The 42,350-nt window shown below is 30.4% G+C and carries 36 protein-coding genes; 2 read left to right on the top strand and 34 right to left on the bottom strand.

Annotated elements, in window-relative coordinates; all coding sequences use genetic code 11:
- The 6 genes from FGK85_RS06245 to dnaG form a co-directional block, all read right to left on the bottom strand.
- On the bottom strand, positions 1-375 hold a 375-nt coding region (locus FGK85_RS06245), incomplete at its 3' end, for a hypothetical protein (RefSeq protein WP_341472459.1).
- Between the two features lie 264 nt (positions 376-639).
- On the bottom strand, positions 640-1,455 hold the full coding sequence (locus FGK85_RS06240) for a Nif3-like dinuclear metal center hexameric protein (RefSeq protein WP_138204792.1): 816 nt from the start codon (positions 1,453-1,455) through the stop codon (positions 640-642).
- A complete protein-coding gene (locus FGK85_RS06235) occupies positions 1,446-2,135 on the bottom strand; it encodes a tRNA (adenine(22)-N(1))-methyltransferase (RefSeq protein WP_138204790.1) in 690 nt (229 codons plus the stop codon). The genes FGK85_RS06240 and FGK85_RS06235 overlap by 10 nt, the downstream gene beginning before the upstream one ends.
- 351 nt (positions 2,136-2,486) lie before the next feature.
- Entirely contained in the window at positions 2,487-3,374 is an 888-nt protein-coding gene (locus FGK85_RS06230; protein WP_138204788.1) for a PH domain-containing protein, read from the bottom strand.
- Between the two features lie 195 nt (positions 3,375-3,569).
- Positions 3,570-4,640 carry an RNA polymerase sigma factor RpoD gene (rpoD, locus tag FGK85_RS06225; RefSeq protein ID WP_138204786.1) on the bottom strand — a complete coding sequence of 357 codons (1,071 nt, stop codon included), beginning with the start codon at positions 4,638-4,640 and terminating at the stop codon, positions 3,570-3,572.
- A gap of 16 nt (positions 4,641-4,656) precedes the next feature.
- Complete coding sequence (gene dnaG / locus FGK85_RS06220) at positions 4,657-6,420, bottom strand: DNA primase (protein WP_138204784.1); 1,764 nt, start codon at positions 6,418-6,420, stop codon at positions 4,657-4,659.
- 370 nt (positions 6,421-6,790) lie between these two features.
- On the opposite strand from dnaG, the gene FGK85_RS06215 reads away from it, so the two are divergent.
- On the top strand, positions 6,791-7,858 hold the full coding sequence (locus FGK85_RS06215; protein ID WP_138204783.1) for a CotS family spore coat protein: 1,068 nt from the start codon (positions 6,791-6,793) through the stop codon (positions 7,856-7,858).
- A gap of 167 nt (positions 7,859-8,025) precedes the next feature.
- On the opposite strand, the gene ppdK is transcribed toward FGK85_RS06215, so the two are convergent.
- The 25 genes from ppdK to gpr all read right to left on the bottom strand — a co-directional run bounded on the left by ppdK (position 8,026) and on the right by gpr (position 36,612).
- Positions 8,026-10,659, bottom strand: coding sequence for a pyruvate, phosphate dikinase (gene ppdK, locus FGK85_RS06210; protein ID WP_138204781.1), 2,634 nt, complete (start codon positions 10,657-10,659; stop codon positions 8,026-8,028).
- A gap of 186 nt (positions 10,660-10,845) precedes the next feature.
- A complete protein-coding gene (ccpN, locus tag FGK85_RS06205) occupies positions 10,846-11,487 on the bottom strand; it encodes a transcriptional regulator CcpN (protein WP_138204779.1) in 642 nt (213 codons plus the stop codon).
- Between the two features lie 327 nt (positions 11,488-11,814).
- Positions 11,815-12,381 (bottom strand): DUF4342 domain-containing protein, encoded by a 567-nt coding sequence (locus FGK85_RS06200; RefSeq protein ID WP_138204777.1) that lies wholly within the window; start codon positions 12,379-12,381, stop codon positions 11,815-11,817.
- Positions 12,374-13,129 carry a DNA repair protein RecO gene (recO, locus tag FGK85_RS06195; protein WP_138204775.1) on the bottom strand — a complete coding sequence of 252 codons (756 nt, stop codon included), beginning with the start codon at positions 13,127-13,129 and terminating at the stop codon, positions 12,374-12,376. Before recO ends, FGK85_RS06200 begins: the two co-directional genes overlap by 8 nt.
- A 76-nt stretch (positions 13,130-13,205) precedes the next feature.
- The gene (era, locus tag FGK85_RS06190; RefSeq protein ID WP_138204773.1) at positions 13,206-14,090 is read right to left on the bottom strand and encodes a GTPase Era; all 885 of its coding nucleotides are present in this window, start codon (positions 14,088-14,090) and stop codon (positions 13,206-13,208) included.
- 17 nt (positions 14,091-14,107) lie between these two features.
- Positions 14,108-14,506, bottom strand: a complete 399-nt coding sequence (locus tag FGK85_RS06185) for a cytidine deaminase (protein ID WP_138204771.1) — start codon at positions 14,504-14,506, stop codon at positions 14,108-14,110.
- A 99-nt stretch (positions 14,507-14,605) separates the two neighbouring features.
- Positions 14,606-15,307, bottom strand: a complete 702-nt coding sequence (locus tag FGK85_RS06180; RefSeq protein WP_138204769.1) for a diacylglycerol kinase — start codon at positions 15,305-15,307, stop codon at positions 14,606-14,608.
- A 418-nt stretch (positions 15,308-15,725) separates the two neighbouring features.
- Positions 15,726-16,226 carry an rRNA maturation RNase YbeY gene (ybeY, locus tag FGK85_RS06175; protein ID WP_138204767.1) on the bottom strand — a complete coding sequence of 167 codons (501 nt, stop codon included), beginning with the start codon at positions 16,224-16,226 and terminating at the stop codon, positions 15,726-15,728.
- 117 nt (positions 16,227-16,343) lie between these two features.
- Positions 16,344-18,449, bottom strand: coding sequence for an HD family phosphohydrolase (locus FGK85_RS06170; RefSeq protein WP_138204765.1), 2,106 nt, complete (start codon positions 18,447-18,449; stop codon positions 16,344-16,346).
- A gap of 102 nt (positions 18,450-18,551) precedes the next feature.
- Positions 18,552-19,709: a sporulation protein YqfD gene (yqfD, locus tag FGK85_RS06165; protein ID WP_171011343.1), complete on the bottom strand. Its 1,158-nt coding sequence runs from the start codon at positions 19,707-19,709 to the stop codon at positions 18,552-18,554.
- A gap of 1 nt (position 19,710) precedes the next feature.
- Positions 19,711-19,995: a sporulation protein YqfC gene (yqfC, locus tag FGK85_RS06160; RefSeq protein ID WP_138204761.1), complete on the bottom strand. Its 285-nt coding sequence runs from the start codon at positions 19,993-19,995 to the stop codon at positions 19,711-19,713.
- Positions 19,996-20,097: 102 nt separating this feature from the next.
- On the bottom strand, positions 20,098-20,544 hold the full coding sequence (locus FGK85_RS06155; protein WP_138204759.1) for a GatB/YqeY domain-containing protein: 447 nt from the start codon (positions 20,542-20,544) through the stop codon (positions 20,098-20,100).
- A 29-nt stretch (positions 20,545-20,573) separates the two neighbouring features.
- The gene (gene rpsU, locus FGK85_RS06150; RefSeq protein WP_035288167.1) at positions 20,574-20,750 is read right to left on the bottom strand and encodes a 30S ribosomal protein S21; all 177 of its coding nucleotides are present in this window, start codon (positions 20,748-20,750) and stop codon (positions 20,574-20,576) included.
- Positions 20,751-20,870: 120 nt separating this feature from the next.
- The gene (locus tag FGK85_RS06145; protein ID WP_138204757.1) at positions 20,871-21,215 is read right to left on the bottom strand and encodes a histidine triad nucleotide-binding protein; all 345 of its coding nucleotides are present in this window, start codon (positions 21,213-21,215) and stop codon (positions 20,871-20,873) included.
- A gap of 86 nt (positions 21,216-21,301) precedes the next feature.
- Positions 21,302-22,597, bottom strand: a complete 1,296-nt coding sequence (gene mtaB / locus FGK85_RS06140) for a tRNA (N(6)-L-threonylcarbamoyladenosine(37)-C(2))-methylthiotransferase MtaB (protein WP_138204754.1) — start codon at positions 22,595-22,597, stop codon at positions 21,302-21,304.
- A complete protein-coding gene (locus FGK85_RS06135) occupies positions 22,597-23,349 on the bottom strand; it encodes a 16S rRNA (uracil(1498)-N(3))-methyltransferase (protein WP_138204752.1) in 753 nt (250 codons plus the stop codon). Before FGK85_RS06135 ends, mtaB begins: the two co-directional genes overlap by 1 nt.
- Before the next feature lies 1 nt (position 23,350).
- The gene (prmA, locus tag FGK85_RS06130; RefSeq protein ID WP_138204794.1) at positions 23,351-24,295 is read right to left on the bottom strand and encodes a 50S ribosomal protein L11 methyltransferase; all 945 of its coding nucleotides are present in this window, start codon (positions 24,293-24,295) and stop codon (positions 23,351-23,353) included.
- Between the two features lie 265 nt (positions 24,296-24,560).
- Positions 24,561-25,712 carry a molecular chaperone DnaJ gene (gene dnaJ, locus FGK85_RS06125; protein WP_138204750.1) on the bottom strand — a complete coding sequence of 384 codons (1,152 nt, stop codon included), beginning with the start codon at positions 25,710-25,712 and terminating at the stop codon, positions 24,561-24,563.
- A gap of 70 nt (positions 25,713-25,782) precedes the next feature.
- Complete coding sequence (gene dnaK, locus FGK85_RS06120; RefSeq protein WP_138204748.1) at positions 25,783-27,630, bottom strand: molecular chaperone DnaK; 1,848 nt, start codon at positions 27,628-27,630, stop codon at positions 25,783-25,785.
- A gap of 28 nt (positions 27,631-27,658) precedes the next feature.
- The gene (gene grpE, locus FGK85_RS06115; RefSeq protein ID WP_138204746.1) at positions 27,659-28,300 is read right to left on the bottom strand and encodes a nucleotide exchange factor GrpE; all 642 of its coding nucleotides are present in this window, start codon (positions 28,298-28,300) and stop codon (positions 27,659-27,661) included.
- Positions 28,301-28,334: 34 nt separating this feature from the next.
- Complete coding sequence (gene hrcA, locus FGK85_RS06110) at positions 28,335-29,375, bottom strand: heat-inducible transcriptional repressor HrcA (RefSeq protein WP_138204744.1); 1,041 nt, start codon at positions 29,373-29,375, stop codon at positions 28,335-28,337.
- 278 nt (positions 29,376-29,653) lie between these two features.
- The gene (hemW, locus tag FGK85_RS06105; RefSeq protein WP_138204742.1) at positions 29,654-30,772 is read right to left on the bottom strand and encodes a radical SAM family heme chaperone HemW; all 1,119 of its coding nucleotides are present in this window, start codon (positions 30,770-30,772) and stop codon (positions 29,654-29,656) included.
- 181 nt (positions 30,773-30,953) lie between these two features.
- Positions 30,954-32,759: a translation elongation factor 4 gene (gene lepA / locus FGK85_RS06100; protein WP_138204740.1), complete on the bottom strand. Its 1,806-nt coding sequence runs from the start codon at positions 32,757-32,759 to the stop codon at positions 30,954-30,956.
- A gap of 1,632 nt (positions 32,760-34,391) precedes the next feature.
- Positions 34,392-35,513 (bottom strand): stage II sporulation protein P, encoded by a 1,122-nt coding sequence (locus tag FGK85_RS06095; RefSeq protein WP_138204738.1) that lies wholly within the window; start codon positions 35,511-35,513, stop codon positions 34,392-34,394.
- Between the two features lie 124 nt (positions 35,514-35,637).
- Positions 35,638-36,612, bottom strand: a complete 975-nt coding sequence (gpr, locus tag FGK85_RS06090; RefSeq protein ID WP_138204736.1) for a GPR endopeptidase — start codon at positions 36,610-36,612, stop codon at positions 35,638-35,640.
- A 263-nt stretch (positions 36,613-36,875) separates the two neighbouring features.
- On the opposite strand from gpr, the gene rpsT reads away from it, so the two are divergent.
- Positions 36,876-37,142 (top strand): 30S ribosomal protein S20, encoded by a 267-nt coding sequence (gene rpsT / locus FGK85_RS06085; protein WP_138204734.1) that lies wholly within the window; start codon positions 36,876-36,878, stop codon positions 37,140-37,142.
- A 41-nt stretch (positions 37,143-37,183) separates the two neighbouring features.
- On the opposite strand, the gene holA is transcribed toward rpsT, so the two are convergent.
- The 3 genes from holA to FGK85_RS06070 all read right to left on the bottom strand — a co-directional run bounded on the left by holA (position 37,184) and on the right by FGK85_RS06070 (position 42,221).
- Positions 37,184-38,209 carry a DNA polymerase III subunit delta gene (gene holA, locus FGK85_RS06080; protein ID WP_138204732.1) on the bottom strand — a complete coding sequence of 342 codons (1,026 nt, stop codon included), beginning with the start codon at positions 38,207-38,209 and terminating at the stop codon, positions 37,184-37,186.
- Between the two features lie 43 nt (positions 38,210-38,252).
- Positions 38,253-39,569, bottom strand: coding sequence for a ComEC/Rec2 family competence protein (locus FGK85_RS06075; RefSeq protein WP_138204730.1), 1,317 nt, complete (start codon positions 39,567-39,569; stop codon positions 38,253-38,255).
- A 198-nt stretch (positions 39,570-39,767) separates the two neighbouring features.
- Complete coding sequence (locus tag FGK85_RS06070; protein WP_138204728.1) at positions 39,768-42,221, bottom strand: HAD-IC family P-type ATPase; 2,454 nt, start codon at positions 42,219-42,221, stop codon at positions 39,768-39,770.
- Between the last annotated feature and the right edge of the window lie 129 nt (positions 42,222-42,350).

The raw sequence follows: 42,350 nt of genomic DNA, 5'->3' as shown, positions 1-42,350 counted from the left end.
TATGGCAACTACTTTTAATTTATCTATAGTACCATTTCTAAATACTTTATTTTTTACAATGGTTTTTATTATATGTTTATGAATTTCTTTTAATCCATCTAAATCAAAATCACTTAAGGAGCGCCTAACGGCATCAATGCGTGGCATTTTAGTTTTTTTAGGTATTACTTTTTTAAACTTGCCTTTTTTAAGCCAATGTTCTAATCTATTGAAACTTCTTATCTGAAGCATAAATCCAAATAACACCACGAAGGTAATTGTTGAAATTTTTACATCAGATTTTATTCTTTTATCTTTTAAGTTATTGATTTTTTCACCTATATCGTATACCTTATTAATATAAGTAAGTAATTGTTTTAAATAACTTTTACTCATTTTATCAGCATCCTTTTTAAGTTGGTTTCTTGTCAAAACTATTATAAAAAGGATGCTTTTATTATGCAAATTTTTTCTCTAAAATTTCCAGCAAAAATCAGAATTTATGGTTTTTAACCTAACCCTCAATCATTCATTATAAATCAGCGGGCTCACGCCCCAAAAATTTTTAAGTGCTAAACTTCTGTAAATGTATATGCTGTATTAGATTCCTATATTTGCTTACGCTGAAGTGGAGATTTTTCAATTAACATTTTAACCTTATTACTTAAATTTATAAACCCTGCTAGTTTTTTCAGATATAATCACTTCTACATTGTATCCTTTTTCTTTTAATTGCTCCTGAAGCAGTTCTCCAAACATTTTAAAAGCTGGCCATTCTGTTTCAAAATGCCCTACATCAATTATACTTATGCCCTCTTCTGTATAGTCACTGGCATCGTGATAGGTAGTATCCCCTGTTATTATGCACTGGGCACCTAATTTTTTAGCTATACCAAAAAAATCTTCTCCACTGCCATTGATCACTGCTATTTTATTTACTTTCCAGCTTTCATCTCCAGTATATCTTATAAAAGGTATGTGCAGCTTACTTTTCACCAATCTGCATAAATCTCCAATGGACATAGACTCATCCAATATGGTCAATCTACCAATACCTGTTTCATTGTCCCCAGGTTCCCTTTTGGAGTCTAATTCCATAGTTGAATAATTTTCAAAGCCTAATTTTTTCATAATCATAGTATTTAAGCCACCATATACAGCATCTAAATTTGTATGACTAGAATATAAATTTATATTGTTTTTAATTAATTCTATTATTTTCTTTCCCTGTAGTGTGCCACTGGTTATGGATGAAGGCTTATTAAAAATCAAAGGATGATGGGTTAAAATGAAATTACATCCCTTTTCTTTAGCTTCTTCTATAACTTTTAAAGTGCAATCTAAAGCTATTAATATTCCCTTAACTTCTTCTTCACTGTCACCTACCATAAGCCCTACATTATCATAACTAACTTTAAATTTTGATGGAGCATATTCCTCCATTATGTTTTCTATATCTCTAACCTTTAAACACATGAAATCAGCTCCTTTAATTCCTTTAGTTTATTGCTTATCTGCATTTTTCTTTTTCTAGCCAGCTCCGTATCATCCTTTATTGCATTTAATATTTTTTCGTTTTTATTAATCAAATGCATTAAAAAATCCTTCAATAGAGGATGCTTTTTCTCTATAAGTTTTTGTCCAACCTCATAATATATATCTTTTACCTTTATAGGCTTATTATTAAATCTAACTTTAATTATTTGATAATATTTTTCCTCTTCAAAACACAATTCTTCATCTAAAATTTCATACCCTCTTTGGTAAATGAACTCCCTTAAAACTTCCGGATTTTGAACTGGCTGAAGTACAGCATATTGAAGACTTTTAAATACTTCTTCTCTCTCTAAAATAATATCTCTTATGAGATTTCCTCCCATACCAGCTATAACTGCAACATTTGCCTCAGAAGGTTTTATGGTTGAAAAACCTCCCCCTAGCCTGCACTGTATTTCTTCTTTCAATCCCTCCATAGCTACATTAAACTTAGCTTTTTCCACAGGACCCTTATTTATGTCAGATGCTATAGCCCTTTGACAAATTCCTTTTTTCACTAAATATATTGGTATATATGCGTGATCTGTACCTACATCTACTAGAACTTCACATTTATCCACCATTGAAGCTATAACTTTTAATCTTGTACTTATATCCAATTTCATCATCCTATTCTAAAAATTTAGTATCAAAAGAGGAATTTTTACATTTCCGCTTTTAAAGAAAATCTACAAAACATCGCAATTATTCCTACAAGAAAACGCAATATTTTGTATTGAAAATGTAGTTATTCAATTTTCTCCATTATATAAACAGAGCTCTTAGCTTCAGATGGAGTTTTTACTCCAACTGAAGGTTAGAGATCGTTATCCAGGGACGTAGCTGCCGTTATCTCCCACTTTGTTAGAAGTGGGAGTGTTACGGCAGGTAGTCATCGGATAAATCCTTAATATTCTATAAAAATAATTAACTTAAATTTCACACATAAATAATATATTTTATTTATAGAATTATAAATTAGTACTCAATATTCTAAACTGCATTCCTAAAAAACCAATAGACACTATTAGTGCCATGTAAATATATATGAATGAAGACTTCTTATCATATTTAGCATGAAAATATGAAGCATAATACATACAAAATAATACTATCATATTTAAAGCTCCATAAACCATTTGCCTAAATGCAAACTGCTTACTTGTACCATATAAAAGCGGTTTAAAAGCTGCATCATAGTTTAAAGGCATGGTACGTGGTAGCTTTCCTATTATATACAATATAAATGGATTTAAAGTCATTATTATTATTATTATACTTACTACTAAAAACAATCTAATAAATTTTTTATCTTTATATAAAGCATTATTTTTTTTATAATTTATCTCATAAAATCCACTAGGTATATTATGCTCTTTAAATAAATTTTCTAATGATACATATTCTTTAGGAGATATGGCATAATTTATTTCAGGAGTTTTAATATATATAATAACTTCATTACTGGTTACAAACATTCTGGTTACCCCTATTTTATCAATTATACTTCTTCCAAGTGCAAAGTTATTATTACATACACCCGATAATCTAACACCCTTTATCTTACCTGTAGCCACTGTATATGCTTCTATATCCTTTATAGGAATTTTCACCTTTTTAAAATTAAATATGCCAAGTATATATATATATTCCTCATCAATTACCAACTTAACTGTGAAAAACAAAGCTATATAATACAACATATATAAATTGAAAACTACACATAATATTTTAGAAAATACATTTATAACATAACTATTGCTTAAAAATAGCAATACCCCTATAGCAGTATTAACAACTGCAACTATAAAAATTTGGTAAAACAATCCCATTCCTCTTCTAGAGTTATATATACTCATATTATAATCACCTTCTTATATTTAAAATTTCCAAAATAAAGAAATTTTATTTATATAAATATTATACCTTATAAATGTAGTAAAAGCACTATTTAAATTATTAATAATAAATAGTGCTTTTATTCTATTAATCTATCATTTTATTATTTTTTATCTTTTATTTATTGTCTTTTAATCTATTATCTCTTCATACTACTAATCTAAATAATCTTTTAGTTTTTTACTTCTGCTAGGATGTCTTAATTTTCTTAAAGCCTTTGCTTCTATTTGTCTTATTCTTTCTCTAGTTACATTAAATTCTTTTCCCACTTCTTCAAGGGTTCTAGCTCTTCCATCATCAAGACCAAATCTTAACCTCAATACTTTTTCTTCTCTAGGAGTTAATGTATCTAAAACATTTATAAGCTGTTCCTTTAGCATGGTAAATGCCGCTGCTTCTGCTGGTGCTGGTGCTTCATCATCTGGAATAAAATCTCCTAGGTGACTATCCTCTTCCTCTCCTATAGGAGTTTCTAAAGAAACCGGTTCTTGAGCAATTTTCATTATTTCTCTTACCTTATCTACAGGCATATCCATTTCTTTAGCTATTTCTTCTGGCTGAGGCTCCCTGCCCAATTCTTGAAGTAATTGCCTTGAAACTCTTATAAGTTTGTTTATAGTCTCTACCATATGAACAGGTATTCTTATGGTTCTAGCTTGGTCTGCTATTGCTCTAGTTATAGCTTGACGTATCCACCATGTGGCATAGGTACTGAATTTGTAACCTTTTCTATAGTCGAACTTTTCTACTGCCTTTATAAGACCTAGATTACCTTCCTGTATTAAATCTAAGAATAACATTCCTCTTCCCACGTATCTTTTGGCTATACTTACTACCAATCTTAAGTTAGCTTCTGCAAGTTTCTTTTTAGCTACTTGATCTCCCTCTTCAATTCTTTTAGCCAAATTAGTTTCTTCCTCTGGTTCCAATAGAGGTACTTTTCCTATTTCTTTCAAATACATTCTTACAGGGTCATCTATAGCAATACCTTCTGGTATATTTATATCAATTTCCTCTTCCTTACCTAAATCTTCTATTTCTTCTCCTTCTACCTTTATTCCAGTAGATTCTAAGACCTCATATATTTTCTCTATTTGCTCTGGATTAAGATCTACCTTTTCCAGCTCATCCATTATCTCTTTATATGTTAAACTACCTTTATTTTTTCCTTTTTCCATAAGATTTTTAACTAATTTCATTTTTTCATTTTTATCCATACTATCCATTACCTCCTTTCATAAACTAAATTTGTGAAATCTCTTTTTGGATATCAACAAGTTCTTTTGCTAATCTAATAGATTCCTCTAAGTTTCCTTCTGATTCATATTTTCTAATTCTATCCATAATAGTTTTTTTCGACTCCTCTAACTTAGATTTTTTTATCTGAGCTATGCAATCCTTAATGGCTTCTGCATAATTTCCTTCGTCCAGTATTTCTGTTTCTAGTATTTTCACAAATTCCTTAGAACTTTCAACATCTATGCACTTTGTTTCTAAGCTTTTAGCTAACTGCTCAGATGGTAATTGTGAGTTTTTTAATATATATTCATATATCTCTCTATGAATATTCTGTACCATGTCTTTTGGTTTTATAATGCCGCTAATATCTTCTATTTTAGAATTGTCCTTAAGCATTGTATTAATAAGTACTCTCTCTGCCTTTATATACGCTGGCTCTAAATACAACTTTTCAGTACTGTCCTGGGCAAAATCCATTTCTCCATAATTTTTTGATTTTCTATTTAAATATCTATTTATCATGTCATACAAAGCCTGCTGATTTACATTTGCCTTTTGGGCAACTCTTTTTATGTATAAATCCTGTTCTATGGGCTGTAAATCAGCTAGTATTGGAATAAGCTTTTTAGTATACCTTATTATCATTTCCTTATCATCGAAATTTATTCCATTACTTTCCACTTTTATTCTATATTCCGTCAGCGGTAGTGCTTCTTCTATTAATTCCTCAAAAGCCTCCTTGCCATGATTTTTTACAAACTCATCCGGATCCTTCCCATCTGGTATGGTAAGCACCCTCACATCAAAGCCCTCTTTTTTTAATATTTCTAATCCTCTTAGAGTAGCCGCTTGACCAGCTGCATCTGAGTCATAAGAAATTATTATCTTCTTTACGTATCTCTTAAGAAGCTTTGCTTGGTATTGAGTAAAAGCGGTGCCTAAAGAAGCAACTACGTAAGTTATACCACTTTGATGCAAAGAAATACAATCCATGTACCCTTCTACAATAATAAGGGTATCTCCATTAAAATTGTTTAAAGCAAAATTTAACCCGTATAAATTTGTTCCCTTTTTAAAAACATAAGTTTCAGGAGAATTCAAGTACTTTGGCTTTGAATCATCCAATACTCTTCCTCCAAATCCTATGACCTTCCCCTTATAGTCGAAAACCGGAAATATAACTCTATTTCTAAATCTATCGTAATAAGAATCGTTTTTACTTTTAATTATAAGTCCAGCTTCAATCATATCTAGTTCTGTATACCCTTTTCCTTTTAAGTAATTTATAAGATTACTCCATCCATCCATAGCATATCCTAGACCAAATTTAACCAATGTTTTAGAGGTGATTCCTCTTTTTAAAAAGTAATTTTTAGCCTTGGAGTTATTGTTTAGATTCTTATAAAAGTACCTAGCTGCCTCTACATTTATCTTGTAGAGTTTTTCTCTCTTTTCCCTTTGAGGACTATTCCCCTTATCCTCCTCTATACTTATGTTAACTCTATCCCCAAGTATTTTTACAGCTTCCGGAAAAGTAACATTTCTATTTTTCATAATAAAAGTGTATACATTTCCAGCTTCGCCACATCCAAAACATTTAAATATTTGTTTGTCTGGTGATACCGTAAATGATGGAGTTTTTTCTCCATGAAAAGGGCATAACCCTATATAATTTCTTCCGGTTTTTTTTAAATTAACAACCTGAGAAATTACATCTACTATATCATTTTCTTCTTTTATTCTTAAGATGAGATCTTCTGATATCAATAAAACTCTCCCACCTAACTATAAATATTTTATTCCGAATTTAATACTATTCGACAAAAAAATATAAACTCCTTCTTTTATTTTTTATTTTTTTATATTTTACTTATTATATTCTTTATAAAATATTAAATTCCTTCATATTTTTTATCTTACTAAATACCACTTTCGGAAATTTTTTAAAACTATATAAAACTTATATATAATTTAACAAATATTGTTTCCAGTAAATATTATTTTCTCTTTTATTGAAATATTTATTCATAAACTTATTCTATACCATTATGAAAAATCCTTTTTTTAAATAAAAATGTATAATATTAAGAATATTTTAATATCTTTATAGTGAAATGTTTATAAAGGAGTGTTTTCAATGCCTTCAATGGCTAATTTATATAGTAATATAAAACTTTTATCCGAAGATAATTTAAAAAAATACGTTTTGGTTCACTATAATTTACAGAATTCTAGCATAGAACAAATAAAAATTAAAAATACAGAAAAACAAAGAGCTGTTTATAAAATAACTTACAAAGATGAATCCTATTGCTTAAAAAAGGTTTATTTTGGTATGCAAGAGCTTTTATTTGTTTATTCAGCAGTAGAATGGCTTTATAGATGTGGCTTAAAAACCCCAAGATTTATATCTACAAATTCCGGAAGCCGATTTGTACAATATGAAAACATGCTGTTCATATTAACTCCTTGGATTGATGGAGTTAAATGCGACTATGATAATGAAGAACATATGATTAAAACCATTAGAAACCTATCCAAAATGCATTATGTAACCAAAAAATTTCATCCTATTCCTGGCAGTGATTTAAGGGAAAATTATAGTAATATATACTCTTCAGCAAATAAACGATATGGTAGATTATTAGAAAACTCTAATTTAGCCTTTCAATACAATGATAAATTTTCTAATATTTATAATGAGCATTTTCAAGTGAATGAAACTCTCGGTAAAATATCCTTACAAAGTTCATATTTAATAAATTTAAATGATTTATCTAGATCTCTATGCCATTTAGATTATGTGAATAAGAATTTGCTATTTGATAATGGGGGAAATATATGGGTAATTGATTTTGATAAATGCCAAATGGATTATTGTGTTCACGATATTTCATATTTTTTTAGAAGGCTTTTAAGAAGAGATAATACAAAATGGAATTTAGATATTACTCTTAGATATCTTAAAGAATATGAAAAAATTTGCACTTTAAATTCACATGAATATTTATATCTACTATGCTATTTAGCTTTCCCACAAAAATACTGGAGAATATCTAGAGATTATTTTAATAACATAAATAAATGTAATAAAAATAGCTTTGTTAAAATACTTTTAAAATCAGTTAAAACCGAGCAGGAACAATTGAAATTTGCACATGATTTTATAGATTATATAGAAGGGAGATTTAAAATTAATATTTAGGATTAATATTTAATTTTTAAATTTAGAATTAATATCCTTAATATTATAAATTAAAATAATCCCCAGTCTCTAATCCCTAATTCCTAAATTGTTAAAATACACACTTGGTATTTTTACTTAGGGACTGGGGACTAGAAACTAGGGATTGGTACTTCAAATTACTTTAACTATTTTATAGGATTTTTTACTTGTGCCTGAGCTGCTGCCAATCTAGCTATTGGAACTCTGTATGGTGAACAAGATACATAATTTAATCCAACACCATGACAGAACTCTACAGATGAAGGATCTCCACCGTGCTCTCCACAAATTCCTAATTTAATATTTGGTCTAGTTTTTCTTCCTAGTTCTGTTGCAATTTCAACTAATCTTCCCACTCCAGTTTGATCTAGTTTTTGGAATGGATCGAATTCATATATTTTATTTTCATAATAATATTTCAAGAATTTTCCTGCATCATCCCTTGAGAATCCAAAGGTCATTTGAGTTAAATCATTAGTTCCAAAAGAGAAGAACTCTGCTTCTTTAGCTATTTCATCTGCTGTAATAGCTGCTCTTGGTATCTCTATCATAGTACCTACTATATATTTTAATTCTACCCCTTCAGATTTAATTATTTCATCTGCTTCAGCTGTTATTACATCCTTAACAAACTTTAACTCTTTTAATTCTCCCACCAATGGTATCATTATTTCTGGAACTATATCGTAAACTTTTTCCCTTTTAACCTTTATTGCTGCTTCAATTATAGCTCTAGTTTGCATTCTTGCTATCTCTGGGTAAGAAACTGCAAGTCTGCATCCTCTATGTCCCATCATTGGGTTAAACTCGTGTAGTGATGCTACTGTAGCTTTTAATTCTTCGAAGGTTATTCCCATTTCCTTTGATAATTCCATCATGTCTTCTTCTTCACTTGGAAGGAATTCATGTAGTGGTGGATCTAAAAGTCTTATAGTTACAGGTCTCCCTTCCATGGCTTCATATATACCTATGAAATCCTCCCTTTGCATTGGCAATAGCTTCTCTAAAGCTTTTTCTCTTTGCTCCAATGTTTTAGCTAATATCATTTCTCTAACGGAAGGTATTCTCTTTTCATCAAAAAACATGTGCTCTGTTCTGCAAAGCCCTATGCCCTCTGCTCCAAATTCCACTGCTTGCTTAGCATCCTTTGGAGTATCTGCATTAGTTCTAACTTTTAGCTTTCTAATTTCATCTGCCCAGCTCATGAATGTTCCAAAGTGTCCTGACATTTCTGGTGACACAGTCTTTATTGGCTTTCCATATACATTTCCTGTGGTACCGTCTAATGAAATAAAATCTCCTTCTTTAAACATTTGTCCTGAAGCTTCAAAAGTCTTTTCTTTTTCATTTATAGCAATTTCGCCACAACCTGCTACACAACAAGTACCCATACCTCTTGCTACAACTGCCGCATGTGATGTCATACCGCCTCGTACAGTCAATATTCCCTCTGCAGCAACCATTCCTTCTATATCCTCTGGAGAAGTTTCTAATCTTACAAGAACTACTTTTTCTCCTGCTTCATGGTGTGATTTAGCATCCTCTGCTGTGAAGTAAACTCTTCCTGCTGCTGCCCCTGGAGAAGCTGGCAATCCCTTTGCTATAGGTCTAGCTTCTTTTAATTCTTTTTCATCAAAATTAGGGTGAAGTAATGTATCTAGTTGTTTTGGTTCCACTTTTAAAATAGCCTCTTCTTTAGTAAGAAGACCTTCATCTACTAAATCTACAGCTATTTTTAAAGCTGCTTGAGCAGTTCTTTTACCATTTCTTGTTTGTAAGAAATATAGCTTGCCTTGTTCTATTGTAAACTCCATATCTTGCATATCTCTGTAGTGGTTTTCCAATTTATTTGCAATACTCATGAATTGTTCATAACATTCTGGCAAATCTTCTTTTAATTTTTGTAGTGGCTGTGGTGTTCTTACCCCTGCAACTACATCTTCACCTTGAGCATTTATTAGATATTCTCCAAATATCCTTTTGTCTCCATTAGCTGGGTTTCTTGTAAATGCCACTCCCGTACCTGATGTGTTTCCCATATTACCAAAAGCCATCCTCTGAACGTTTACAGCAGTACCCCAATCTCCTGGTATATCATTAAGTCTCCTGTATACATTTGCCCTTGGATTATCCCAAGATCTAAACACAGCTGTAATTGATTCTATTAATTGCTTTTTAGGTTCCTGTGGAAACTCTTCTCCCATTTCTTTCTTATATATTTTTTTATAACTTTCAACTACATTTTTTAAATCTTGTGCATCTAAATCAGTATCGTATTTTACCCCTTTTTTGCATTTAAATTCATCTAATACTTCTTCAAACTTTCTCTTTTCTATTCCCATAACTACATCTGAAAACATTTGAATAAATCTTCTATATGAATCATATGCAAATCTTTCATTATTTGTTAGGTTAGCCATGGCAACTACAGTTTCGTCATTTAATCCTAAATTTAGTATAGTGTCCATCATACCTGGCATGGAAACTCTAGCCCCTGATCTAACAGATACTAAAAGTGGATTTTCTTTAGATCCAAATTTTTTATCTGTAGATTCTTCTAATTTTTTCATAGCCTCCTCAATTTGTGAAATTACATATGAATCAACTTTCTTACCATCATCATAATACTTAGTGCAAGCCTCAGTTGACACTGTGAATCCTTCTGGCACGGGGATTCCTAAATTAGTCATTTCTGCTAAATTTGCACCCTTTCCTCCTAAAAGATTTCTCATAGAAGCATTGCCTTCATTGAATAAGTACACATATTTCTTATCTGACATTTTACTTCCCCCTTTAAGATGTAAATCCTTTATATTAAGAGAAAACACTAAATAAACAGAGCTCTTAGCTTCAGATAGAGTTTTTACTCCAACTGAAGGTTAGAGATCGTTATCCAGGGACGTAGCTGCCGTTATCTCCCACTTTGCTAGAAGTGTGAGTGTTACGGCAAATAGCCATCGGATAAATTAGCCATTTTCCCCTAATTTTACAAATATTTTTGTTATATTTGTTTTTGAAACCTTACCCACTATCTTAAACAATTCTTTACCTTCATTAATGAACTTTTCTACTACTGGAAGACTGTCTACTTCGTGATCTATTATTTTTTTCGCCGCAAAATAAGCTGTATCCTTAGGATCTACAAAAACTATATTTGGCATTCTAGTCATTATAATTCCCACTGGAACCTTATGCATATCAGTTCCTCCCATGGCGATTTTAAGAAAATCCTTCCTTGATATAGCCCCAACCAATGCATCATTATTTTCTACAAAAAGAGTTCCTACATCATTTAAAAACAAATGCAAAATTGCATCATATATGGATGTATCCTCTTGTACAACCACTGGCTTTGACATTATCTCCTCTACACTAATTTTTCTAATATAATCATAAACAAGGCTATAAGAGGGTTTATTAGAATATATATATCCCACTTTAGGCCTAGCATCTAATATTCCAGTCATGGTAAGTATGGCTAAGTCTGGTCTAAGCGCAGCCCTTGTTAAATTTAAACTAGCAGCTATTTTTTCGCTAGTCATAGGTTGATTTTCTTTAACTAATCTTATTATTTCTTCTTGTCTATCTGTAAGTTTAATAGTAGCCACCTTCTTTCTAACATATACTAACTTCTATTATACCATTTTGCAATAATAATGATATATTTTTTATCAAAAAAATTCAATAGTATATACTTTTTTATGAAAAAATATTTTTTCTATGTAAATATTCTTATTTATAAACAGAGCTCTTAGCTTCAGATGGAGTTTTTACTCCATCTGAAGCTAAGAGCTCGTTATCCAGGGACGTAGCTGCCGTTATCCCCACTTTGTTAGAAGTGGGAGTGTTACGGCAGGTAGTCATCTGATAAATAAAGCTGACAGTATTACCTGTCAGCTATTTTACTAATTATAATCTCATTTTTATATAACTTTTTAATTGTCATCCTTTTTTTCATCTTGATTAAAATTAACTGTATATTGATATACATTTTCACTTTCTTGTTCACAATTATCTTTATTCATTTTAGAATTAATTTTTTCTTTTATATCACAGCCTGCATCTTTAACTATATCTTTAACCTCTGAAGCTTTAGTCTTTATTATTTTATTTACCACTTCCACAGTACCATCTTGTTTAGTTATCTCTATAGTGATTTTAGCAACAACTGCAGTAACCACTAAAGTTGCAGCTATTGGCCACCAAATTAAAGATATAACTCCTGCTGCAACTCCTGCATTTACAGGCATATCCACAAGTACTTTATCATCTTTTTTAATCTTTATTCTAGTGACTTGACCTTTTTTTATTAACTCCTTCATCCATGCTATAAATTCTTCTTTTGTAGTGTAAAGAGAGCTTTCTTTTTTGTTACTTTCTATATATACTAAAGCCTCTACTACATCTCCTGAACATGCTTCTAAAGCTTCTTTTGCCTCTGTATAGCTAACTCCAGTCCTCTCTCTTATCATGTCAATCTTTTCTAAAGTTACTTCACTCATTTTTATTTCCCTCCTTAAAAACATTTAACATATCCAAACTTTTAGGTGTCTTTTGATAATTTTCTACTATGAATCCAGACAATACTTTATATATCTGTTTTTTCATATCCTCATTGACATTAATTCTATGAACTTTTTCCAAAGGAAAATTAGATAAAATTTTTAAAACATTATATGCTGTATTAGTCAAAACTATGCCGCCTTGCTTATTGCATTCACTACATACTCCTCCACCATAAGAAAGATTAATGTAGTTTGAAGAATTTATTTTTTTACCACAAATACAACAGTTTTCAAAATTTAATCCGTATCCTGTAAAATTCAATAATTTAATTTCAAAAGCTCTTATTAGAATTTCTACATCTCCAACTTTATTTTTCATAAGATAATACGCTGTAACTATTTGTTTGAAAAGTTCCCTATTACTTTCCTCTTCTAAAAGTGCTATATCTATCAATTCGTTTAAATAAGATGCATATGTTAGCATTTCTAAGTCTTCTAAAAATTCTCCAAAGGAGTGAATAATTTGCACCTCATTTATTAGGTACATACTTTTTCCTCTATATATAACAAATTCTCCAAAGCAAAAAGGCATTGTAGAAGATAAAAACTTACTTCTATTTTTTTTAGCCCCTCTAGCTATAGCAGTGATCTTACCTATTTTTTCTGTAAATAGCCATATAATTTTATCATTTTCTCTATAGTCTTGAGTTTTTAAAATTATGGCTTTAGTTTTATAAGTTGACAGAAAATCATCTCCTATATATATTCTACCCTAAATTCTACATATTTTTCTATAATATTTTATTAACTTTATGGAAACTTTACTTTTTATATCCAAGTTCCTTTAAGAGATTATTGTCATCTCTCCATTCTTTTCTTACCTTAACCCATATATTCAAATCAACTTTTTCACCTAAGAAAGTTTTCATATCTTCCTGAGCATATCTTGTAATTTTACCTAGCATAGTCCCTTGCTTACCTATTATTATGCCCTTGTGGGATTTCTTTTCACATATTATATTTACATCTATTTTATATTTTCCACTTTCCGTTTGCTTCATAGACATAACTTCCACAGCTATTCCATGAGGAACCTCTTCCTTTAAAAGTCTTAAGGCCTTTTCTCTAATAATTTCTGTAACTACAAATCTTTCTTGCACATCAGCTATCATATCCTTAGGATAATACATAGGTCCTTCTGGCATATTTTCTATCATTAATTTTAATAAAGTATCTACATTTTTACCGTTTTTAGCAGATATAGGAATTATCTCTTTGAAATCACAAACTGCTCCATAGTTCTCTAAGGTCTTAGCAATTCTTTCCGGATTGCTTTCATCCACTTTATTAACTACTAAAAATACAGGTTTATCTATATCCTTAAGCTGTTCTAATATATACAAATCACCCTTACCTACTTCCACTTCCGCGGTGGTTAGGAATAGTACTAAATCTACATTTTTAATAGATTCTGTAGCCACATCCACCATATACTCTCCTAATTTATGCTTAGGCTTATGTATGCCTGGAGTATCTACAAATACTAATTGATGATCTTCTCCTGTTAAAACTGTTTGTATATTATTTCTAGTGGTTTGGGGCTTGCTTGAAACTATGGATAGCTTTTCTCCCAACAAATAATTTGTTAATGTGGATTTTCCCACATTAGGTCTTCCTATTATTGTAACGAATCCTGATTTAAACATTTTTCCTCCTCTTGTACCTATTTATTTAAGTCCTTTTTAGTAAATGGGCCTGGTAATATTTCATCTAAGTTTTTTACAATATATTCCTCTAAATTTTTTGCAATTATTATCTTCATATCCTCATCTGCAAATTCTGATATTACCTGTCTGCATATACCGCATGGATAAGTAAATTCCTCTTCACTTCCTATTAGTGCTATGGCTTTTATGGTTCTAGCACCTTCAGATACAGCCTTAAATATAGCCGTTCTTTCTGCACAGTTAGTAGCACCAAAAGATGCATTTTCTATATTACATCCTGTATATACTTCGCCATTTTCCATAAGAACTGCTGCTCCAACTTTGAAATTTGAATATGGTGAATATGCCTTTTCTCTAGCTTCTTTTGCTTTGTATATTAGTGCTTTTATTTCCATAATAATTACCTCCAAAATTTATTATATTTAAATCTTAGGCTTATCATCGTATATAAATTATATCATTATTTTTATCCCTTTCAAGCAATACATGTATCATTAATTTAAAAACTTAAATATTATTATAGTTAATATAATGCCAAATAATGCTCCTAATACCACTTCCAATATAGAATGCACCTGCGAATCCACTCTACTTTGAGCAACTATCACAGCTAATAAATAACTTAATATTATAGCTATAGGCTCTACAGTTAAAAGAGCTATTATTGTTGCTATAGAAAAAGCCAGTGCACTATGTCCACTAGGCATTCCACCCTTAAGCGGAGTTCCTTCACCGTAAATAGCCTTTACAATTACCGTGGCTATACAAACTATTACTAAAATAATAAACATCATATAAGTATCTACATTTCTTATTTTTTTTAGGGTTAAAAAATTTATATATTGAAGCTTATCCCAAAATAATATAAATCCTACTAACACTGCATTTAAAGCAGTTATAAATACAGAACCTGCTGCTATATTTTTAGCTATCTTAGCTAATGGGTGATAGTAATTAGTGGTAGCATCAATTGCAAACTCCACTGCAGTATTTATCATTTCTGCAAATACTACCAAGGTTATAGTTATAGTAATTATAAGCAATTCATTTTTAGTAAGATCAAAGAAAAAACAAGATATTAAAACTACTATAGCTGCTATCATGTGTATCCTCATATTCTTTTGAGTTCTTATAGCATAAATTACCCCTTCAATTGCATCATTAAAACTATCTAAGAGTTTTCTCTTTTCCTTCATTCTATCACCACCTAATATAATAAATATAACTATACGTATTATGAGTATTTTATTAAATTTTACTGATTGAGGAAATTGCATAATTCATTTTAAAATAAAATCTTGTAGATATATGGTATAGATCCAATTGACGGAATACGATATGTTGTGGCTATATTTTAAATTTATTAATTATGCAAATATCTCCATTATAAAAAATAAACAGAGCTCTTAGCTTCAGATGGAGTTTTTACTCCAACTGAAGGTTAGAGATCGTTATCCAGGGACGTAGCTGCCGTTATCTCCCACTTTGTTAGAAGTGGGAGTGTTACGGCAGGTAGTCATCGGATAAACTTAAAAACTACAGTAACTCTGAAAATTTATGTGATAGATCTAAGTATTTTGTTTTAAAAATAGTCCTCTTGAGGGAGGACTATTTTTATCTTATTATATTAAACTTATTTAATATTTCTTCTTCTCTTTCTCTCATTTTTCTCTTATCTTCTTCTATCATGTGATCATATCCAAGCAAATGCAGTACTGAATGGACAGTTAAATAACAGCATTCTCTTAAAAATGAATGGCCATACTCCTCACTTTGAACCTGGCCTTTTTCTAAGGACAACACTATATCTCCTAAAACCAATTTACCTTCATCAAAATAGCTGTCATCAAAGGAATTTTCTAAATAAACTTCCTTATACACTTTTCCTTCTGGATAGTCCAGCATTGGAAAGGATAATACATCTGTTTCTCTATCTATTCCTCTTTGCTCATTATTTATCTCCCTTATGGCTTCATTATCCACAAATAAAATACTTATTTCACACTCTAAATTTACCTTTTCTTCTTTTAGAGTATATTTTATTATGTTTTCTAATGTGCTTTCAAACTGTTCATCTACAATTATTTTTTCTTGCCTATTGTCTATATATAACATTTATTTAGCTTTCCTTTCAATAAAATTTATATCCTCTCATTAATCTTATTTTAGCTCTAATGTTTACACATAAAACTTCATTATTATAACTATTATCAAATAACATTTATACAAATATTATTTTTCTTCTTCAATAACCTTTTCAGCCCATTTATCTGAAGGATATTCTATTCTCTGATGATAAATTCCACTTAGGACTTTTAAAAATGACTTTCTAATTTTATTTAAATCTTTAAGAGTTAAATCACAGTCATCTAGTTGTCCTTCAGATAATCTACCTTTGATTATATTATTTACCATTTCTTCTATTTTACCCTTAGTAGGATTGCTGATAGATCTTACTGCAGCCTCTACACCATCCGCAAGCATTATTATAGCTGCTTCCTTACTGTTAGGTATAGGACCTGGATATCTAAAATCCTCTTCCTTAACGCTTTCTGGATCTTCACTAGCATTTTTCACTGTTAAGTAAAAATATTTCACTAGAGAAGTGCCATGATGCTGCATTATTATATTCTGTATCTCCTTAGGTATTTTGTACTCCTTAGCTAGTTCCAAACCATCTTTTACATGAGATGTTATTATTAATGTACTTAAATTTGGAGTTATTTTATTGTGAGGATTTTCTCCACCCAATTGATTTTCCTTAAAAAAATAAGGTCTTTTGATTTTTCCTGCATCGTGGTAGTAAGCTCCAACTCTTGCTAAAACTGGATTGCCGCCTACCGCCTCTGCTGCCACTTCTGCTAAATTTCCAACTAGTACACTGTGGTGGTATGTTCCTGGTGCCTCCAATAAAATCTTCCTAAGTAATGGGTTGTTAGGATTTGATAATTCTAATAATTTTATGGTAGTGACTATATCAAAGGTACTTTCGAAAAACGGCAGAAATCCTATGGTTAATACTCCTGAAATACAACTAGCAACAAACGCAAAAGCTGCATTTTTAGCTACATCCAATACATTGTTACTTAACAGGAATCCTGATGAAAAAGTAAACAATACATTTATTATAGCCATGTATATACTAGAATATAATATGTCATTTCTTTGCTGCATTTTCTTTAATATTATAGTTCCTATTACTCCATTTATAACAGATAACATTATAATCTCTGGTTTAAAACCAACTACAGCCCCAATTAAGGCGCAATTTATAACGTTTATAGTTAAAGCAACCCTTTGCCCTATTAAAAGTGTCATCAGCATAGGAACGCATGATAGGGGCACTAAAAACGGTGATATTATGCCTAATACTCTTGCTAATGATAGAGATATAAATATTAATATAAATATCAATATTAGCTTACTATTATCGTTATATACCTTTGAATGATATTTTCTAAGATAATATAACTGAAGAGCCATAACTATCAAAACTACTCCTGCAAGACTAATGTAAAGGTACCATTCAAAATAACTTTTGTTATCCAAAAGGCCTAAACTCTTTAATATATCTAATTGGTATTTTTCTACTGGCTCCCCCTCTTTTACTATTATTTGATCCTTTTTGATTATAATAGGCTGCACTTCTTTTATAACCTTATCTTTATATTCTTGAGTTTTCTTTTCGTCAAATACATAATTAGGGAAAATTTCCATATAACCTATGGTACTTCCTATTTCTTTAGCTACTTTAGATAAATCCGAACTATTAATTCTAAATACTATAGTTTCCCTAGCTTCTTTTACATCTTCTTTTTTATCTTCCATTATTTTATTATCATAGACTTCTGTCATAATATCCCTAAGGGTAGTATTTAAACTTCTGACCTCTGCCTCATTTAACTTTATAAGTTTTTCCATATTTTCTGTAGACAATTTTATAGCAGTGGCATTTTTTAATTCCTCTATCTTCTGCTTATATAAATTATTTTTATCGTTTTCAGTTAAATTCTTTGCACTTTCTTGAACTTCTATTACTTTGCGAAAAAGCTCATTTATATTTTTTATAACATTTTCCTTTACTGACTTATCTACTGAATATTGAGGCCCTGAATTCTTAACTGCTTGATCTATTAAAGCCTTGGTACTCACTTCATCCTTAACATCTCTTGTGGCTTTTATATCTACCTTTGCTATCTCACCTTCTTTAATATTGTATTTCTTTGTAACTAAAGAAGTGGCCATAACAGAATAAATAAAAATAAAAGCCAATAAAAATATTATGTTTCTTCTATATTTTCTTTTATTAAAAATTTTTTTAATATCATGTTTTTTCATGTACATCCCCACCCTCTTAAGTTAATTAAATACATCCTTCTGACCATTACCTGTTTTTTGTCCTCTATTCTCAACCATCCTATGTTAGCTAAACTATAATAATTATTTTTCTTTATCCACATCACTTTCTATTTTCTGCGGCACTGCTATATTTTCTTCTCCTACTAAAAGGAGCCTCACCACATATCTGTCTTCTTCGCTACTTGCATCAACAATCTTATCTATTATTTTAACTGATTTGTCTATATTTTTAATTATATCTTTAGCTAATTCCTCTACAGTTTTTTTAACTACTTCTTCTTTTTTATTTATAACTTCTTTTTCTTTAACTTCATAAAATATTTCTTTAACTAAAGGTCCTTTATTATCTACTATTCTATCATACTTAGAAAATTTATTTAAATTATTTTTTAAGTAAATTTTCTTCCCTTTTATAACAATATAAACTTTTTCCACCTTATTTCCAGTTCTCTCTCTTATTTTAACCTTAATGGGTACTTCTTTATATTTTTCATAGAAGGTTTTCGCTATTACCTTTCCCTCTGCATGAACTTGATAATTCACATTTTCTGTACCCTGTTCTCCTTTTACTAGAAGCTGTCCCTTTTTTACTATATCCCCTTCCTTTACCACTGCCGTTCCTGCCTTTGTATATATCCTAGATATTTCTCCATCTCTTTGTGCCACTAAATCACAAGGTTCCTCATTATTCACTATAATAGGCGGGGATTGATTTTCAAATATGCTTACATTTAAATTTACACCCTCTATTCTGGCCTTAACCCACATAACATTACTATTATCCTTTAATATTTGCTTTTCTAATTTATGCACATCTATACCAGCTTTCTTTTTACCCTCCTTTATTCCATATGTGAGTAATAATCTCCTTATTTCATAGGGTGAAAGATATTTTTCTGTTTCTATATTCACTCTCCATATAAAGCCAGACAAATAATATGTGATGCTTATAAATAATATAACTCCAATGGAAATAGCAAATACTTTATTTTTTCTTATGAGTAAAAAATCTATTCCCCTTCTTCTTAATATTTTTATTTTTGTATCTGTTCTCTTAGATATTTCCGCTATTTTAGAATAATCTTTTAAATTTACAACCATTGTAGCTGTAGTTAAATTCATCCTTTTTATATCTTTTACATATATATTATTTTTCCATAATAAATTAATAAATCTTTCTGGGCTTAAACACTGAATCTCCAAAAGCATTGTGCTTCTTTTATATTTACTAAAATTCATACTACTCATTTCCTCCATAGGCTATACTCTTAAACCTTCCACTTAAACTTAAGGAGTTTCCCCCTATAAATAGTATTTCAAAATTTTTACCACTTATAGTTATCTCTCCAATGGCAGTATTTATTTTTATTATTTCATCTTGGAAAAGCACAATTCCCTTATGATTTTCTATGGTTATCTCACTATTTCCCATTACAGTAATTCTAGGCAAGTCTAGAATTACATCTCTAGGAAGTTCTAATTTATCTGCAAATGTTTTTCTAACTCTATACATTTTTTTCTCCAAAAAATCACCTTCTCATTCATATCTTTCATATTAAATTTATGAATGAAAAATTTAATAAATGATAAAAATAGAGAAAATAAAAAGGTTCAGCATTGCTGAACCTTATCTACTAAGATATTCTTTTACAATTTTATTGACAAGTTTACCATCAGCTCTGCCTTTAAACTTAGGCATTACTGCTGACATAAGCTTTCCCATGTCTTTTATGCTATTAGCCCCTACCTCATCAGCCGATGCTTTGATAATTTTAAAGATTTCTTCCTGAGTTAACTGCTGAGGAAGGTAATTCATCAAGATCTGTATTTCCTTTTCGGTATCATCTACTAGATCCTGTCTATTTCCCTTTTTAAACTCTTCTATAGCATCTTTTCTTTGTTTTACTTCCTTAGCTAAGATTTCAACAATCTGTTCATCGTCAAGGGAAGAACCATCTGTCTTTTCAGCATGCAAAACTGCAGCCTTAGCCATGCTAATAACATTAGCTTTAAATTTTTCTTTTCCTTTTAATGCATCTTTCCAATCTTGTTGTAATCTTTCTTTAAGGGACATACTCGTACCTTCTTTCAAATTTAAAAAATCTATCTATGTTTTCTTTTTCTTGCTGCTTCAGATTTCTTTTTTTTCTTTACGCTTGGTTTTTCATAGTGCTCTCTTTTTCTTACTTCAGAAAGAACACCAGACTTAGCGCATTCTTTTTTAAATCTTCTTAAAGCACTTTCAAGTGATTCGTTTTCTCTTACTTTTATTTCTGACATGTATTTTCCCTCCCTCCGCTAGCTGATTTATTTTAATTTTAAACAGCTGATGTTGGGCATAAATAGCACATTGTTAATTATACAATAGCCCTTCTGCTTGTGTCAATAACCTTTTTTACATTAACCTGGGGGCCATTGAAGATTTCTTCCAGCAAGCATATGGAAATGAAGATGTTTCACTGTCTGTCCACCGTCTTCACCACAATTATTAACTATTCTATATCCACTTTCAGCTACACCTAAATCTTTAGCCAATTGTTTAGCCTTCATAAAAATATATGTTACTATATCAGCATCCTCTTCACTTAGTGAATTCAAACTCTCTATATGATGTTTAGGTATTATCAATATATGGATAGGTGCTTGAGGTTCTATGTCCTTAAATGCCAGTATCTTCTCGTCTTCATATACTTTGCTGCAAGGTATATCTCCCTTTGCAATTTTACAAAATATGCAGTTTTCCATCAATATCACCTCCTCACCATTTATTAATTATATTTCAACATAATTTTATTAATTCCTTCTTATGAAAAAAGATTTTTTATATTACTTTAATCAGCCAAAGCATGTTCTCCTTCTGCTGAGGTTATATTAACCTTTACTATTTTATCTCTTAAATCCTCTTTTGACTCCATTAATACTTTTATGTAGTTTTCTGTATAGCCTTCATATAAATTTTTATTTTCATCCACACACTGTTCAAATAAAACCTGCATTTCTCTTCCTACAAATTTGCTTATAAACTTATTTTCTAATTCTTTGTCCAGTAAAATCACTTTTGTGCTTCTTTCTTCTTTCACATTGCCATCCACTTGATTTGGCATTTCTGCTGCTTTAGTTCCTTTTCTTGGACTATATTTAAATACATGCATCTTAGAAAGTTCTATTTCTTTTAAGAAATTGTAAGTAGCATTAAATTCTTCCTCAGTTTCTCCTGGAAATCCAACTATAATATCTGTAGTTATGGATACATCTTTTATATATTTTCTTAAATTACAAACAGAATTTCTATAATCCTCTGTAGTATATTTTCTATTCATTCTTTTTAAAGTTTCATCACATCCACTTTGTAGTGATAAGTGGAAGTGTGGACACATTTTTTCTAAAGAAGCAACTTTTTTTATAACTTCTTCTGTAAAGAAAGTAGGATCTATAGAGCCTATTCTTATTCTCTCTATTCCCTCTACCTTATTTATCTCTTCTAATATCCTTACTAAATTCCAATTCCCCTCTAAATCATTACCATAAGAGGCTATATGAATACCTGATAGCACTATTTCTTTAAAGCCGTGTTCTGAAAGCTTTTTAACCTCTTCCAAAACTCTTTCTGGTTTTTTACTGCATACAGCCCCTCTAGCAAAAGGTATTAGGCAATAGGAACAAAATCTATTGCATCCATCTTGAATTTTAAGGAAAGCTCTAGTTTTATCTTGATATTCCTCTATATTTAAATCTTCAAATACATTATTTTTTAATACCTCTTCTACCACTACCATTTGGCTTTTTTCTTCTTTAACTCTATTTACCCAATAAACTATGTCACCTTTATTTCTAGTTCCTAGAATTATATCTACTCCTTCTATACTAGAAATCTCTTCTGGAGCAATTTGAGCATAACATCCCACCACTGCCACTATGGAGTCTTCATTTTTCTTTTTAGCTCTTCTTATGATTTGTCTAGATTTCTTATCTCCAGTATTAGTAACGGTGCAGGTGTTTATTACATATACATCTGCAAATTCTTCAAAATCCACTACTTTGTATCCTTCTTTTATGAATTTCTCCATCATAGCTTCTGTCTCGTACATATTTACTCTACAGCCTAAAGTGGCAAAAGCAACCTTCATTACATATTTCCTCCTAAATCTCCTAATTCATACATTATCAAGCTCAAACAGGTAAATCCCGCAGTTTCTGTTCTTAAAATTCTTGGTCCTAAAGTAACTATATGCGCTCCTATTTCTTCAAGCTTAGATATTTCTCTTTCTTCAAATCCACCTTCTGGACCTATAATAATAGCTACATCCTTAACTGGCAGATTTTTTATATCTTCAACTAATTTTTTTATACCATAACCTTCTTTATTTTCATAAGGCACCACTACCAATTGAAATTTACACAATTCCTCTAACATATTATTGAACCCTAATGGGTTATTTATCTTAGGAATATAACTTCTTTTACTTTGTTTACAAGCTTCCAAGGCAATTCTATTCCATCTATCAACCTTTTTATATTCCTTTAATTCTCCTTTAACTACTACTCTTTCTGTCATAACAGGAGTTATTTCTTTTACCCCGAGCTCAGTATTTTTTTGAACTATCAAATCCATTTTTGCTGCCTTAGGAAGTCCTTGATATATGGTTACATTTATAGGACTTTCATTATCTGTGTCCATATTTTCTAGTATTTGAGCTTTTACTTCTTTTTTATTTATTTCTATTATCTCTGCTAAATATTCCTGTCCTGAGCAATTATTTATACAAATTTTATCGCCAGGGTTTAATCTTAAAACTTTATAAATATGTTTTACATCCTCATCAACTATGGTAACTAATCCATCTATAATATTTTCATTAGATACAAAAAACTTATGCATCTTAATTCTTCCTTTCTCTTGCTACAATACAGCACCATTCTCCATCTATATTGATTTCTTCAATGTGAAATCCATTTTCCTCTAAACATTTAACCACATCATTTTTTCTTTCTAATATTATTCCTGAGGATATAAAATATCCATCTTCTTTTATGAAATTTTTAACATCCTTAGTCAAAAACATTATAATATCTGCTATTATGTTAGCAATTACTATATCAGCTTTTCCCTGTACTACTTCCATTAAGTTTCCATATAGTATTTCTATATTATCTAATTTGTTAAATTCTACATTTTGTTTTGCAGAATCTACTGCTACAGGATCTAAATCCACACCTATTACTTTTTTAGCATTTAGTTTAGCTGCTGCAATAGATAGTATTCCTGAACCTGTTCCTATGTCAAACACTGTGGAATCTTCTTTTACATATTTTTCTAAAGCTTTTATGCACATTCTAGTGGTTTCATGAGTTCCAGTTCCAAAGGCCATTCCTGGGTCTAACTCTAAAATTATTTCTCCTGGGTTATTTTTATACTCTTCCCAAATAGGTTTTACCACTATCTTATCCCCTACTTTTGTAGGTTTGTAATACTTCTTCCAGTTATTTTCCCAGTCCTCTTCATTCACTTTATTATAAACAACTATTCCCTTACCTTTGTCTATACCAAATTCACCTAATGAATTTACGCTTTCTTTTATGTATTTAATATATGATTGGAAATTTTCATCTTCCTTATAATATCCCTTTATTACCGCTCCATCCTCTATGTTCAAAAGTTTTTCATCAAAATAATCCCAATCTCCTGGATTTTTCTTTTTAAATTCTACATCTTGGGAATCCTCTATAGATACGCCTTTAACTCCTGTATTATATAATATGCCTGAAACTGGTTCCACAGCTTCACTACTAGTTATTATTGTAACTTCTATCCATTCTTTATCTATCATCGCTTTTTCTCCCATACTTATTATTTTCTTATAATATATTATCACATAATATTTGAATATGTATACTTTAATTTAAAGTTTATCCCTAAAAAACTAACCGCCTAACTATTATTAAGTTAAGCGGCTATCTTTATCCCATGACTACCTGCCGTAACACTCCCACTTCTAACAAAGCGGGAGATAACGGCAGCTACGTCCCTGGATAACGATCTCTAACCTTCAGTTGGAGTATAAAAACTCCATCTGAAGCTAAGAGCTCTGTTTATTTAAATGAATTCTTCAATTTGTCCACGAAGGATTCTTTTTTATCTCCTTCGAATTTTTCACCACTAGCTTCCATAAAGTCTAAAATAGCTTTCTTTTGTCCATCATTTAAATCTTTAGGTACATCCACTATAACCTTAACATATTGATCTCCTCTAGATTTACTATTTATTCTTGGAACACCTTTACCTTTTAATCTAAATACTGTACCTGGTTGGGTACCTGCTGGCACTTTGTATTTAACAGGTCCATCTACTGTAGGAACTTTTATCTCTGCTCCTAGTGCAGCTTTTCCAAAACTTATGTGCGTATCTATATATATATTGATTCCTTCTCTTTTAAAGTTTGGATGTGGTTCTACCATTATATTTATATAAAGATCTCCAGAAGGGCCTCCATTTTTTCCAGGTTCACCCTGTCCCCTTATAGGAAGTACATTTCCTGTATCTACTCCTGCAGGTATATTAATCTTTATTTTCTTTCTTCTTCTTACAGTTCCATTTCCACCACAGTGAACACATTTTTCCTTTATTATCTTTCCTGTTCCTCCACATTTATCGCAAGTAGTAACACTTACAAAACTGCCTAAAGGAGTATTCCTTTGAACTCTCATTTGTCCAGAACCACCACATTTGTCACAAGTTTCAGGAGAAGTTCCTTCCTTTGCACCTGTACCATTGCACTTTTCACATTTTTCCTTTTTATCTATGGAAATTTCTTTTTCTACTCCAAAAATAGCTTCTTCAAATTTTAATCTTAAAGTATATTCTAAATCGTCACCTCTTTGAGGAGCATTTGGTCTTCTTCCAGAAAAACCACCGCCGCCACCGCCAAAGATGTTTTCAAATATATCTGAAAATCCTCCAAAGCCACCAGAACCACCAAAGCCTGAGAAATCAAATCCTCCAAAGCCGCCAGCACCACCATTAAAATCTGTAGTACCAAATTGGTCATATTGACTTCTTTTATTAGGGTCAGAAAGCACTTGATAAGCCTCGTTTATTTCTTTAAATTTTTCCTCAGCTTCTTTATTATCTGGATTTCTGTCTGGATGATATTTTAAGGCCATTTTTCTAAAAGCCTTTTTTATTTCTTCATCACTGGCTCCCTTTTGTATTCCAAGGATCTCATAATAATCTTTATTAGCCAAATTTAATTCACCACCTAATAACCCAAATTAAGGGAAGGCAATAAATCCTCCCCTTATTTACTTTAATTTATTATTTATCGTCTTCTACTTTGTAATCTGCATCTACTACATTGTCATCTGATGCCTTAGCATTTGCATCTTCTGCTGAAGCTCCGCCCATATCTGGACCTGCACCTTGTGGAGCAGCTTCTTGATAGATTTTAGAAGATATTGCATAGAAAGCTGTTGTCAATTCTTCTTGAGCTTTTTTGATTCCTTCTAAATCATCTGTATCTTTAACTTTCTTCAAGTTCTCTATTTTAGCTTTTATATCTGATTTTTCAGCTTCTGATACTTTATCACCAAGCTCTCCTAATGTTTTTTCTGTTTGATAAGCTATTTGCTCAGCATTATTTTTAGCTTCTATTAAATCTTTTTTATTCTTATCTGCTTCTGCATTTTCTTCTGCTTCTTTCATAGCTTTTTCAACTTCATCTTGAGAAAGGTTAGTTGAAGCTGTTATGGTTATTTTTGCTTCTTTTCCTGTTCCCTTATCCTTAGCTGAAACATTTAATATACCGTTAGCATCAATGTCAAATGTAACTTCTATTTGAGGTATTCCTCTTGGAGCTGCTGGTATTCCTGAAAGTTGGAATCTTCCTAAAGTCTTATTGTCTGCAGCCATTTGTCTTTCACCTTGAACTATATGAATTTCAACGGATGTTTGACCATCTGCTGCTGTTGAGAATATTTGGCTCTTCTTAGTTGGAATAGTTGTATTTCTTTCTATTAATGGAGTTGCAACTCCGCCTAATGTTTCTATTCCTAAAGTTAATGGAGTAACATCTAGAAGAAGTACATCCTTAACGTCTCCTGAAAGTACACCAGCTTGTATAGCTGCTCCTAGTGCAACACATTCATCTGGGTTAACTCCTTTAGTTGGCTCTTTTCCTGTAAAGTTTTTAACAGCTTCTTGAACTGCAGGAATTCTAGTAGATCCTCCTACAAGTACTATTTTATCTATTTCATTTATTGAAAGTCCTGAATCGCTAAGTGCTTTTCTCATAGGCTCTATACTAGCTTCTACTAAATCAGCAGTTAATTCATTAAATTTAGCTCTTGTTAAATCCATATCTATATGTTTTGGACCTGTAGCATCTGCAGTTATAAATGGTAAATTAATGTTTGTCTGCATAGCTGAAGATAATTCTATTTTAGCTTTTTCAGCAGCTTCTTTTAATCTTTGAAGCGCCATTTTGTCTTGTCTTAAATCTATACCATTTTCATTTTTAAAGTTTTGTGCAATGTAATCCATTATTCTGTTGTCGAAGTCATCTCCACCTAATTTAGTATTACCATTAGTTGCCTTAACTTCAAATACTCCATCACCTAGTTCTAGTATAGATACGTCAAATGTTCCTCCACCTAAGTCATATACAAATATCTTTTGATTTGTATCCATCTTGTCAAGGCCATAAGCAAGTGATGCTGCTGTTGGTTCGTTTATTATTCTTAAAACTTCAAGACCAGCTATTTTACCAGCATTTTTAGTAGCCTGTCTTTGGCTGTCATTAAAGTAAGCTGGAACAGTTATAACTGCTTGAGTTACTTTTTCTCCTAAATATGCTTCAGCATCAGCCTTTAATTTTTGTAATACTATTGCTGATATTTCTTCTGGTGAATACTTTTTATCATCAATAGCTACTCTATAATCAGTACCCATATGTCTTTTTATAGATATTATTGTTTTATCTGGGTTTGTTATTGCCTGTCTTTTAGCAACTTGACCTACTAGTCTGCTATCATCCTTTTGAAATGATACAACTGATGGTGTTGTTCTAGCTCCTTCTGCATTTGGTATTACAACTGGTTCTCCACCTTCCATAACTGCAACACAAGAGTTTGTTGTTCCTAAATCAATTCCTATTATTTTACCCATTTTGATTACCTCCTCATATATATGCTGGTTAGTTTGCAACTTTAACCATACTGTATCTTAAAACTTTATTTCCTTTTTTATATCCCTTTTGGAATACTTCTACTACTGAATTTTCTTTATAGTTATCATCTTCCACATGCATTACTGCATTATGAAAATTAGGATCAAAACCTTCTTCTATAGAAATTTCTTCTACACCTATTTTTTCAAAACTATCTTTAAACTGCTTTATAGTCATTTCTATGCCTTTTTTAATGTCATCTACACAACCCTCTACACACATAGCTCTTTCTAAATTGTCTAGTACAGGGAACATATGCTTTAGCACATCCTCACAGGCATCATCATAAATAGCTTCCTTTTCCTTAGTAGTTCTATTTCTGTAGTTATCATACTCTGAAACTACTCTTTCTAATCTATCTTTTAAAGCATTGTTTTCATTATTTAATTTAGTATTATCATCTTTAATATTCCTTATTTCGCTTTCAAGTTTTTCCTTTTGCTCCTGTAGCTCCTTTAAGAAAGTTTCTTTTTCATCCTTTTCTTCACTTTCCTTTTGGGATGTTTTTACATCCTCATTATCACATCTTTCTGCTTCTTCTTTTACTTTATTCTCTAATGTTTCCCCTTTTTCTTGCTCTTCATTTAAATTTTTTTCTTCTATTGTCAACTATATCACCGCCTTAATATTTTTATAACCTTTATTATTTATTTAGGTTATCTGAAGAATTCTTATTTAGAGTCTTTATAACTTCTCTTAATATGGATATCACCTTAGGATAATGCATTCTTGTAGGTCCAATAATGCCAATAGCACCTAAAGGTCTGTTGTTTATACTATAGACAGCAGATATAATACTACAGTCCTCTGCACCCTCTATAAAATTCTCAGTTCCAATTTTTATAGATACTTTGTTAGGATTAAGCCCTTCATTTAACAATAGTCTTATCTTTTCTTTGTCATCTAAAAGACTTAAAAATTTTCTCGCATTATCTATATCATTGTATTCTTGATAATTAAATATGTTTGTTGCTCCTCCTAAATAAAACTGAGATTCATCAATTTCTATTAGAGTTTCTGCCAGTGTACTTATTATAACACCTATACTTGAATAGCTATTTTCTAGTTCCTGCTCTATTTCATAAATGCACTTATTAAAAAACTCATCTACAGTTTTATATCTTAGCTTCTCATTGATATAATTATTAAATCTAAAAATCCATTCATTATCTATTTCTACATCCAACCTCACTATAGCATTTTTAACTAAAGCTGTATCTGTAACTATGGTCAAAAGTACATTAGAACCATCTATAGGTGTTAACTGTATATGTTTTATATAACTCTGTCTTAAAGAAGGTGCCTTTACAACGCATGTTAGCTTTGTAAGTTGTGACAATAACTCTGTCACGTCTTGAATGGCTTTATCCATTTGAAAAATTGCTAAATCCATAATGCTCTTTTGTATAGTAAGCTCATCTTCAGGTGATATTTTAGGTAATTGCATAAACTCATCTACATACAACCTGTAACCCTTATCTGAAGGTTTTCTCCCAGAGGAACTATGAAGTTGCTCTAAATAACCCATATCCTCTAAATCAGACATTTCATTTCTTATGGTTGCTGAGCTTATTCCTAAATCATATTTCTTTGCTATAGTCCTTGATCCAATGGGTTCTCCTGTGTTTATATAGTCGTGAATTATAGCTTGAAGTATTCTAATTTTTCTTTCATCTATATTCATAAATATCACCTCTTTTATTAGCACTCATTAGCATTGAGTGCTAACGACTATGTTTTAAACATATCACTCTAATTTTTTTTTGTCAACATAGAGTATGTAATATAAATTCAAATTAGTGTTATTTTATCTTATTTAACCATATTTTTCTCGTTATTTCTGCTTATTACTTTCATTTAATATACTTTTCAATTTAAACACTAGTATTTCTATATTATACTGTAACTAAGACACTAACCTCAGCTATTAATATTCATTTGTTATATTTCAATCCAAGTACTTTAATCTAACATAAAATCGCTCATTATAACATTGGATACCTGTATTCCCTCTTCTGATAAAAATATCCTATCTTCCTCTTCAATCATTAAATTCATAGCTTTATATTTATCTATAATATTCCCATATACATCATAAATATCTATACCATATCTATCTTTAAATTCTTTCTTTGAAATTCCTTGGATTTTTCTAAGTCCCATAAAAGCATACTCTTCCATGTTTTCTTTTGTAGAATTTTTATGCTTATCTACTTGAGCACTATTTTTACTTTCCATAAGCTCAATATAGTGGCATATATCCTCTTGGTTATAATATCTTTCATCATTTAAATAAGAGTGTGCTCCTGAACCACACCCTATATATTCTTCCAGGTTCCAGTAAATCAAATTGTGTCTGCACTTCTTACCTTGTCTAGCAAAATTAGATATTTCATATTGCTCATATAAATTTTCCTTTAAAAAATTTACCGTTTCTATATACATACTTCTCTCTTCTTCTTCTGATGGCAAAGATAATTTTTCTATATTTTTATAAAAAGCCGTACCTTCCTCAACTATAAGACTATAACAAGAAAGATGTTCTGGCTCCATATTTATTACATTTCTCAAAGTTTCCTTCCAATCTTCTAAGCTTTGATTAGGAAGACCAAACATAAGATCTATATTTATATTTTTAAATCCATAATCTCTAGCCATTTTATAGCTGTTTTTAAAATCCTCTAAAGTGTGAATTCTACCTAATGTTTTTAAAATATCATCTTGCCATGCCTGAAGTCCTATACTTAACCTATTTACTCCCATTTCCTTAAAAAACTTAATTTTTTCTTCTGTAAAAGTTCCTGGATTTCCTTCAACGGTAAATTCTAAATCCTTTTCTTTATTCAAACCATCCAAAGCCTCTTTTATAAATTTCCACGCATCTAAAGATAAATAGGTGGGAGTTCCCCCACCTATAAATATAGTACCAATTTTATTTTTAATTCCGCATATCTCTTTACTTAAAGCTTTAGCATAATTTATCATAAAAGATTCTTTACCACTAAAGGAAGGAAAATCACAGTAAAAACATTTTTGTTTGCAAAATGGAATATGAATATATAATCCTACTGATTCACCCATTTTAAATTCCTCCCTATCTTTACAAATATTAAATATCAAATATCAAATATCAAATATCAAATATTAAATATCAAATATTGCTGATTTTTAGTAAAACTAAAATTCTTCCTTAACTATTATTTCATCGGTCTAGCACCTAGTACCTAGTACCTAGTACCTAAATATATTCTCGAAAAAGGTATTAGTCAACTTTAAGTATAGACATAAATGCCTCTTGTGGAACTTCAACAGAACCTACCTGTCTCATTCTCTTCTTACCCTTCTTTTGTTTCTCCAGAAGCTTTCTCTTTCTAGATATATCTCCACCATAACATTTTGCAAGTACGTCTTTTCTTAGAGCTTTTACTGTTTCTCTTGCAATTATTTTAGAACCAACTGCCGCCTGTATTGGAATTTCAAACATTTGTCTTGGTATAATTTCTTTTAACTTTTCTGCAGTATTTCTTCCTCTGTTATAAGCTCTTTCCTTTGGCACTATCATAGAAAGTGCATCTACCACATCTCCATTTAAAAGTATGTCAAGCTTAACAAGTTCCGTTTCTTTATATCCATCAAGTTCATAATCTAAAGATGCATATCCTTTGGTTCTTGACTTTAACACATCAAAGAAATCATAAATTATCTCATTAAGTGGTAATTGATAATGAAGAACTACTCTTGTAGTTTCTATATATTCCATGTTTATGAAATTACCTCTTCTTTCTTGGCACAATTCCATTATGGATCCTACAAAATCAGAAGGTGTAATTATGGAAACTTTTACTATAGGCTCTTCCATATACCTAATCTCTGATGGATCTGGTAAATTAGTAGGATTAGTTATATCCATATTAGTTCCATCAGTTTTATGAACCTTATAAATAACAGAAGGCGCTGTAGTTATTATGTCTAAATCAAATTCTCTTTCAATTCTCTCTTGAATAATTTCCATATGCAAAAGTCCCAAGAAACCACATCTAAATCCAAAGCCAAGTGCTATAGATGTTTCTGGTTCAAACAATAGAGCTGCATCATTTATTTGTAGCTTTTCTAAAGCTTCTTTTAATTCATCATATTTAGCTCCATCCACTGGATAAATTCCACTGTAAACCATTGGTATAGCAGGTCTATACCCTGGAAGAGCTTCTTCTGTAGGCCTTTTAGATTCTGTTACTGTATCACCTACACGAGCATCTCTTACATTTTTAATTGATGCTGTAAAATATCCAACATCTCCTGCTTTTAACTCTTCCACTGGATAAAAGTTAGGAGCAAAAATACCTACTTCGGTAACTTCATATTCTTTTCCAGTAGACATAAACTTCATTTTAGTTCCCTGTTTTATAGTTCCATTTTTAATTCTTATAAAAGAAACAACACCCTTGTAACTATCATAGTAAGAGTCAAACACCAATGCTTTTAAAGGAGCTTCTTCATCCCCTGAAGGTGCTGGCACCTTTTCTACTATAGCCTCTAAAACATCCTTTATATTTAATCCTGTTTTAGCTGATACAACTGGTGCATCATGAGCTTCTATACCTATTACATCTTCAATTTCCTCTTTTACTTCCTCTGGTCTTGCACTAGGTAAATCCGCCTTATTTATTACAGGAACTACTTCTAGGTTGTGATCCACTGCTAAGTAACAGTTAGCTAATGTTTGAGCCTGAATACCCTGAGTAGCATCTACTACTAAAATAGCTCCTTCACAAGCTGCTAAACTTCTTGAAACCTCATAATTGAAGTCTACATGTCCTGGAGTATCTATTAAATTTAATATATATTCTTTTCCATCTTCGCTTTTATATACTAATCTAACTGCCTTAGACTTTATAGTTATTCCTCTTTCTCTCTCTAATTCCATACTATCAAGAACCTGCTCTTCCATTTCTCTACGAGTCAATGTTCCAGTTTCTTCTATCAATCTATCCGCAAGCGTAGACTTACCATGGTCTATATGCGCCACTATAGAAAAGTTTCTTATGTACTTTTGTCTTTCACCTTTCATTTATACTACCGCCTTTCTAAACTTAGCCTATGTAAAAACTATTTTTTTCTCAATCGTTATCTTTTAAACTATTTTTTATAATTCAATATTATTTATACATATAGTAATCCTTTTTAAGGTAAACTAAATCACAGTAAATTATACCACAACAACCGCAACTTATGTCAAGACATAAGAAAATTGTGACGTTGTCACAATTTTCAGTGGGCCAAAATTAGTGTGCTAGTTGGCCAGTGTGCTAGAGGGCTAAAATTAGTGTGCTAGGGAAGGATAATTTTTCTTCATTGCATTACGAAAAATTTTAGAATGTAAAAAAGATAGCTAACATAATTTCACAACGTGAAATTATGTTAGCTATCTTTTCGGACTTAATTTAAATCTTTTATTGGCGACAGCCAGACTAAATATATAAATATCAAATAATGTGGATTTTCTTCATTTTATTCAGAAAATCTTTAATTTATAAATAAAAAAGCGCTTATAATCTTTTAGGCGTAGCCTTTAGAAAAGTTATATGATACTTATTAAAATAAAATAGTAACTAAAATTTAATTCATTTTGCCGTAAGGCAATTGTTTGTATAAATCTTAGTTTGTAGGGGAGAAAAAGTAAGAGATAAAAAGTAAGAAGTAAGAGTAAAGGTTAAAACTCAAGGAGTTTTTTATAATTAATTTGTGAATAAGTAAAAGGTAATAGTTGTGGTTAAAATTCAGAAAAGCTGAATTTTTGAAGAACTATTGCTTAAAGGGCTGATAAGCCCGCAGACCGATAGGTCACAAAAATAGCCATACTTTCACTTACCACATAAAACCTTAATAATATTAATAATTAGTTTCCAGTTACATTTTTATTTTAAATTTTCACAAAAGTAGGTTACCCCAACCATCTTCTATAATAAATTTTTCATTACAAATCAGCAGGCTACGCCAAAAGAACTTTTCAAGTGCTCAACTCCTGACTTTTTACCTTATAGCTTGTTTTACTATTACATTTATTTAATTAAAGATTTTCCATAACGCAGTGGAGGACAATCCTCATTCACTCTTACTTCTTACCCCTTACTTAATTCTCAATTGTCCATTGTCCATTGTCACTTCTTACTTCCTCTACAAATTCTAATTTAAGAAATTCCATAGGAATTTCAACATTAATTGATATTTGATATTTGATATTTCTATATTTTCGCTGGCTACCGCCAATAAAAGATTTTTTAAGCCCTTAAAGAAAATATGTAACTGCTTTGTTTAATGAAACAGTTATATCTTTTCTTACTATACTATTCTTCATATTCAATTAAAGATTTTCCGTAACATAGTGGAGGAAAATCATCCTTTAGTAGGCCGTTCTCTCCCGTGACGATATATGCATGAACTGAAAAATCTGATTTTAATGGAGTGATAAATGTGAAATTTAGGACTATTGAACTAGCCTTAGAACTTCTTTATTTGTCCATTTAAAGCACCGTTAAGAAGTTTTCATTGCCTAAGCGAGGCACGAGTGAGTTTGAAAACTTTAGGGGCTTTAAATGGACAAATATTAGAAATTCTTGGCGTATTGTTCAAGTCCAAAATTGCACATTTATCACGGAATTAAAATCAGATTTTTCCTATGCACTTACGTCTCAACATATCTTTATTGTTTTCTGTTTAGGTGTTCTGCTAAGATTCTTGCTATATATTTGCCTGTGCGTTTAGCTTCATCGGTGGTATTTACATAAGATCCCATTTCAATTAAAATAACATTCTTACTCTTATTTTGATTAAAATGTCTACTTCCTCTATCATAATAATATATCTTTTGCTTCCTTAAAAAATTTGGATACAATTTATCACATATGGAAACTAACTTATTTGTCAAAGCCAAAGTATCCTTTAAATTTGGACTACTTTTATCTATTACAAACATAGCTCTTGCAATATCTTCCCCATTTAACTTAGTTGTAACTAAACTTTTGTCTGATGGTGAATCCCTATGTAAATCTATTATTAATTTAAAATCACCATACTTCTTTAGATATCTATCTAAAGTCTCACCAGATTTTACATAACACTTTGGATATATACTATCGTGAATAGTTTTATCATGTATTACACATATACCATAATTCTGCATCAACTCATTTGCTAATACATCTCCCACAGCACATATATTTACATTTTGATCTTCACTGCTAGGATTTCCTGGTCTAAAACTTTCATGGGTATGAGTGTGATATATAAGCACTTCTGGTTTATTCATGTTTAAAGTTTTCTTAAGACTGCTGTCATAAGCTGGGCTTTGAGTGTTCTTACTACTTGCATCGTTGTCCTTCACCTCTCTGCAAACTTCTTTATCGTCTAATTCAAAAGGATTTACAACTACTTTCCCCTCTTTATCATACACTCTATCCTGTTCTTTATTATTCTTTTGATTTCCTGTTGTTTGTTTTGATTTATCCTTATCTATAATTGCTATTTCTTTTTTTAATATAGACTTAGGATTTTTAATACCTAGTGCCTGCAAAAAGCTTTCTTTTAAAGAATTAGTATTCAAAAGGTCATTGTTTACTACCTTTACTGTTGGAATAGAATAATTTAATACCTTTACATAAAAAGATGATTTGCCTTTTTCTCCTTCTATATCATAACCTCTTACCAATTGAGGACTTATTAGAGTAATTATCATGATCACTACTATGCAAGATATACTCATTATAAGCTTAAATTTCTTATTAAAATTCAAGTCAATTTCTCTATTTATTTTTTTGTAATCCAATTTTATTCCTCCCCTTTGTTTATATTGTTCTTAATTTATATAATATTAAAGAGGAATAAAATATATTACTACCTTTATTAAATTTGTAAAATTTTTTAAAAAATACGTTTAAAATGTTATTTTTTTAATTCAGATATTTATTTATATCTTCAAGTTCTAAGGCTGGTTGTAAAGCTATGTTTATTCCATTGGCTACTATCTTTGTAACAGATTCTACTACCATATCTACTTCTTTAGGTGTAACCATTAAATTTCCTACGTATGGATCTAATACCTCCTGTATGAGTTTCTGCTTTTCATTTCTATTTAGTTCTTTTAACATATTATAAAACTTACTTCCTGTTTCTGATTGGCTTATAAGTGCATCTACCACTAAATCTATGGTATCATTGGCCATGGTTGCAGCATCTACTACTGTAGGAATTCCTATAGCTATTACTGGAACATTTAATGTCTTTTCACTTAATTCCATTCTCCTGTTTCCAACGCCAGAACCTGGTGATATGCCTGTGCTTCCTATTTGAATGGTACTATTAACTCTATTAAGTTTTCTAGAAGCCAGTGCATCTATACATATAACTAAATTAGGCTTTACCTTATCTACTACAGATCTTACTATTTCACTGCTTTCTATTCCAGTGGTTCCCAAAACTCCTGGTGCTACAGCACAAACTGACCTTATTCCCTCATCTATTTCATTAGGCACTAGCTGTTTTAAATGTCTAGTTATCATTAATTGTGAAACTACTTTAGGGCCTAAAGCATCAGGAGTTACCTTTTCATTTCCAAGTCCCACCACCATAGCTGTCATACTGTCATCCAATTTAATTAAGGCGGATAATTCCTTTGCAAGTACTTTACTTATATTATCTTTAGTATCTGCATCATAGTGTGCAAACTCTGGCATATCTATAGTTATGTAATCACCCTTAGGTTTTCCCATGGCCTTTTCACCAGTTTCATTCACCACTTTAACTCTTGTTACCCGTATATTATCCTCCTCATACTCTTGTACTTCTACTCCAGGCATTTCTACATTGTTTTGTTGCTTGTATATTTCCCTAGCTTCCACTGCTAAATCAGTTCTTATGCTAAACATTACCCTACACTCCTTTTTCATAAATTTTAAGAGCTTCTTTTATTTTATAGTATTCTACAAATATTTTTGTTTTATCCTGTAACTATGTTTTTAGCAGTGATAATTCAAATTACTAATGGCTGTATAAATAAATTACTCTTGAAGTCATATATAATTAATGCTATAATAGCATTTGTTAAATATATATATAAATATATATTATCGCGTATGCAGATTTCCCCAAAGCTGCAAAACCCTACAAAAATACAAGGGGGTGAAAAAGAATGGCAAACATTAAATCAGCTAAGAAAAGAATAAAAGTTATAGAAACTAAAACTCTTAGAAACAAGATGATAAAATCTGCTTTAAAAACTCAAATTAAAAAGTTTGAGACTGCAATAGCAGAAAAAAATCTTGAAGAAGCTAAGGTTCAATATACAGCTACTGCTAGAGCTTTAGATATGGCTATATCTAAAGGTATATTACATAAGAACAAAGCTTCAAGAAAGAAATCTAGATTAGCAGCAAAATTAGCTCAATTATCTGCTTAATAATTAAACCGGTGTATATACACCGGTTTGTTATTTTTACGCTATGCTATTAAAGTGCTCATAATTAAAAGTTCCAATTCTACTTTATTATCCACTGAGGAACTTTTTATTTTTTTCTCTGATTCTATACATGCATTCAAAATATTTTTTAATTGTTGCTCTTTAAATGCAGTGCTTTGTCTCATCATATTTTCACAAACATAGGGATGAAGTTTTAATTCTTTAATCAAATCTTCCTTGGTTTTACCAGCCTTTATACCCAATTTTAAGCTTAAAAGAATTCTAAATTGTCTTTCTATCATACTTAAAATCACAGTAATGGACTCGCCCCTATATATAAGTTCATTTACTATATCTATGCCTTTATTTACATTTCTTCTTGAAAGGGAATCCACCAAATTGAATATATCATTTTCTCCCCTTTGAGGTAGTATCTCCTCTATGTCTTTTCTTTCTATATCTCTTCCCTCAGTATAGGCACAAAGTTTTTCCACTTCATTTTCTACTATATTTATATTGTTATCTACCACTGAACAGAAAAAACTTAAATTATTTTTATCTATTTTTTTCTTTCTAATGTCAAACATTTCCTTTACCCTCTTTTGTAAATCCATCCCTTTTAATTTATCTAACTTACATGCACATACTTCTTTTATAGCTGCAAGTTTATTGAAGTTCTTTGAGGGTTTTTCTCTTTCAGATTCCAAAGAATAATACATTATTATTACTGATTGAGGAGGTATGCTTTTCAAATACTCCTTTAACTCACTTACAAATCCTTCTTCTTTATCCTTGCTTAAAATTTTAAAATTATAAATTTCAATTAATTTTTTTTCACTCATAAAGGGCAATGTCTCACAGGCATTAATTATTGAATCCATAGATTCCAATTTACTTCCATCTATCTTCACATAGTTAAATTCCATAAAATCTTCTGATAAAATTTTATTTTTTATGCTATCTATTGTATCCCTTATGAGCTTCATATCTATGCTGCACAATAAATATGCATTAGATATTTTATTTTCTTTTATGTTTTTTTCTAGCTCAAATAGTTTAACGTTCATTATAGTATCTCTCCTAAATTTAATTATCTATATAATCATTATATCAGTTATTTACTATTTCTAAAATATCCTTCTGTTTTACATAATTTTTTAGAAGAATAAAATGTAAATAAAAAGCCAGTAGACCTACTGCATAGCATGGATTAAATTTTATAATTGGCGGTGACAAAGCCAGTAATATCTTATTCCCTCCTTCTATAGCAGTTAAAACTGAATATAGAAGGTACCCTATGCCGCTAAATAACTTTTTAAAACATATAAAAATTATACCTAAGTTACCTAATACTATAGCTATAGAATATATAGGAATTAAAAATATATTCCCTAACAAAAAACTTGTGCTTACATCATTCATAGTAAAAGCTATGTATGGCAAAGTAAAAATTTGAGCACTTAAGGATATGCTTATACTTTCATTTAAGAATTCCGGAAGTTTATATAGATATCTACTTATTTTTTTGCTATATAAAAGTATTCCAAGCGTAGCTAAAAAAGATAGATTAAAGCCCACATCCAATATATAATAAGGCCTTATGAAAAGCAGTATTATAGCAGCTAAGGCAAGGGCTGATAGAGCATCATATTTTTCATATAGCTTTTTAGAAAATTTACATACCACTATCATAATATATGCCCTTATAGCCGACGCCTTCAATCCCGTAAATACAACATATATAAATGTGGCCAGTGCCCCTATCCTTTCTTTAAATATTTTTTCAAGCATCTTATAAACTATTGATATATGAAATCCTGAAACACAAAGTATATGAACTATTCCAAGCCTTGCATAATCCTTTTTTGTATTATAAGACAAGTATTTACTATCTCCGCAACATAATGCCATTATAAGTGAACTCTTATCCTTTCCTAATATTTTTTTGTACTTTTCATAAATTTTTGATTTAAAAATATTCATTTTGTATATCATATCTTTTTCTTTAACATTGTAGTTTTCTACAAAAAATTTTCCTATTATGCCCTTTTCATAATCTATATTTTTTATATAATTTCCTTCAGCACAAATCTTCATTCCTTCCTTTAATCCGCCTGTACTGCCGCATAGATATATTTTTCTTCCCCTGAAACTTGCTGTATAAACACCCATTTTTTTATCCATTACCCTAAAGCTTTGCCCATTACATGGACTTATATTGAAATAAAGATTAATGCAAATCATGCCTAAAATTATAAAACATATATTTACAAAAAAGAATTTTTTATAATCTAAAGTAAAGAAAAATGGAATAACTATTGAAAAAACAAAGACAATACTTAAAATATTGCTTATTGGGTATATTAAAAAGGCTACTAAGCCAATTATCATAAAAAACAAGTAATAAATAAGCGGTCTATTGTACACAAAAATACACCTCCCTTTATATTGTTGCCATATAAAAGGAAGTGTAATCTTTTTTCACATTTTATAAACAGAACTCTAACCTTCAGATGGAGTTTTTACTCCATCTGAAGGTTAGAGTTCGTTATCCAGGGACGTAGCTGCCGTTATCTCCCACTTTGTTAGAAGTGGGAGTGTTACGGCAGGTAGTCATCGGATAAATTATATTAAAAATACTAAGAATGGAAGAATGATACTCAAGAAAAACAACACATTTGATATTCTATTTTTAAATAGCATCCTTTCTTTTTCTTTAAACTCTATACCCATTAATACTACTAATAAATTCAAAAGCACTAAATAAATATCATATGCAAAATCACCAGATATATATTTAATAATATTAAACATAAGCACTGGTAAAACTCCAAGCACTACAGTTTTTAAAGCCTTTAAACTAAAAGAATTTATCTTTTCTTCTTCTTTCCATCTATATTCCCTACTGTTAAATTCCTTAAAAATAGCTGTACCCATAATAGGCATTGTTATAAAATTCAAATATAAATAAAAATACATAGGTACCATTTTATCTATATTTAAAGCGTGAAAAGCACACATGTTGGCTCCCTGAAAAATAGAAACATAAACAAAATACCATGCCATATTTTGAAAAAACTTTTTAAAACTTTTACTACTATTTATAAGAACCTTACAACTTTCTAAATTAAACTTTTCTGAAAACACATGGCATATCTTTTTTAAAATGTTGCTGCATCCTTCTCCTAAAGCTATGGATATATAACAATGATTTAAATAAGACAAATCTTTTAGATTTTCACCTGCCATAGCTACATTATATCCTCTTTGTTTTAGAGTTTTAGCTACTCTAGATTTAGAATTATCATCTATGTTAGATAGTATGCTAACTTTGCCAATACTGTAATTTAGTTGCTCATCATTCATGTAACTTATCTCTACTCCAGATAAAACTTCATCTACTTTTGTTATTAGTTTAATTTCTTTTCCTATAGAATAAACTGTAAGCTTGTTATCCTTAGTTAAAAACATAGGTTTTATACAGTTAGTCTTATAATAATTTAAATCTTCTTCATATTTTTCCTTTAGGGGATTGTAAAAAGCTAAAAGCCCTTCAAAAACTAAGTTACTTTCTATATTTTCATTTAAACTAGGTTCATAGCTAAAGGCTCGCGAAGCTATAGCTACTACATTTAAACATTGTCCACATAACTGAAGATTTACATTTTTTATTTTAATAATATCCTCTTTAGTTATTTCCCTTTCCACACCACTTAATCTTATGTGAGTGCATCTTTCCAATATATAATCTAAAAAACCTTTTACATTTGCCCTGTAGTTTTCATCTACTCTATTAATTGTAGTTACAGTTTTTCTTATAGGATCCATAGGTATCTCTGCAATCTTAGGATATTTAGCCTCTAGATTACTTTTATGAATGTTATATATTTTAGAGAATTCCATAAGCTCTAACTCTTCTAATTCTTCTCTCTCCACTGCTTTTTCTGGAGAGTGCTTTAAACCACTGCATAAAATAGCTATAGAAATAAATCTCTCTATATCCTCATCAAAATTAAATTCTACACTATGAACTTCCCTTAATTCTGCATTTATATATATATTCTTAAACTCCATTGACTCATCTGATAAAGTTCCCATTTTTTCAAAAGCTACTATGTCTAAGTTGCTTATATCATATAAAGATGACATGTTTTTCAAAAACATACCTTGCTTTTTTAACTTAAATATAGAAATGTTGTAAGATAAAAACATCACTATTAACATAAGATTAGATGCATATATGGATGAAATTCTTCCTAAATTATTTCCTACTCCATTTAAATTTATCCCTTCTCTAAAGCTCAAGAACAACTCTATAAAAATAAATAAAATCCAAATATACCCTATTAAATTCAGTTTACTAAACAAATGTTTTTTAAACTCTTCTCCTCTATTACCATCTTTAAAAGCCATTTGTACTACTTCTCCAATTTGTGTGTTCATGCCTGTAGCTACCACTATACCAATGCCTTCTCCTTCCTTTACATAGGAGGATTTAAACAGTATATTGCTCATTTGGGACAAACCTATGTCCCTCTCTTCAATTTTAGTTTCGTATTTTTCCACCAAATAAATTTCACCAGTTACAGAGTTCTCTTTAACTTTTAAGTTTTTTCCACTTATAAGTCTTAAATCTGCTGGCACTATACTGCCTTTATTCACACAAACTATATCTCCTACCACCAGTTCTTCCACAGGAATTATTATATCCTTTCCATTTCTAATGACTTGTACATTATAAGAGTTTAATTTATCGATTTGACTTAATCCCTTAAATCTTTCCTTTTCTAATTTCACTACTATTATAAGGTTTAATACAAAAAATACTGTTATAAACGCTGCCCAAATATAATTTTTACTATACATTAAAATTATCACATTCACCATGTATATAACAAAAAACATATTTCTCAATTGGTTTAAAATTAGCTTATAATCACTCTTTTTCTCTGGTCTTTCTATAGTATTATCACCATTTTCTTCCCTAGCTTTTAATATTTGCTCTTCATTTAGCCCACGATAAACATCGCTATTTAACGTTTTTACCACATAACTCCATGTGTAATTGTACCAGTCCATATATACCACACTCTCTGCATAATTTTTTATTTAATCTATTTAGATTTTTATATAAAATTTCTAAAACCAATTATTGTTTATATAGTTTATATTTTAACTTAAAAGTTCTATGTATTCAAAAGCTTTTCC

Source organism: Haloimpatiens lingqiaonensis (genome assembly GCF_901447495.1).
GTDB lineage: Bacteria > Bacillota > Clostridia > Clostridiales > Clostridiaceae > Haloimpatiens > Haloimpatiens lingqiaonensis.
The sequence above is the reverse complement of the archived record's forward strand: the minus strand, read 5'-3'. Positions and strand labels throughout refer to the sequence as shown.

Excerpts from the sequence above, each read along its gene's own strand:
- FGK85_RS06240 (WP_138204792.1), bottom strand. The coding sequence starts at position 1,455 with ATGTGTTTAAAGGTTAGAGATATAGAAAACATAATGGAGGAATATGCT.
- FGK85_RS06230 (WP_138204788.1), bottom strand. The coding sequence starts at position 3,374 with ATGAGTATATATAACTCTAGAAGAGGAATGGGATTGTTTTACCAAATT.
- rpoD (WP_138204786.1), bottom strand. The coding sequence starts at position 4,640 with ATGGATAGTATGGATAAAAATGAAAAAATGAAATTAGTTAAAAATCTT.
- FGK85_RS06215 (WP_138204783.1), top strand. The coding sequence starts at position 6,791 with ATGCCTTCAATGGCTAATTTATATAGTAATATAAAACTTTTATCCGAA.
- ppdK (WP_138204781.1), bottom strand. The coding sequence starts at position 10,659 with ATGTCAGATAAGAAATATGTGTACTTATTCAATGAAGGCAATGCTTCT.
- FGK85_RS06200 (WP_138204777.1), bottom strand. The coding sequence starts at position 12,381 with ATGAGTGAAGTAACTTTAGAAAAGATTGACATGATAAGAGAGAGGACT.
- era (WP_138204773.1), bottom strand. The coding sequence starts at position 14,090 with ATGTTTAAATCAGGATTCGTTACAATAATAGGAAGACCTAATGTGGGA.
- FGK85_RS06185 (WP_138204771.1), bottom strand. The coding sequence starts at position 14,506 with ATGGAAATAAAAGCACTAATATACAAAGCAAAAGAAGCTAGAGAAAAG.
- FGK85_RS06180 (WP_138204769.1), bottom strand. The coding sequence starts at position 15,307 with ATGAAGGAAAAGAGAAAACTCTTAGATAGTTTTAATGATGCAATTGAA.
- ybeY (WP_138204767.1), bottom strand. The coding sequence starts at position 16,226 with ATGTTATATATAGACAATAGGCAAGAAAAAATAATTGTAGATGAACAG.
- FGK85_RS06170 (WP_138204765.1), bottom strand. The coding sequence starts at position 18,449 with ATGAAAAAACATGATATTAAAAAAATTTTTAATAAAAGAAAATATAGA.
- yqfD (WP_171011343.1), bottom strand. The coding sequence starts at position 19,709 with ATGAATTTTAGTAAATATAAAAGAAGCACAATGCTTTTGGAGATTCAG.
- FGK85_RS06155 (WP_138204759.1), bottom strand. The coding sequence starts at position 20,544 with ATGTCCCTTAAAGAAAGATTACAACAAGATTGGAAAGATGCATTAAAA.
- rpsU (WP_035288167.1), bottom strand. The coding sequence starts at position 20,750 with ATGTCAGAAATAAAAGTAAGAGAAAACGAATCACTTGAAAGTGCTTTA.
- FGK85_RS06145 (WP_138204757.1), bottom strand. The coding sequence starts at position 21,215 with ATGGAAAACTGCATATTTTGTAAAATTGCAAAGGGAGATATACCTTGC.
- mtaB (WP_138204754.1), bottom strand. The coding sequence starts at position 22,597 with ATGAAGGTTGCTTTTGCCACTTTAGGCTGTAGAGTAAATATGTACGAG.
- FGK85_RS06135 (WP_138204752.1), bottom strand. The coding sequence starts at position 23,349 with ATGCATAAGTTTTTTGTATCTAATGAAAATATTATAGATGGATTAGTT.
- dnaK (WP_138204748.1), bottom strand. The coding sequence starts at position 27,630 with ATGGGTAAAATAATAGGAATTGATTTAGGAACAACAAACTCTTGTGTT.
- hrcA (WP_138204744.1), bottom strand. The coding sequence starts at position 29,375 with ATGAATATAGATGAAAGAAAAATTAGAATACTTCAAGCTATAATTCAC.
- hemW (WP_138204742.1), bottom strand. The coding sequence starts at position 30,772 with ATGGGTGAATCAGTAGGATTATATATTCATATTCCATTTTGCAAACAA.
- lepA (WP_138204740.1), bottom strand. The coding sequence starts at position 32,759 with ATGAAAGGTGAAAGACAAAAGTACATAAGAAACTTTTCTATAGTGGCG.
- gpr (WP_138204736.1), bottom strand. The coding sequence starts at position 36,612 with ATGTTTAGCATAAGAACTGATTTAGCAGTGGAAGCTAGGGAAATATAC.
- rpsT (WP_138204734.1), top strand. The coding sequence starts at position 36,876 with ATGGCAAACATTAAATCAGCTAAGAAAAGAATAAAAGTTATAGAAACT.
- holA (WP_138204732.1), bottom strand. The coding sequence starts at position 38,209 with ATGAACGTTAAACTATTTGAGCTAGAAAAAAACATAAAAGAAAATAAA.
- FGK85_RS06070 (WP_138204728.1), bottom strand. The coding sequence starts at position 42,221 with ATGGACTGGTACAATTACACATGGAGTTATGTGGTAAAAACGTTAAAT.